This is a genomic window from Pseudomonadota bacterium, assembly GCA_011049115.1.
Lineage (GTDB): Bacteria > Desulfobacterota > Anaeroferrophillalia > Anaeroferrophillales > Tharpellaceae > DSCM01.
The window spans coordinates 1-57671 of the sequence record DSCM01000090.1 but is presented as its reverse complement, the minus strand read 5'-3'; the positions used below and the strand labels follow the sequence as shown (position 1 = coordinate 57671).

Annotated in this window: 52 protein-coding genes and 1 pseudogene (1 of these 53 running past the window's edge); 43 read left to right on the top strand and 10 right to left on the bottom strand. The window is 58.5% G+C overall.

The features are described from left to right. Positions 1 to 89, top strand: the 3' portion of a protein-coding gene (oah, locus tag ENN66_07845; protein HDS16502.1) for a 6-oxocyclohex-1-ene-1-carbonyl-CoA hydratase. The gene continues 1051 nt to the left of window position 1, outside the view; only the last 89 of its 1140 coding nucleotides appear in the window; its start codon lies off the left edge, out of view; it ends in the stop codon at positions 87 to 89. 224 nt (positions 90 to 313) lie between these two features. Here oah and ENN66_07840 read toward each other — a convergent pair whose 3' ends face one another. Beyond that, positions 314 to 514, bottom strand: a complete 201-nt coding sequence (locus ENN66_07840) for a hypothetical protein (protein HDS16501.1) — start codon at positions 512 to 514, stop codon at positions 314 to 316. Between ENN66_07840 and polA the strand changes: the two genes are divergently transcribed. The 19 genes from polA to ENN66_07745 all read left to right on the top strand — a co-directional run bounded on the left by polA (position 513) and on the right by ENN66_07745 (position 22141). Continuing rightward, on the top strand, positions 513 to 3173 hold the full coding sequence (polA, locus tag ENN66_07835) for a DNA polymerase I (protein ID HDS16500.1): 2661 nt from the start codon (positions 513 to 515) through the stop codon (positions 3171 to 3173). The genes ENN66_07840 and polA overlap by 2 nt on opposite strands. Before the next feature lie 57 nt (positions 3174 to 3230). Next, complete coding sequence (locus tag ENN66_07830) at positions 3231 to 4526, top strand: bifunctional folylpolyglutamate synthase/dihydrofolate synthase (protein ID HDS16499.1); 1296 nt, start codon at positions 3231 to 3233, stop codon at positions 4524 to 4526. Positions 4527 to 4557: 31 nt separating this feature from the next. Continuing rightward, entirely contained in the window at positions 4558 to 5151 is a 594-nt protein-coding gene (locus tag ENN66_07825; protein HDS16498.1) for a flavodoxin family protein, read from the top strand. Beyond that, positions 5148 to 7334 carry an LPS-assembly protein LptD gene (locus ENN66_07820; GenBank protein HDS16497.1) on the top strand — a complete coding sequence of 729 codons (2187 nt, stop codon included), beginning with the start codon at positions 5148 to 5150 and terminating at the stop codon, positions 7332 to 7334. Before ENN66_07825 ends, ENN66_07820 begins: the two co-directional genes overlap by 4 nt. A 131-nt stretch (positions 7335 to 7465) precedes the next feature. Further along, positions 7466 to 8773 (top strand): UDP-glucose/GDP-mannose dehydrogenase family protein, encoded by a 1308-nt coding sequence (locus ENN66_07815; protein ID HDS16496.1) that lies wholly within the window; start codon positions 7466 to 7468, stop codon positions 8771 to 8773. A 114-nt stretch (positions 8774 to 8887) separates the two neighbouring features. Then, positions 8888 to 10441 (top strand): methylmalonyl-CoA carboxyltransferase, encoded by a 1554-nt coding sequence (locus ENN66_07810; protein ID HDS16495.1) that lies wholly within the window; start codon positions 8888 to 8890, stop codon positions 10439 to 10441. A 320-nt stretch (positions 10442 to 10761) separates the two neighbouring features. Further along, a complete protein-coding gene (locus ENN66_07805) occupies positions 10762 to 12438 on the top strand; it encodes a methylmalonyl-CoA mutase (GenBank protein HDS16494.1) in 1677 nt (558 codons plus the stop codon). Positions 12439 to 12540: 102 nt separating this feature from the next. After that, on the top strand, positions 12541 to 12930 hold the full coding sequence (locus ENN66_07800; protein HDS16493.1) for a cobalamin B12-binding domain-containing protein: 390 nt from the start codon (positions 12541 to 12543) through the stop codon (positions 12928 to 12930). A 73-nt stretch (positions 12931 to 13003) separates the two neighbouring features. Next, a complete protein-coding gene (gene meaB, locus ENN66_07795) occupies positions 13004 to 13960 on the top strand; it encodes a methylmalonyl Co-A mutase-associated GTPase MeaB (protein HDS16492.1) in 957 nt (318 codons plus the stop codon). Then, on the top strand, positions 13944 to 14342 hold the full coding sequence (gene mce / locus ENN66_07790) for a methylmalonyl-CoA epimerase (GenBank protein ID HDS16491.1): 399 nt from the start codon (positions 13944 to 13946) through the stop codon (positions 14340 to 14342). Before meaB ends, mce begins: the two co-directional genes overlap by 17 nt. A 46-nt stretch (positions 14343 to 14388) precedes the next feature. Further along, positions 14389 to 14988: a recombination protein RecR gene (gene recR, locus ENN66_07785; protein ID HDS16490.1), complete on the top strand. Its 600-nt coding sequence runs from the start codon at positions 14389 to 14391 to the stop codon at positions 14986 to 14988. A 175-nt stretch (positions 14989 to 15163) separates the two neighbouring features. After that, positions 15164 to 15715 carry a pyruvate synthase gene (locus ENN66_07780; GenBank protein ID HDS16489.1) on the top strand — a complete coding sequence of 184 codons (552 nt, stop codon included), beginning with the start codon at positions 15164 to 15166 and terminating at the stop codon, positions 15713 to 15715. 184 nt (positions 15716 to 15899) lie between these two features. Next, positions 15900 to 16142, top strand: coding sequence for a pyruvate synthase subunit PorD (gene porD / locus ENN66_07775; protein ID HDS16488.1), 243 nt, complete (start codon positions 15900 to 15902; stop codon positions 16140 to 16142). Further along, positions 16142 to 17320, top strand: coding sequence for a pyruvate ferredoxin oxidoreductase (gene porA / locus ENN66_07770; GenBank protein HDS16487.1), 1179 nt, complete (start codon positions 16142 to 16144; stop codon positions 17318 to 17320). Before porD ends, porA begins: the two co-directional genes overlap by 1 nt. Next, positions 17320 to 18267 carry a pyruvate synthase subunit beta gene (locus tag ENN66_07765; protein ID HDS16486.1) on the top strand — a complete coding sequence of 316 codons (948 nt, stop codon included), beginning with the start codon at positions 17320 to 17322 and terminating at the stop codon, positions 18265 to 18267. Before porA ends, ENN66_07765 begins: the two co-directional genes overlap by 1 nt. Positions 18268 to 18279: 12 nt before the next feature. Beyond that, positions 18280 to 18741: an NAD(P)H-dependent oxidoreductase subunit E gene (locus ENN66_07760; protein HDS16485.1), complete on the top strand. Its 462-nt coding sequence runs from the start codon at positions 18280 to 18282 to the stop codon at positions 18739 to 18741. Between the two features lie 81 nt (positions 18742 to 18822). Further along, positions 18823 to 20520 (top strand): NADH-quinone oxidoreductase subunit F, encoded by a 1698-nt coding sequence (locus ENN66_07755; protein HDS16484.1) that lies wholly within the window; start codon positions 18823 to 18825, stop codon positions 20518 to 20520. 6 nt (positions 20521 to 20526) lie between these two features. Next, positions 20527 to 21255, top strand: a complete 729-nt coding sequence (locus ENN66_07750) for a 2Fe-2S iron-sulfur cluster binding domain-containing protein (protein ID HDS16483.1) — start codon at positions 20527 to 20529, stop codon at positions 21253 to 21255. Between the two features lie 310 nt (positions 21256 to 21565). Then, the gene (locus tag ENN66_07745) at positions 21566 to 22141 is read left to right on the top strand and encodes a DUF2284 domain-containing protein (protein ID HDS16482.1); all 576 of its coding nucleotides are present in this window, start codon (positions 21566 to 21568) and stop codon (positions 22139 to 22141) included. Here ENN66_07745 and ENN66_07740 read toward each other — a convergent pair. From ENN66_07740 to ENN66_07730, 3 genes are all read right to left on the bottom strand, one after another. Further along, positions 22138 to 22737, bottom strand: coding sequence for an aminodeoxychorismate/anthranilate synthase component II (locus ENN66_07740; protein ID HDS16481.1), 600 nt, complete (start codon positions 22735 to 22737; stop codon positions 22138 to 22140). The two genes, ENN66_07745 and ENN66_07740, sit on opposite strands and share 4 nt — an antisense overlap. Before the next feature lie 8 nt (positions 22738 to 22745). Further along, positions 22746 to 23507, bottom strand: coding sequence for an NYN domain-containing protein (locus ENN66_07735; protein ID HDS16480.1), 762 nt, complete (start codon positions 23505 to 23507; stop codon positions 22746 to 22748). 432 nt (positions 23508 to 23939) lie between these two features. Further along, positions 23940 to 25499, bottom strand: a complete 1560-nt coding sequence (locus ENN66_07730; protein ID HDS16479.1) for a long-chain fatty acid--CoA ligase — start codon at positions 25497 to 25499, stop codon at positions 23940 to 23942. A gap of 277 nt (positions 25500 to 25776) precedes the next feature. Between ENN66_07730 and ENN66_07725 the strand changes: the two genes are divergently transcribed. From ENN66_07725 to priA, 4 genes are all read left to right on the top strand, one after another. Then, positions 25777 to 26220 (top strand): GatB/YqeY domain-containing protein, encoded by a 444-nt coding sequence (locus ENN66_07725; GenBank protein ID HDS16478.1) that lies wholly within the window; start codon positions 25777 to 25779, stop codon positions 26218 to 26220. Further along, positions 26220 to 28727, top strand: coding sequence for a hypothetical protein (locus tag ENN66_07720; protein ID HDS16477.1), 2508 nt, complete (start codon positions 26220 to 26222; stop codon positions 28725 to 28727). The genes ENN66_07725 and ENN66_07720 overlap by 1 nt, the downstream gene beginning before the upstream one ends. Positions 28728 to 29152: 425 nt before the next feature. Next, positions 29153 to 30004, top strand: a complete 852-nt coding sequence (locus ENN66_07715; GenBank protein ID HDS16476.1) for an ATP-binding cassette domain-containing protein — start codon at positions 29153 to 29155, stop codon at positions 30002 to 30004. Between the two features lie 79 nt (positions 30005 to 30083). Continuing rightward, positions 30084 to 32597 (top strand): primosomal protein N', encoded by a 2514-nt coding sequence (gene priA / locus ENN66_07710; GenBank protein HDS16475.1) that lies wholly within the window; start codon positions 30084 to 30086, stop codon positions 32595 to 32597. An 11-nt stretch (positions 32598 to 32608) separates the two neighbouring features. Here priA and ENN66_07705 read toward each other — a convergent pair whose 3' ends face one another. The 5 genes from ENN66_07705 to ENN66_07685 all read right to left on the bottom strand — a co-directional run bounded on the left by ENN66_07705 (position 32609) and on the right by ENN66_07685 (position 36028). Beyond that, on the bottom strand, positions 32609 to 33082 hold the full coding sequence (locus tag ENN66_07705; GenBank protein HDS16474.1) for a GNAT family N-acetyltransferase: 474 nt from the start codon (positions 33080 to 33082) through the stop codon (positions 32609 to 32611). A 38-nt stretch (positions 33083 to 33120) separates the two neighbouring features. Beyond that, the gene (locus ENN66_07700) at positions 33121 to 33585 is read right to left on the bottom strand and encodes a PaaI family thioesterase (GenBank protein HDS16473.1); all 465 of its coding nucleotides are present in this window, start codon (positions 33583 to 33585) and stop codon (positions 33121 to 33123) included. Positions 33586 to 33594: 9 nt separating this feature from the next. Next, positions 33595 to 33972: a pyridoxamine 5'-phosphate oxidase family protein gene (locus ENN66_07695; protein ID HDS16472.1), complete on the bottom strand. Its 378-nt coding sequence runs from the start codon at positions 33970 to 33972 to the stop codon at positions 33595 to 33597. A 150-nt stretch (positions 33973 to 34122) separates the two neighbouring features. Then, positions 34123 to 34947: a sulfite exporter TauE/SafE family protein gene (locus ENN66_07690; GenBank protein HDS16471.1), complete on the bottom strand. Its 825-nt coding sequence runs from the start codon at positions 34945 to 34947 to the stop codon at positions 34123 to 34125. A gap of 106 nt (positions 34948 to 35053) precedes the next feature. Then, entirely contained in the window at positions 35054 to 36028 is a 975-nt protein-coding gene (locus tag ENN66_07685) for a peptidase S58 family protein (protein HDS16470.1), read from the bottom strand. A gap of 506 nt (positions 36029 to 36534) precedes the next feature. Between ENN66_07685 and ENN66_07680 the strand changes: the two genes are divergently transcribed. From ENN66_07680 to ENN66_07595, 18 genes and pseudogenes are all read left to right on the top strand, one after another. Next, positions 36535 to 37692, top strand: a complete 1158-nt coding sequence (locus tag ENN66_07680) for an efflux RND transporter periplasmic adaptor subunit (GenBank protein HDS16469.1) — start codon at positions 36535 to 36537, stop codon at positions 37690 to 37692. A gap of 2 nt (positions 37693 to 37694) precedes the next feature. After that, complete coding sequence (locus ENN66_07675; GenBank protein HDS16468.1) at positions 37695 to 40832, top strand: multidrug efflux RND transporter permease subunit; 3138 nt, start codon at positions 37695 to 37697, stop codon at positions 40830 to 40832. Continuing rightward, entirely contained in the window at positions 40819 to 42261 is a 1443-nt protein-coding gene (locus ENN66_07670) for an efflux transporter outer membrane subunit (protein ID HDS16467.1), read from the top strand. Before ENN66_07675 ends, ENN66_07670 begins: the two co-directional genes overlap by 14 nt. Before the next feature lie 175 nt (positions 42262 to 42436). Continuing rightward, positions 42437 to 42748, top strand: a pseudogene (locus tag ENN66_07665) (pyrimidine/purine nucleoside phosphorylase). Positions 42749 to 43237: 489 nt separating this feature from the next. Beyond that, positions 43238 to 43471, top strand: coding sequence for a hypothetical protein (locus tag ENN66_07660; GenBank protein ID HDS16466.1), 234 nt, complete (start codon positions 43238 to 43240; stop codon positions 43469 to 43471). 73 nt (positions 43472 to 43544) lie between these two features. Further along, positions 43545 to 43886: a mechanosensitive ion channel gene (locus tag ENN66_07655; protein ID HDS16465.1), complete on the top strand. Its 342-nt coding sequence runs from the start codon at positions 43545 to 43547 to the stop codon at positions 43884 to 43886. Further along, the gene (locus ENN66_07650; GenBank protein ID HDS16464.1) at positions 43877 to 44134 is read left to right on the top strand and encodes a mechanosensitive ion channel; all 258 of its coding nucleotides are present in this window, start codon (positions 43877 to 43879) and stop codon (positions 44132 to 44134) included. The genes ENN66_07655 and ENN66_07650 overlap by 10 nt, the downstream gene beginning before the upstream one ends. A 263-nt stretch (positions 44135 to 44397) precedes the next feature. Next, positions 44398 to 45210, top strand: coding sequence for a CbbQ/NirQ/NorQ/GpvN family protein (locus tag ENN66_07645; protein HDS16463.1), 813 nt, complete (start codon positions 44398 to 44400; stop codon positions 45208 to 45210). Positions 45211 to 45227: 17 nt separating this feature from the next. Beyond that, positions 45228 to 47909: a VWA domain-containing protein gene (locus ENN66_07640; GenBank protein HDS16462.1), complete on the top strand. Its 2682-nt coding sequence runs from the start codon at positions 45228 to 45230 to the stop codon at positions 47907 to 47909. Between the two features lie 74 nt (positions 47910 to 47983). Next, a complete protein-coding gene (locus tag ENN66_07635) occupies positions 47984 to 48181 on the top strand; it encodes a hypothetical protein (GenBank protein HDS16461.1) in 198 nt (65 codons plus the stop codon). A gap of 73 nt (positions 48182 to 48254) precedes the next feature. After that, on the top strand, positions 48255 to 49751 hold the full coding sequence (locus ENN66_07630) for a hypothetical protein (GenBank protein ID HDS16460.1): 1497 nt from the start codon (positions 48255 to 48257) through the stop codon (positions 49749 to 49751). Then, positions 49739 to 50965 (top strand): beta-ketoacyl-[acyl-carrier-protein] synthase family protein, encoded by a 1227-nt coding sequence (locus tag ENN66_07625; GenBank protein HDS16459.1) that lies wholly within the window; start codon positions 49739 to 49741, stop codon positions 50963 to 50965. Before ENN66_07630 ends, ENN66_07625 begins: the two co-directional genes overlap by 13 nt. Before the next feature lie 24 nt (positions 50966 to 50989). Next, positions 50990 to 51256, top strand: a complete 267-nt coding sequence (locus tag ENN66_07620; GenBank protein ID HDS16458.1) for an acyl carrier protein — start codon at positions 50990 to 50992, stop codon at positions 51254 to 51256. 71 nt (positions 51257 to 51327) lie between these two features. Further along, entirely contained in the window at positions 51328 to 52074 is a 747-nt protein-coding gene (locus ENN66_07615) for a 1-acyl-sn-glycerol-3-phosphate acyltransferase (GenBank protein ID HDS16457.1), read from the top strand. 123 nt (positions 52075 to 52197) lie between these two features. Beyond that, complete coding sequence (locus tag ENN66_07610; protein ID HDS16456.1) at positions 52198 to 53832, top strand: NAD(P)H-hydrate dehydratase; 1635 nt, start codon at positions 52198 to 52200, stop codon at positions 53830 to 53832. Next, positions 53829 to 54281, top strand: a complete 453-nt coding sequence (gene tsaE / locus ENN66_07605) for a tRNA (adenosine(37)-N6)-threonylcarbamoyltransferase complex ATPase subunit type 1 TsaE (GenBank protein HDS16455.1) — start codon at positions 53829 to 53831, stop codon at positions 54279 to 54281. Before ENN66_07610 ends, tsaE begins: the two co-directional genes overlap by 4 nt. After that, entirely contained in the window at positions 54278 to 54706 is a 429-nt protein-coding gene (locus tag ENN66_07600; protein ID HDS16454.1) for a hypothetical protein, read from the top strand. Before tsaE ends, ENN66_07600 begins: the two co-directional genes overlap by 4 nt. Positions 54707 to 54775: 69 nt before the next feature. Next, entirely contained in the window at positions 54776 to 55033 is a 258-nt protein-coding gene (locus ENN66_07595; GenBank protein HDS16453.1) for a hypothetical protein, read from the top strand. A gap of 97 nt (positions 55034 to 55130) precedes the next feature. Here the strand turns inward: ENN66_07595 and ENN66_07590 are convergent, their stop codons facing one another. Then, complete coding sequence (locus ENN66_07590; protein HDS16452.1) at positions 55131 to 55346, bottom strand: hypothetical protein; 216 nt, start codon at positions 55344 to 55346, stop codon at positions 55131 to 55133. Positions 55347 to 55942: 596 nt separating this feature from the next. Between ENN66_07590 and ENN66_07585 the strand changes: the two genes are divergently transcribed. After that, the gene (locus ENN66_07585) at positions 55943 to 57484 is read left to right on the top strand and encodes a hypothetical protein (protein HDS16451.1); all 1542 of its coding nucleotides are present in this window, start codon (positions 55943 to 55945) and stop codon (positions 57482 to 57484) included. Positions 57485 to 57671 lie beyond the last annotated feature (187 nt).

Below are 57671 nucleotides of genomic sequence, written 5' to 3'. Positions count from 1 at the left end.
TTATTAAATACCGGCAACTGGTGGGTGAGGGTGCGGAAATCGGCGCCGCTCTCTATGAACAGGTTTTCGGTCGGCCGCAAGAACGGTAAACTTGAGTTATCACTGCCGCGCTAAAAAACGGGATGCTTTTTGCATCCCGTTTTTTTATGTCGCAGCGCAAGCTTCGGCGCAGGTTATAGCGTCTCACAGTTTGTGTTGGTTTGAAGGAGCGATTTGGCCGAGGTTTAGTTTTGAGGGCGCTCAAGTGTTTTCCCGTAACCGCTCGCGGAAGTTCGTTTGTGAAAGTAACCAGCCTTTGAGCGGGCTTACGTGGTTATGAAAAAAAACGAGAAACTAAGCTGATGAGAATCCTTGCCTGCGGGCCGTAAGCGCCGCTTTCCGGTCGCTGGATCGCGTTTGCAGGAGTCTTTTTGTTTTGACATTGCTGAATGACTTGTGTACCTAGACGCAGGCTTTTCAGCGGCGCCGGTTTTTCGGCCGCGGAGTTTTTCCATAAATTGATCGGGAGGGTCATGACCAGTCTGCTTTGTCTGATTGATACCAGTGCGCTGGTTTTTCGCGCCTTTCACGCGATTCGACCGCTGACGACCTCGACCGGCTTGCCGACCAATGCCCTGTTCGGTTTCTGTCAGATGCTGCTCAAGGTGCTGGAGGACCTGCAGCCGAGCCATGTCGCGGCCGCTCTTGATCTGCCGGAAAAAACCTGGCGGCATCGATTGTACCCGGCCTACAAGGCCAACCGTCAGACCCCGCCGCCGGAACTTGAAGCCCAGTTTCCCTATGTGCCGAGACTGCTTGAGGCTTTTGGCCTGCCGGCGATCGGGGTGCGGGGTTTTGAGGCCGATGATATTATCGCCACCCTGACCCGCAAAAGCCGTGAGGCCGGGCTGGAGGTGCTCATTGTTTCCGGGGATAAGGATCTGATGAGTCTGGTCGGAGAGGGCGTGGTCATGTACGACAGCATGAAGGACAAGCGCTATGATCGGGCCGCGGTCAGCGAACGGCACGGAGTTTGTGGCGAGCGTCTTCTCGATTTGCTGGCTCTGGCCGGAGACAGCGCCGATAATATTCCGGGCGTGCCCGGCATCGGTCCGAAAAGCGCCCTGAGCCTGCTTAGCGAGTTTGGGAATTTGCAGAATCTGTTAAATAATGCGGCCGCGATTGAACGTCAGGGTTGGCGGGAAAAGCTGCTCGCGTATCAGGCTGAGGCCCGGCTTTCCCGGCGGCTGGTGACGCTTGTCGACGATGTCGAGCTGGCTTGCGAAATCGCCGATCTGGGTTGCCGGAAGCCGGACTATGATAAACTGCGCGCCCTGTTTGCCGAGCTTGAGTTTCATGCTTTAAGCCGGCGTCTGAGTCCGCAGCAGACCGTGAGCCGCGAGGGCTACCGGCTGATCGACAACCAGGAAAAATTAGCGGTCTTGCTGCGGGATCTGCAGGGGGTGCAAAAACTGGCGCTGGATACCGAGACCACCTCTATTGATGCGATGCGGGCTGAACTGGTGGGCATCTCGCTGGCCTGGAACAGTTATGACGCGGCCTATCTGCCGGTTGCTCATGCGGGGGATGTGGCTCAGCTTGGGCGCGAGCTGGTCCTGGACCAGCTTCGCCCCCTGCTCAGTGATCCCGGGATCAAAAAGATCGGCCAGAATTTCAAATATGATGCGATTGTTCTGCAACGAGCCGGAATCGAGGTGGCGGGCCTGGATTTTGATGCGATGGTGGCCTCCTATCTGATCAATCCGACCCGGCATCGCCATGGGCTTGATACCCTGGCGCATGAATATCTGGCCCACAGCCCGATAACCTACAAAGACGTGGTGGGCTCGGGACGCAGTCAGGTGACGATCGATCGGATTGCCCCGGACAAGGTTTCCGACTACGCCTGTGAGGATGCCCAGCTGGCTTTTATCTTGAGTAAGCGGTTGCGGCCCAAATTGCAGGAAGATGACCTGGAAGGGCTTTTTGTTCAGATTGAGCGTCCTCTGATCGGAGTCTTGCAGCGGATGGAGATGACCGGGGTCAATATCGATGCGGAACTGCTGACCAGAACCGCAGTTGAGTATAATCAGCGCCTGGAAATAATGGGTCGGGAAATTCATGCTCTGGCTGGGCGTGAGTTCAATATCAACTCACCCAAACAGTTGGCGGAAATTCTTTTTCAGGAACTCGGCCTGCGGGTGCTCAAAAAGACCAAAAGTGGGCCGTCGACGGCTCTGGAGGTGCTGGAGCGTCTGGCCGACGAACATCCCCTGCCGGCCAGAATTCTGGAATACCGGTCTCTGGCCAAACTGGTTTCAACCTATCTCGAAGCCTTGCCTCGTCTGGTTCATCCCGCGACCGGTCGGGTGCATACCTCATATAATCAGGCCGTAACCGCAACCGGCCGACTTTCCTCCTCCGATCCCAATCTGCAGAATATTCCGATTCGCGGGACGGATGGCGCGGTGATTCGCCAGGCCTTTGTCGGAGCAGGGGAAAATCTTATTCTGGCGGCGGATTACTCGCAGATAGAATTACGTATCCTGGCCCATTTTTCCGGGGATCCAGCCTTGGTTGAGGCTTTTCGCAGTGGGGCTGATATTCACGCCCGCACCGCCGCGGAGATCTTTCAGGTCTTGCCGATGATGGTGACTCCGGAAATGCGGCGTCAGGCCAAGACCATCAATTTTGGTCTGATCTACGGGATGGGGTCGCAAAAGCTGGCCCGGGAGCTTAATATTGACAGAAAAACGGCAAAAGCCTATATAGAAAGTTATTTTGCCGCCTATGCCGGGGTCAAGGATTATTTCGCCGGGGTGGTGGCCACGGCCGAGCGCCGTGAATATGTCACGACCCTGTTTAAGCGGCGGCGCTATCTGCCCGAGATTAACAGCCGGAACAAGAATCTTCAGGAAATGGCCCGGCGCACCGCCATCAATACCCCGATTCAGGGGACGGCGGCCGATCTGATTAAACTGGCGATGGTGGTGCTGGATCGCCGGCTGCGAAAGGAAGGCTGGCGCAGTAAAATGATCATGCAGGTTCACGATGAACTGGTCTTTGAAGTGGCGCCTGACGAGGTTGATGAACTTACCCTGATGGTGCGGAAAGAAATGGCCGAGGTCCGGCCGCTCAAGGTGCCGCTGGTGGTTGATGTCGGGGTGGGGAAAAATTGGTTCGAAGCCCATTGAATCAATGGCGCGGCGGGCTTGTTTTCGATTAAGGTTGTGGAGGCTGGCTGAAAGAGCATGGATTCATTTCAGGAAACGCTCGATTATCTCTACGGGCTCGAGCATTTCGGGATCAGCCTGGGGCTGGAAAATATCGTCGAGCTTTGTGCCGCCGTCGCCAATCCTCAGGACTCTTTGCGGATTGTTCATGTCGCCGGCAGTAACGGCAAGGGGTCAAGCATTGCCTTTTTGCGTGAGTTGCTGCGCCGGCACGGACTTTCCGTCGGGGTCTACAGCTCGCCGCACCTGCGCCATTTTTCCGAACGGATAACCATCGATGATACACCGATCAGCGAGGCGGAGATTGTGGCTCTGACCCGGGAACTGCGGCCTGTGGTGGAAAGGATTCCTCGGATCGTCACCTTTTTTGACTTTACCACCTGCATGGCCCTGCTTTATTTCGCCCGGCAGCGTCCGGATATTGTCCTGCTGGAGACCGGTCTTGGGGGGCGTCTCGATGCGACCAACGTCGTGCCTAAGCCGCTGTTGACGATGATTACCAATGTCGCGATTGAACACGAAGAGTTCCTGGGCTCGACCCTGCTCGCCGTGGCGGCGGAAAAAGCGGGCATTCTCAAACCCGGAGTGCCCCTGGTTTCCGGGGTCAGGAATGAAAAGATTCGGAATCTCCTGGCCGGGCGTCAACGTGAGCTGGGAGCCTCCGCCAGTTTTCTGGGGCGGGATTTCCGCGTGCGTCGGCAGGGTGACGGTTCATTTTCTTATTATGGTTCCGAACACAGCTTTACCGGGCTGGAAACGGCCATGCGCGGCCGACATCAACATGACAATGCCGCCTTGGCCTTGCGGGCTTTTGAGATTCTGGCCCATGAGGGGCTGTTTGAGCTTGACCCGCGCAAGGTCGCCGCGGCCTTGCGAGAGGTTTCCTGGCCCGGACGGCTGCAGCAGGTTGCGAGTCGCCCGGATATCTATCTTGACGGGGCCCATAATCCGCATGGTGTCCGGGCGCTGGTTCCGGAATTGCGCCGTTTGAAGGGTGAGCGTCGGCTGATTCTTTTGCTGGGGGCCATGAAGGATAAACGGATTCGGGAAATGGCGGTTCAGCTGGGTCCTCTGGCGGACGAGGTGATTGTCACCCGGGCGCAGCTGGATCGCTCCTGTAATCCCCGGAGCCTGGCGCTGGAGATACAAAACTATTGTTCCCAGGTCATGATAACCGAGTCCGTGAGCGAAGCCTTCGCTCTGGCGCGCCACCGGGCCCAGGCCGCGGATCTGATTTTTCTGACCGGTTCGCTGTATTGTGTCGGCGAGGCTTTTGAGGTGCTGGATCTGCCGGTTAATCGACCGGCGGCCTAGGCGGATTTCCTTTTGGGGAAGAGGTGAATGCATGCGGATCGTCGCGCTTTACGGCAGCCCCCGGCGTTGGGGCAATACCGCGAAACTGCTGGCCGAGGCCGTGGCCGGCGCACGCGGAGCCGGGGCCGAGGTTGTCGAGATCGTTTTGCGTGATCTTAAAATTACGCCCTGCCTGGAAATCTACGCCTGCAAGGAACATGGCCGCTGTGCCCTCAAGGATGATTTTCAGGCCTTAGCGGAAAGTCTGCTGCAGGCTCAGGCGGTCATGTTGGCCTCGCCGATCTTTTTTTATGCGGTCAGCGCGCATGTCAAAGCCGTGATGGATCGTTGTCAATCTCTGTGGGTGAAGAAATACTGGCTTGATCATAAACCGCTGGGGCGGCTGGATAATCCTCGGCCCGGGCTTTTTCTGGCAGCCGGAGCCACTCGGGGAAAGAATCTTTTTACCGGCGCAGAACTCAGCGTTAAATATTTCTTTGATACTTTTGGTACCTCGTTATGGCGAAGCCTGGGTTATCGTGGCCTGGATGAAGCCGACGAGATTTTACAATATCCTGAATATCTGGCTGAAGCCCGGCAAGCCGGGATTGATCTGGTGGTCGAAGTTCGGAAAAACCAAAAATGACATCATCCATCTTGAGACTGATCGGAAAAAACAAGGCTTTACAGTTTTTCTTTTTGTTTCTGATCCTGTTGCTGGTCCCCTCTGGTCCGCTCGGGGCCGCGGTGCCGGAACTGCCCGGCGCGGCGGCCGTGGTCGCCGACAAAACGGTTGAGATTGAGGCCCGGTATCTTTACTATGACAAGCAGGCCGGTCTGTATCATGCTCAGGGCGAGGTCGTGATTCGTCAGAAAGGTATGGAACTCAAGGCCGACAAGGCGATTCTCAATCAGGCGAAAACCGAATTTGAGGCCTGGGGAGAGGTGCTGTTGCGCGATCGCAGCGATTATCTCGCCTGTCGTTATCTTAAATTTAATTATCGTGATCAGATCGGCTCGATTCGGGAGGGCCGGATTTTCATTAAAGAGAAAAATTACTATATTACCGGAGAACAGATCGAAAAGACCGGGCCCCAGGCCTACGATGTCAGAAACGCGACCCTGACTACCTGTGATGCCGAGCGCGCCGCCTGGCTGATCCGCTGTCGCCGGGTCGAAATCAGGGAGAATGGTTACGGCATCGTCGACAACGCCGTCTTCGCGATTAAAAATGTGCCGGTCCTCTATCTGCCAAAAGGGGTTTTTCCGGTTAATACCAAGCGCCAGACCGGTTTTCTTCTGCCCGGGATCGGCTATTCCGACAAGGATGGGGTGGTGGTCAAAAATGCCTTTTTTTGGGCGATCGACCGTTCTCAGGATCTGACCCTTTATCCCGAAATCTATAGTCAAAGAGGGGTCAGGTTTGGGGCTGAATATCGCTACGTTATCGATGAGCGGGCCAAGGGGGATCTCAGCGCATCCTTTATCAGTGACCGGCTGGTCAAGGATAGCCCAAAGGATTATCCTGATGCCGACCAGGAACGCTGGGCCCTGGGAGCGCATCATCTTCAGACCCTGAAGCATGGTACGATTTTAAAGGCCGCGGTCAACCTGGTCAGCGACAACGAGTATCTGGAGGATTTTCCCGATACCTTTAGCGGGGCTTTTATCGATGAGTTGGATAATCTTGACAGCAAAACCGATACCTATCTGCGTTCCCTCGTCAGTGCCGGTCACAACGGGGAGGCCTACGGTGGGGCCGCCGAAGCGCGTTACTATCAGTCATTACTGCGCGCCAATGATGATCAGACCCTGCAGCTGTTACCTGAGATCACCTTTTTTGCCCGTAATCGCGCGCTTGCCGATCAGGACTGGATTTTCTGGCGAGCGGGGATGAGTTATAGCCATTTCTGGCGCCGGGAAGGTGAACGTGGCCATCGTATCGATGTTCACCCTCAACTGACCCTGCCGTTTAAACTGGGTGCTTTTGAGCTCAGCCCTTTTCTCGAACTGCGGGAAACCTGGTATCAACTCAGTGAACGGGACGCCGGTAAAAAGAGCCGCGAGTCGCGGGAAACCCTGGCCGCCGGGGCTGAACTGAGAACCGTTGCGGAAAAGGTTTATGATTTTGACTGGTGGGGCATGGATCGGCTGTTGCATACCCTGGAGCCGACCGTCGCTTATCGCTACGTTCCGGATGTCGACCAGAAGGAACTGCCGGTTTTTGATGATCTGGATTTTCTGGCGGAGGAGAGTAATGTTTCCTGGTCGCTGGTCAGTCGCCTGGTCGGCCGCTATCCTCAGCCCGAAGCTGCGGATCGTTTCGAGTATCATGAATGGCTCAAGTTTCAGCTAGGTCAGGCCTACAGTTTTATAGACGTTGCCGACGGTCGTCGGTTTTTCAGCGACGATCAGCATGCTTCCGCTTTTTTTAGCCGTCTGGAGCTTAAAAGTCGAGGCGGCGGACTTTATCTGAAGGTCGAGAATCGTTTTGATCCCTATGAAAATGCTTGTCAGCTGATGACCGCGTTGCTGTCGACCCGAGATCGGCGAGGGGATTTTCTGGCGCTGGAATACCGTTACGAGCAGGACCAGCTTGAGATTCTTACGACTTCCGCGCACCTGCCGCTGTGGCGCTGGCTTGATGTTTACGGCGCGGTCCGTTATTCGATCGCCGACAGTCATCTCTGGGAGACCATTTATGGTTTCAACTACCATCCACAATGCTGGGCCCTGGATTTTTCCATCAATGAGGAGCGGGATCCTTACGATCTTTCCTTTCGCCTGCTGGTGAGTTTTAATGGGCTGGGCGGTCTGGGGAGTAAATAAAACGGTAACTTTCGGCGCAGATGATTTGGACTTGGGCTGTAATGTGAAAATCAGGTCATGCCCCCTGCTTTCCCGGGTTGGCTGCATTTACTAAATGGTTTGACGAAGATTCAGGGAAGGGAGAAAATACGATGCATATAACCGTGATCGGCAGCGGCTATGTCGGCCTGGTAACCGGCGCCTGTCTGGCTGAATTCGGCATGAACGTGACCTGCGTCGACCTTGACGAGGCCAAGATCGCGTCCCTCAATCGCGGGGTGATGCCGATTTATGAGCCCGGGCTGGAAGATCTGGTGGAGCGCAATGTCAAACAGCGGCGTCTTTCCTTCAGCACCGATCTGCGACAGGGAATTGGCGTCTCCCTGGTTATTTTTATCGCGGTCGGCACCCCGCCGGCGGCGGATGGTTCGGCCGATCTTAGTCAGATTCGAGCGGTGGCCGCCGATATCGGTCGTTATATGAACGGCTACAAGGTGGTGGTCGATAAAAGTACGGTGCCGGTCGGCACCGGTCAGATGGTCAAAGAGGTGATCCGCGAACATCAGCCGGCCAGAATTAATTTCGATGTGGTATCCAACCCGGAATTTTTACGGGAAGGGTCGGCGATTGCCGATTTCATGCGTCCCGATCGCGTGGTGATCGGCACGGAAAGCGAGCAGGCGGCGGCCATTATGAAGGATATCTACAATGTCCTGTATCTCAATGAAACCCCCTTTGTTCTGACCAATATTGAAACCGCCGAACTTACCAAATATGCGGCCAACGCCTTTCTTGCGACCAAGATCAGCTTTATTAACGAAATCGCCAATCTTTGTGAGAAGGTCGGAGCCAATGTGCAGCAGGTGGCTCGCGGCATCGGGCTGGACGGTCGCATCGGCAAGAAATTTCTTCATGCCGGCCCCGGTTACGGGGGCTCCTGTTTTCCCAAGGACACCCTGGCCCTGGTTGCCACCGCCCGCCAGTACGACGAGCCCCTGGCCATTGTCGAGGCCGTGGTTGCCGTCAATCAGCGCCAGCGCCTGAGAATGGTCGAAAAGGTGAGCGCCCTGCTGGGCGGCGAGGTTGCCGGAAAAACCATCGCTTTGCTGGGGCTTTCCTTTAAGCCGGAAACCGATGATGCCCGCGATGCTCCGGCGCTGGCTTTTGTCGAGGCGATGCTGGCGGCCGGCGCCAGGATTCGTGCTTATGATCCGGAAGCGATCAAGTCCTTTCAGGAATTTTACGGCAAAGAGCGGATTTTCTATGCCGCCGATGCCTATGACGCGGCGGCCGGCGCCGATGTCCTGGTTCTGATGACTGAGTGGAACCAATTTCGCTATCTGGATCTTGAGCGTTTACGCGAGCTGCTGGCCGCGCCCCGTTTTGCCGATTTGCGCAATGTTTACGATGGGGCCAAACTGAAGGCTCTCGGTTTTACTTATGTCGGGGTTGGCCGCTAAGGCGGAAAATAATTCTTGACAGTCAAGCGGTTACTATAATAGTGAAGTCGTCTGTCGTTATGGTATGCAGTATACAATGAGAAGGTCTTTAATTTTTAGTAAGGGAGTAACCTGATGTCTTTGAGAGAAGCCCAGTTGGAACGTTTGGAGCAAATGAACCAGGCCGCCGAGCTCAGTGGCGGTGCCGATCGTATCGCCAAACAGCATGAGGCCGGTAAGCTGACCGCCCGGGAGCGCATGCTTTACTTTTTTGACGAGGGGACCTTCGAGGAGATCGACAAGTTCGTTACCCATCGCTGTACGGACTTCGGGATGGAGAAAAACAAGATTGTCGGTGATGGAGTGGTCAGCGGTTACGGTCGGGTAAACGGTCGCCTGACCTATGCCTGTGCTCAGGATTTTACTGCGATCGGCGGCACACTGAGCGAGACCAACGCTCAGAAGATGTGTAAGCTTCTCGACATGGCGGCTAAAAACGGAGCACCTTTTATTGCTCTTAACGATTCCGGCGGCGCCCGCATCCATGAGGGGGTTTCCAGCCTCGGCGGTTACGCCGAACTCTTTTATCGTAATACCATCTATTCCGGGGTGATTCCCCAGATTGCGGCGATCCTCGGACCCTGCGCCGGGGGGGCGGTGTATTCACCGGCGATCATGGATTTTATCGTCATGACGAAAAATACCAGTTACATGTTCATTACCGGTCCTAATGTCATCAAGACCGTGACCAATGAAGATGTCACTCAGGAAAAGCTTGGCGGCGCCAATACGCATATGAAGACCAGCGGGGTGGCTCATATGGCGGGTGAAAATGATCGGGACACGATTGATCAGATCAAACGCCTGCTTTCCTTTCTGCCTCAGAGCAATCGGGAAAAAGCGCCGCTGCTTGATTTTGACGGCGAGGTCGAGAAACTGATTCCGGAACTCAATGAGGTGGTTCCGGCTGATTCCCGGCGGCCCTATGATATCAAGAAGATTATCAAGCTGGTGGCCGACCGTGGCGACTTTATGGAGATTCAGCCTCAGTACGCGGCTAATTTAGTCATTGGTTTTGCGCGTTTTAATGGAGAATCCGTCGGTATTATTGCCAATCAGCCGAATTTTATGGCCGGTTGTCTGGATATCAACGCTTCCGATAAATGCGCCCGTTTTATACGTTTCTGTGATTGTTTCAATATCCCGCTGCTGACCTTCGTCGATGTGCCCGGTTATCTGCCCGGAACCGGACAGGAATTTGGCGGTATCATTCGCCACGGGGCCAAGATCATCTTCGCCTATGCCGAAGCTACGGTGCCGAAAATTACGATTACCACCCGCAAATCCTTTGGTGGTGCTTACTGCGCCATGTCTTCGCGCCAGCTCGGGGCCGACATTCATTATGCTTATCCGACCGCTGAATATTCGGTGATGGGTCCGGATGGCGCGGTCAATATCGTTTTCAACAAGGAGCTCAAGGGCGCGGCTGATCCGGTGGCCAAACGTCAGGAGCTGGTTGATGAATACAAGGCCAATTTTGCCAACCCCTATCGCGCCGCGGCGTATGGTTTTGTCGATGAAGTGATCAAACCTGAGATGACCCGGATCAAGATCATTCGGGCCCTGGAGATGCTTCAGGACAAGGAAGAACAGCTGCCCTATCGCAAACATGGAAATATTCCGCTGTAGTACCTAACCGTTGATTTTCGGTTTGAAAACACCAGAAAATGAATGGATGAAAGTGCTTGTTAGCGGGCCGTGGAGGGCGTTGGGGTTGCCCCGCATTAGTGCCGCACGGTCGAAATGTGGTCGCAAAAACCAGAACATTTGAGGTCGGCCCGTTTCGGTGCGGGGACGGTTTTGAGCGCCGGCGGCAATGCCCTGGTTAAGCCGGGGGACGCAAAGTAACAAAACTTAACTCCGGCAGTTGCTGATTGGCCAATCTGCCGGGGCGTTTATTCTTGGGTTGCGGGTTCAAGGCCCGCATTATAGTAGAGTGAGGTGTTATGATGAGCTGTTGTACTCACGCCGACGACAAGGCGCGGCGGGTCGAACGTCAAGCCCAGTGGCAGGATATGGTTGATAAGGCCTTAAGTCGTTTTCCCGAACGCAAACCGGTTTTTACCACAACCTCAGGTATTGAGGTGAAGCGGCTGTTTACCCCGCTTGATGTTGAAGGGGTTGACTATACCGAGGATGTCGGTTTTCCCGGGGAGTATCCTTTTACCCGCGGGGTGCAGCCGACCATGTATCGAGCTCGTTTCTGGACCATGCGCCAGTACGCCGGTTTTGGTTCAGCCCGGCAGACCAACGAACGTTATCGTTATCTGTTGGCTCAGGGCCAGACCGGTTTGAGCGTGGCTTTTGACCTGCCGACTCAGATTGGTTATGATTCCGACCATGAGCTTGCCGACGGCGAGGTCGGCAAGGTTGGGGTGGCGATTGACTCGTTGGCGGACATGGAAATTCTCTTTGACCAGATCGCCTTGGACAAGGTCAGTACCTCGATGACCATCAACGCGCCAGCTGCGGCTTTGTTGGCGATGTATATCGCGGTGGCGGAAAAGCAGGGGGTCGGCTCGGAACAGCTGCGGGGCACGATTCAGAATGATGTCCTGAAGGAGTATTTCGCCCGGGGCACCTATATCTTTCCCCCCCAGCCGTCGATGAAGATCATCACCGATATCTTTTCTTACTGTAAGGATTATCTGCCCAACTGGAATACCATCAGTATCAGTGGGTATCATATCCGCGAAGCCGGCTCTTCTGCGGTGCAGGAGGTGGCCTTTACCCTAGCCGATGGACTGGCTTACGTCGATGCGGCCGTGAAAACCGGTCTTGACGTCGATGCCTTCGCGCAGCGCCTCTCCTTCTTTTTTAATGTGCATAACAATTTTCTCGAAGAAGTGGCTAAGTTCAGGGCCGCGCGCCGTCTCTGGGCCCGTCTGATGAAAGAGCGTTTTGGGGCTCGGAAAGCCTCCTCGCTGATGATGCGTTTTCATACGCAGACAGCCGGTTGCAGCCTGACGGCGCAGCAGCCGGACAACAATGTTGTTCGGGTGACCATGCAGGCTTTGGCGGCGGTGTTAGGCGGCACCAATTCGCTGCATACCAATTCACGCGACGAGGCCCTTTGTCTGCCGACCGAGGATTCGGTGCGCATCGCCCTGCGCACTCAGCAGATTATCGCGCATGAGAGCGGGGTTGCCGATACTATTGATCCGCTGGCCGGTTCCTATATGGTGGAGTCGTTGACCGCGCAGATTGAAGAAAAGGCGTTGGCTTATATCAAGAAAATTGATGACCTCGGGGGGGTGGTCAAAGCGATTGAAGCAGGTTATATTCAGCAGGAAATCGGCGACAGCGCTTATGCTTACCAGAAGTCAGTGGAAACCGGGGATCAGGTGATTGTCGGGGTTAACCGCTTTGTGATCGAAGAGGCGCCGCCCACCAGCCTTCTGCGGATCAAGCCGGAGATGGAAATTGAGCAGCGTGAAAGCCTGGCCGCGATGAAGGCCCGCCGCGATGCCGCCGCGGTTGAAAATTCTTTGCAGGTGCTTCGCCGGACGGCGGAATCAGGGGTCAACCTGTTGCCGGCGATTATCGCCGCAGTCAAAACCTATGCGACCCTGGGGGAAGTCTGTGGGGTGTTGCGTGAGGTTTTTGGAGAATATATTGAGGGCTAGCGAAGCCGGGAACAGAGGTTTTTGGGTTCCGGGCCGCCGTCTGAGTCTTCGAAGTCTGAAAATGTTTTATTTCCGGCGTTTGCCGGGCCAGGGGAGTTGGAAATGGATAAAAAGATAAAGGTTTTGATCGCCAAGCCTGGTCTTGACGGCCACGATCGTGGCGCCAAAGTGGTTTCACGGGCTTTGCGGGATGCCGGCATGGAGGTTATCTACACCGGGATTCGCCAGACCCCGGAACAGATCGTCGCCACCGCGATTCAGGAAGATGTCGACAGCATCGGTCTGAGCTGCCTTTCCGGGGCCCATAACAAGCTTTTTCCCAAGGTGGTCAATCTGCTCCGGGAAAAGGGCGCGGGTGAAATTCTGGTTTTCGGCGGCGGGATCATTCCGGCGGAAGACATTCCGGCTTTAAAGGCCGCCGGCATCGCTGAAATTTTCCTGCCCGGCGCCACGACCGAGGAGACCATTGCTTTTATAAAGAATAATGTTTGACGGCGGTTCTGGTTTAATCTGTGCCCGCGCTGGTTGCGGAGCTGAGCCTATCGTGATTGAAAGGGTTTAAGTTTTGAACGATTTAGTCGCCGGTCTGCTGGCCGGCAAAGTGCGTTCCCTGGCCAAGGCGATTACCATCGTCGAAAATGACCGACCGGGGAAAAGGGAAATTTTAAAAGAGATTTATCCTAAAACCGGCAAGGCTTTTCTGCTGGGAATTACCGGCCCTCCCGGGGCCGGGAAAAGTACCCTGACGGATAAGGTTATTGCTGGTTTGCGCAAACAGGGGAAAACCGTTGGGGTTATCGCGGTTGATCCTTCGAGTCCGTTTTCCGGCGGAGCGATTCTTGGTGACCGCATTCGAATGCAGCAGCACGCCCTTGATGAAGGGGTGTTCATTCGCAGTATGGCAACCCGCAGTCATCTCGGGGGCCTGGCCAAAAATACGGTTGACGTTATTCATCTGCTGGATGCTTCCGGCAAGGATGTGGTTATTATTGAAACCGTCGGCGTCGGTCAGGATGAGGTTGATATTGTCAGAATCGCGCAGACCACGGTCGTGGTCATGGTTCCGGGTCTGGGTGACTCGGTTCAGGTTGCCAAGGCCGGGGTGATGGAAATTGCCGATGTTTTTGCTGTCAATAAAGCCGATCGTGAAGGCGCGGATAAACTGTTTACCGAACTGCGGGCCATGCTGGATATGGTTAAGGGGGATTTTAAACCGGAGATTTATCGCACCGTGGCGGTCAATGATATCGGAATTGAAGAGCTGGTCGCCGGCATTTTCGCTCATGGTGAGCGCGTCGCCCGAAGCGGCTTGTTTGCTGAAAAAAAGGCCCAGAAGGCGGAAAATGAATTACGGGCTTATCTCTTTGATGGGATCATGCAGCGTTCGACCGCTTTGCCAGTCTATGCAGATGTGGTCAACCGGGTCGCGGCCAAGGAGTTGACCCCTATGGATGGGGTTGAGGAACTTTTTGCCGGACTGGGAATGACCGGAGGAGAAAATAAAGATGTTGCAGAAAATTGATCATATCGGTATTGCCGTCAAAGACCTTGAGGAAACCGCCAAGTTTTACCGGGATATGCTGGGTCTGGAGTTTCATGGTATCGAAGAGGTGCCGGAACAAAAGGTCAGGGTGGCCTTTTTTGCCATTGGCGAAACCCATATTGAACTGGTTTGTCCGACCAGTGCGGATTCGGCGGTGGCCAAGCATCTGGAAAAGAAGGGCGAAGGTATTCATCATATCTGTTACGCGACCGATGATATCGTCGCCGAGCTCAAGGGTTTGAAGGAGAAGGGCGCCAAGCTGGTGGATGAAGAACCTCGTTGTGGGGCGCACGGTGCTAAAATCGCGTTTGTTCATCCTAAAACCTCGAACGGGGTTCTGACCGAACTTTCCCAGAAATAGTTGTAACCGACGGCGGCCGAGGCCGGAAGGTTTCGGCCCAAAAACTATGCCTAGTTATCCTGAAGCCCTGTTGGGCCTGGTTGAAGAACTGAAAAAATTGCCCGGAGTTGGGCGCAAGACAGCGGCCCGCCTGGCGTTTCACATGGTTCGCCTGCCCCTTGGCGAAGCTGAAAGGCTGGCCGCGGCGATTATCGATGTCAAAAATCGTCTGCTGCTTTGCTCCTTCTGCCAGAACCTGACGGAGCAGGATCCCTGCCCCCTATGTCGGGATTACGCCCGCGACCGGAATAAGCTCTGCGTGGTGGAGTATCCGGCAGATCTTATCTCAATCGAAAACAGTGGGGCTTTTAAAGGCCGATATTTTGTTCTGCACGGCACCCTGGCGCCGATACAGGGGATCGGCCCAGAGGAGTTGCGCCTCGAAAAACTTTACCATAATATTGTCGCCGAAAAGATCAGTGAAGTGGTGCTGGCCACCAATCCCACGGTGGAGGGAAATGCCACGGCTCTTTACCTCAGCCGCTTTCTGCGTCCCTTGGGAATCCTTCTGAGCCGACCGGCCTGCGGCCTGCCGGTCGGCGCCGACCTTGAATATATGGATCCGGTGACCATTCAGAAATCTCTGGATGGGCGGAATCCCTTTTAATAATTTTGAGAAAAGATATTCGCCAGGGTTAATTTTACCTAATTTTACCCTGTTGCAGCAATAAGCGCTTCACTTTTGATTTTTTGTATTGTATACAGTACACCGTTTAACCTTATCGTATACATGGGTTGCAGGGTTACCGCAGGTTATCAATTAGCAAAGAGGAGATCTTCATATGATCGAAGTCAGAGTGCACGGTCGAGGTGGCCAGGGTGGAGTCACTTCCGCCGAAATGCTAGCCATCGCCGCGATCAACGAAGGCAAGTTCGCCCAGGCTTTTCCCAGTTTCGGGCCTGAGCGCCGTGGGGCTCCGGTAATCGCTTTCGCCCGGGTCAGTGATGAGAAAATCCGCAACCGGACCAAGGTCTATAGTCCGGATGTCGTGCTGGTCCTGGATCCTTCGGTGTTGTCGATCGTCAATGTTGAAGAGGGGCTGAAGCCCGAGGGCATGCTGGTTATCAACAGTGGCAAATCCTTGTCCGAATTGCGGCGTGTCTATGGTTTTAAAAGCGCCCTGGCCCGTGTCGACGCAACCCATATCGCGATCGAGGAGCTGGGGTTGCCGATTACCAATACAACCATGTTGGGGGCTGCGGTCAAAGCTTGTCGCATCGTGCCGATTGAGGCCCTAGTCAGTCCTTTGGAAGCGCGTTTCGGTCGCATCGCAGCTCGTAATATCAAAGCCATGCGCCGGGCTTATGAAGAGACCGAGGTCGAGTCTCGATAGCGACCTGAAGTGGAAAAGGCGGCGGTTGTCCTGGTGTGGTCTGCAGAAGGGGCGGCTTGGGTCGCGCAGGTGTTCCACGATGTAAAAAGCCTATGATCTTTGTTCTTAAGCAGAAAAATTAAGGAGAACAGCGGTGACGAAAAAATTCAATGAAAAAGCCTGGCATGAATATGATCTGGGTTTCATGGTGACTCAGCCCGGTTGCGCGGCTGAGTACCGGACCGGTGACTGGCGTTCGCAGCGGCCGCAAACCGACAAGAGCAAATGTATCAAATGCGGGGTCTGCTATCTGGTTTGCCCGGAAGGTTCGATCGTGCTGGCGGCGGATGGCAGCTATGATTTTGATCTGGAGCATTGCAAGGGTTGCGGTATCTGCGCGACCGAGTGCTGGACCGGCTGTATCAGCATGGTTGAGGAGGGCGAGTGATGGGAAAAAGAGTAGGGATTGAGGTTTCACTGGCGATCAGTGAGGCGGTTAAACAGGCTAATGTTGATGCCATAGCTGCCTATCCGATTACGCCGCAGACTCATATCGTTGAGCACCTTTCGGAGCTGGTGGCCGAAGGCACACTTGATGCCGCCTTTATTCCGGTGGAATCGGAGCATTCGGCCATGAGCGTCTGCGCCGGAACCGCCGCCGCCGGCGCCAGAACCTATACCGCGACCAGCTCGCAGGGGCTGGCCCTGATGAACGAGATTCTGTTTATTATTCCGGCCCTGCGTCTGCCGGTGGTGATGACGATCGCCAATCGTTCCTTGTCCGGACCGATCAGTATCTGGAACGATCACAGCGACATCATGAGCGTACGTGATACCGGCTGGATTGCGATTTTTGCCGAAAACGGTCAGGAGGCCTACGACCTGACCCTGCAGTCTTTCAAAATCGCCGAAGATCATCGGGTGTTGCTGCCGATCAGCGTCAATATCGACGGCTTTACCTTAAGTCATGTGATCGAACCCCATGAATTTCTTGATCAGGATGAGGTCGATCAATTTCTGCCTGCATACCAACCGGCGGTCCAGCTTAATCCGGATGCTCCGGTCAGCATGGGCATGGTCGGGATTCCGGAGATCTACACCGAAGCCAAGAAATGTCAGGACGAGGTTCTGAAGGCTTCGATGGCGGTGATCAAAGAGGTTTTCGCCGATTTTGGCAAGCGATTCGGGCGCCGTTATCAGGTTGTCGAAAGTTATCGTGCCGAAGGGGCCGAAACCTTGCTCCTGACCATGGGCAGTGTCAGTGAAACCGCTATGGAAACGATCGATCGGCTGCGAGATCAGGAACAGCGTCCGGTCGGCCTGTTGCGGCTGCGTCTCTGGCGGCCGTTTCCCGTGGAGGATCTGATCGCGGCCATGCCGGGGGTGAAGACTCTGGCGGTAGTTGACCGGGCCGTTTCCTCCGGCGGCACCGGCGGACCCGTGGCCGGGGAAATCCGTTCCGCTCTGTACTCGGTTCAGGACGCGCCCTATGTCGCCAGCTTTATCGCCGGTCTCGGAGGGCGTGATATCACGATCGACGACTTTGCCGTGATGATCACTCAGGCTGAAGCTATGGCGAAAGTCAAGGAAATCCACCAATACAAGATGATAGGAGTGCGGGAATAATGGAGAATTTTAACGTTTACGCCGCCAAACTGGCGCCGCAGCAGGAATCTCTGGCTTCCGGTCATCGTGCCTGTCAGGGCTGCACCGAGCTGCTCGCGGCCCGCCTGGTGGCCAAGACCCTGGGAAAAGATTATATCATCGCCAATGCCACCGGCTGTCTGGAGATCGTAACTTCGTCATATCCTCATTCCGCCTGGCAGGTGCCCTGGATTCATGTCGCCTTTGAAAATGCCGCCGCCGTGGCTTCCGGGGTCGAGGCCGGCATCAAGGTTCTGAAAAGAAAAGGCAGATATCCGGTGGATCGCAAAATCACCATCGTCGCTCAGGCCGGAGACGGGGGCACTGTTGACATCGGTCTGCAGGCTCTTTCCGGAGCGCTGGAGCGCGGTCATGACATGATCTATATCTGTTATGATAACGAGGCCTATATGAACACGGGGATTCAGCGTTCGAGCTCAACGCCCTATGGGGCCACGACCACGACCTCGCCTGCTGGTGAAGTCGAGCCCCTGGGTCAGCATACGATGAAAAAGAATGTCGCCGAGATTGCCGCGGCCCATAATATACCCTATGTCGCCACCGCCTCGCCGAGTTATCCCTTTGACCTGATGGCCAAGGTTAAAAAGGCGGCGGCGATGCCGGGGCCGGCTTATATTCACTGTTTCGTGCCCTGTCCGACGGGGTGGCGCATGGCGCCCAATCTCGCGGTCAGTATTGGTCGGATCGCGGTCGAAAGCAAGGTTTTTCCGCTGTACGAAATTGAAAACGGCGAGTACCGTATGACCGTGACCCACAAGCATCATCGGCCGGTGATCGATTATCTGAAACCGCAGGGGCGTTTTCGGCACTTGAGTGCCGCCAATATCGCCGAGATACAGGCGCAGGTTGATAAATCCTATGACCGCCTGCAGAAAAAAATCCAAATGAGCCGGTCGGAGCTCAACTAAAAGGGGGTCATTATGAGTGCAGAAACGGTAAGCTTGGAGGTTGCAGCCCTCTACGACAATAATCCCGCCAATCTGATCGCCATGTTGCAGGAGATTCAGATACGCAATAAGAATCGTTTCCTGGCCCGCGAAGCCCTCGAGTCCCTGGCCGCTCATCTGGTGCTGCCGGTGGCCAAGGTGTATCGCATCGCCACCTTTTTCAAAGCCTTCAATCTTGAGCCCAAGGGTGAACATATGGTCAGTCTCTGTGTCGGGACGGCCTGCCATGTCCGCGGTGCGGCGCGAGTGCTGGCGGCTTTTGAAGGTGAACTCGGTATTGTCGATGGCGGAACCACCGGCGATTTCAAGTTCTCGATTGAAACGGTTAACTGCGTCGGCGCCTGCGCCCTGGGCCCGGTAGCCGTCATTGATGAAGATTACTATGGTGAATTGGACGCCGACAAGGTTCCTGAGCTGCTCAGTCGTTTTCGTTGAAAACGCGGGTTCGCCGTCCTGCGTTCTGCGGCGGAGCGTTCCCAAGCAGGCAAACTCTTACATGACGAGGATTTTAAGGATATGAAGAAGATAGAGAGTGCATCCGGGCTGGATGCCTATCGCGATCAGTGTCGGGCCGAGCGGGATCCCGACCGGCCCATGGTCACCGTTTGTACCGGTACCGGTTGCCAGGCGCATGGTTGTGACAAGGTGGTCGAACTCTTGCGGGCGGAGCTGGAGAAAGCCGGCTTGGGGAAAAAGGTCGAGGTTAAAACCACCGGCTGCCATGGTTATTGTGAAAAAGGGCCTCTGGCCGTAATCCGGCCGGAAGGAATCCTGTATCAGCGGGTCAAGGAAAAACAAGTCGCCGAAATTGTCAGTCAGACGATCGCCAAAGGTGAAGTGCTGGACAAGTTGCTTTTTTTCGATTCTAAGACCAAACAGCGGATTAAACTTGAGGCGGATGTGCCTTTTTACAGATTGCAGGAACGTTTGGTTTTCGGAGACAACGGCTATATTGATCCGACCAGTATCGAGGATTATCTGGCGATCGGCGGTTACCAGGCCCTGCAGAAGGTCCTGGCCACGATGAGCGCCGATCAGGTGCTGGCCGAGGTCAAGGAGGCCGGTCTGCGCGGGCGGGGGGGCGGTGGCTTTCCTACCGGTCGCAAATGGGAATCGGCGAAAAAAGCCGTCGGCGCGGTCAAGTACGTGATCTGTAATGCCGACGAAGGCGATCCCGGAGCCTACATGGACCGTAGCCTGCTCGAAGGTAATCCTCACGCCATTGTCGAAGGGATGATGATCGGCGCTTTTGCCATCGGGGGCACGGCCGGCTATGTTTACGTGCGGAACGAATACCCGCAGGCGGTCAGGAATCTGCAGTGTGCCATTGACCGGGCCCGGGCCCTCGGATTGCTGGGCGAAAACATTTTGGGCAGTGACTTCAGTTTCGACATTCATATCAGCAAGGGCGGCGGCGCCTTTGTCTGTGGTGAATCCAGTGCTCTGATCGCCTCGATCGAAGGAGAGGTCGGCGAACCCCGGGCCAAACATATTCATATGGCCGAGAGCGGTCTCTGGGGCAAACCTACAGTTCTCAACAATGTGGAAACCTGGGCGAATGTGCCGCTGATTATCAACCGTGGTGCCGCCTGGTATAAAAGCATCGGCACGGCCGGCAGTGCCGGGACCAAGATTTTCAGCCTCGTCGGCAAGGTCAAGAATACCGGCTTGGTCGAGGTGCCGATGGGGACCAGCCTGCGTAAGATTATCTTTGAAATCGGAGGGGGAATTCCCAAAAACCGCTCTTTCAAAGCGGTGCAGACCGGCGGGCCTTCGGGCGGCTGCATTCCCGAGGCCCATCTCGACATGCCGGTTGATTTTGACGAGTTGACCAAAATCGGTTCAATGATGGGCTCGGGCGGCATGATCGTCATGGATGACCAGACCTGCATGGTGGATGTCGCCAAATATTTTGTTGGCTTCCTCAAGGAAGAATCCTGCGGCAAGTGTACGACCTGCCGCGAGGGACTGCAGCGCATGTATGAAATTCTGGAAAAAATCACGTTCGGTAAAGGAACCCTGTCCGATCTTGAACTGTTGGAGGAAATGGCGCCGGTGATTCAGCAGGCTTCGATGTGTGGGCTCGGTAAAACCGCGCCCAATCCGGTTTTGAGTACCCTACGTTATTTTCGGGATGAGTATCTGGCTCACATTAATGACAAGCAGTGCCCGGCCGGAGTTTGCAAGGCTTTGACCGCTGATGTTCAGGCTTAGGGAGGAATGATCATGATTGCTGTCACGATTAACGGGAAAAAAAGTGAAGTCGAGCGCGGAACGACGATTCTCAAAGCGGCCGCTGCGCTCAATATTAAGATTCCGACCCTCTGTAACCATGAATTGCTTGAGCCCTACGGAGCCTGCCGGCTCTGTCTGGTTGAGATCGTCGAGGGAGACCGGTCGACGGTGACCACCTCCTGTAACTATCCGATCACCAAGCCCCTGGTGGTTGAAACCGAGAGTAAAACGGCGGTCAAAGCCCGGCGGATGGTGCTGGAGATGCTGCTGGCCCGCTGCAACACCTCGCCCGAGCTCGATCGTCTGGCGGCGAAACATGGTTTGAGCGGCTCGCGTTTTGAGTTGCGTTACGATGATTGTATTTTGTGCGGTCTCTGCGAGCGGGTCTGCCGCGAAGTGGTGGGCGCCAATGCCATCACCTTTGCCCAGCGCGGGGCTGAGCGGGTGGTGGTGCCGCCTTTTGGTGGGGAGGCGGAACAGTGTATCGGTTGCGGAGCCTGTGTTTACGTTTGCCCGACCGGCGCGATTCAGATTCAGGAGGATGGTGACCAGAAGATCATCGACCGCTGGTCCCGGGTTCTGGAACTGAAATACTGCAAAGCCTGCGGGGTTGAAGTCGCTCCGGCTTTTCAGTGCGATTATTTTCAGAAAAAAGCCGATCTGCCTGAGGATTTTTTCGATTTGTGCCGGGATTGTCGGGTCGCCTCCCGCTAGAATGAGCACGATTTAAAAAAAAATGCGTTTCACAGATAGAAAAGCCGGTCCGGGGAACTGCCCCGACCGGCTTTTCTGGGTCTGAAGTCGAGAACCTCTTGGCCCGCGGTCCCTGGGGCGATAATCTTTGTTTTTCTGACTGAAAGTGACGGTATAGTGATGGAAAATGTTTGAAATCGGGTGATCAGTCTGGTAGTATCAGCTGCGGGTTTTTGCCCTGTAATTTAAGCGTTGCTTGCTTGCGGGCGAAAAAATGCGGAATCTGACTGCGGCATTAAAGGTTGGTGACCTTTAACATGGGCGACATGTAATGGATAATCGGGAAACTTTATTGGATCTGGCCCGGCATCTGGGTGCGGTTGACGCGGTTTTAATTGATGCGGCCGAGATTGTGGTCCGGGATGAGCTGGCGGGAATGTGTTTCGAGCCGTGCTGCGATGGTTATGGTCGTTCGCTGAGTTGCCCGCCGCATGTCGGCGGGCCTGAGTCGCTGCGTAAGCTGTTGCCTGATTATCGACAGGCCCTGGTTTTCAAGGTCGAGGTGCCCAAGGAGGTGGCTTTTTCCTTTGAACGCAATGAGGTTCTGGCGCTGATTCATGAAATTGGGGCCGGGGTGGAAAAGGTGGCTCGTAAAAATGGAGCTCCCCAAGCCCGGGCCTTCGCCGGGGGCTCCTGCAAAGAGCTTTTCTGTGCCGATTATCCCGAATGCCGAGTGCTGCATGAAGGCAAGACCTGCCGTCATCCTCAGCTGGCGCGACCGTCAATGTCTGGATACGGCATCGATGTTGCCCGGTTGTTGGAGAGCGCCGGCTGGCCGCAGAACTCAGGGGTCGCCAAAAAAGAAGTGGCGATGGCCATTTTTGCGGGTCTGGTGCTGCTGGATTAAGCGTTCGTTTGCTTTTTGCCTGCAGCTTCAGACAAGGCCAGAAAATTTTTCAGAATATCCATGCCGACCTGGGTGAGGATCGATTCCGGATGAAACTGAATGCCCCAGATCGGTAACTGCCGGTGGCGCACCGCCATGATTTCCTGGTCATCCAGGGCTCTGGCGGTAACTTCAAGGCAGGTCGGCAGGGTCTCTGGGGCGATTACCAGAGAATGGTAGCGGGTTGCCGTAAAGGGATTGGCGATGTCCTGGAAAATTCCCCGGCCGTCGTGTTCGACCTGTGAAGTCTTGCCATGCATGATCCGCCCGGCCCGGACGATCTTGCCGCCGAAAGCCGCCCCGATGCTCTGGTGCCCGAGACAGACCCCGAGAATCGGGATTCTGCCGGCAAACTCTTTGATCGCGGCAACCGAAATACCGGCTTCGGTCGGGGTGCAGGGTCCCGGAGAGATCACCAGCTGCCGGGGCCCGAGGGCCGCGATTCCTTCCAGGTTGATCTCGTCATTGCGCCGGACTTCGACCCGTTGCCCCAGCATGCCGAAATATTGAACGATATTGTAGGTGAAAGAATCATAGTTGTCTATCATCAGCAGCATGGTCGCGCCTATTTCCCGAAACCGTCAACAATCAAGGTTCCGCTTTTGCTGTCCTTGCTGACCTGAAGATAATTACGTTTAGCGCAGTCGAGCAGCATCTCGCTGAAAGAACGGTAACCCAGGGTTGACTCGTTAAAGGATGGTCGTTTACGCTGCATGGTCTGCTTGATCATTGAGGACCAGAGAATTTCCTTGTTTTCCCTCATCAGGGCGGTGATCGATTCAAAAAGAAGCTCAAAGGCGTCGCGTTTTTCCTCCGGAATGTCACCGGCGATTCGGGGCGGGGTCATCTGCGAGGCCTGTTCCAGGTCTTCATAAAAGATAAATTCGTCACAGTTGTCGCTTAACAGGCTGGAGGTGCTTTCGCGCATGCCGATGCCGATGACCTGCTTGCCGTTTTCTTTGAGCTTGGCAACCAGTGGGGAAAAATCGCTGTCGCCGGAGACGATGACAAAGGTATCGATGTGATCTTTGGAATAGGACATGTCCATGGCATCGACACAAAGACGGATGTCGGCTGAGTTCTTGCCGGTCATGCGTCTTCTGGGGATTTCAACCAATTCAATGGCGGCGCTGTGAAGCTCTTCCTTGTATTTCGCGTAGCTGGACCAGTCGGCATAGGCTTTTTTGGCGATGACCTTGCCCTTTTCCACTAGCCTGGCAAGAATGGTAGAGATTTCAAACTTCTCGTTTTTTTTGCGGTTTTTAAAACCCAGGGCCAGATTTTCAAAGTCTATGAAAACCGCCAGCGTATGTTCCTGATCCGACATTCTTTCTCCATGGTACCGAGGCTAAAGGAAATGGTTGGTCGCGTGCAGCCGAAAACCTACTAATGCGGGAATAACCCCGCAACCCAAATGATTTTTCACGGCCCGTACCTAAAGGTATTTCCTTTGGTCACAAATAAGTACTCTTATCAGGCCCAGCAGATCTGGATAAGTTTCTTCATCGGGACATCCCCCTCGGGGATAATCCGTGAAGCACTTAACATTTTCTTGTTTTTGCGGTTGAAAAAAAAGGTTTAAAAAAACGAGAAAATTGCCTGTAAGGTACTAAATGCGGCCAGCCTAGTCAAGCCCAATGTTGTTGGTCGGGCGATCAAGGGGCCTCCATTCAGGTCGGGCGGCGTAATCGCGGACCGTCTGAATGAAGGCCGGGTACCGGCGCGGTGTTTCCCGGCCCTCAGGCTCGGGAGGCTTGCTTCAGGCTTCGGCTTTCAGTTCTTTTTTCAGAATCTTGCCGGTGGCCGTCATCGGCAGGCTGTCGCGAATCTCGACCAGGCGCGGATATTTATAGGAGGCCATCTGTTCTTTTGACCACGAAATAATTTCCTCGGCGGTTGCCGTATGACCTTCTTTCAGGATGACCAGGGCCTTGATTTCTTCGCCATAATGGTCGTCGGGGATGCCGATGACGGCGACCATGGAGATGGCCGGATGGCTGAGGAGAACCTCCTCGATTTCCCGGGGATAGATATTGAAGCCGCCGCGAATGATCATGTCCTTGACCCGGTCGACAACATAGAAAAAACCGTCCTCATCCATGCGCCCGAGATCGCCGCTGTGAAACCACGAGGTGCCTTTGAAGGCGGCCGCGGTAGCTTCCGGTTTGTTGTAGTAGCCTTTCATGATGTTATGGCCGCGAATCGCGATCTCGCCGATTTCTCCGATCGGAACTTCCCGGCTCTGCTGATCGACGATCTTGACTTCGATGCCCCAGATCGGAAAACCGATCGATCCCGGTTTGCAGGGTTTGTGCATCTGGTTGAAGGTCGCCACCGGGCAGGTTTCGGAAAGGCCGTAGCCTTCGAGGATGGGAATGTTATATTTTTCCTGCATGCCCTTGATGGTTTCCAGGGGCAGGGAGGCGCCGCCGGAAGCTCCGACTCTTAAGGTGCGGCTGATTCTTTCGAAATCAAAGCGCCGCTCCTTGTCTTGATAATGCAGCAGGGCCCAGTACATGGTCGGCACTCCGGCAAAAACCGAGGCGCCCTCGTTTTGAATCGCGTTAAAAACCGCTTCTGGAGCAAAGCGGGCAATCAGGATAATGGTGTTGCCTTTCATGAAACCGGCGTTCATTTGCACGGTCTGGCCAAAGGAGTGAAACAGGGGCAGGGTGATGACGTGAATATCGTCATATAACAGACCCAGCAGGTCGCGGCTGCAGGTCGCGTTCATGATCATGTTGGAATGGGAGAGCTCGGCGCCTTTCGGGAAACCGGTGGTTCCCGAGGTGTAAAGAATGACGGCCGTGTCATCGGCCCGGGTCTGCACGGTTTCAAAAGCGGCCGCCTGCGGACCCATCATCATGCCCAGGGTTTCGGCCCCTGGAATCGGCGAGGGGGCTGCCGGATCGGCCGTCATAATCCAAAAATACTTGCAGCTGTCGGTAAGTTGAAAAGCCTTGAAACCCTCTTCCGCCATCGGCAGCTCCGGCGAGCCCTGAAAACAGAAAAAGGCCTTGGCCTCGCTGTCGGCGAGATGGTAGGCGATTTCCCGGCTTTTGAGCAGGACGTTCAGGGGCACGACGGTGGCGCCGCTTTTGAGAATGGCGAAATAGGCCATCGGAAAATAGGGCAGGTTGGGGCAACTCAGGGCGACTTTGTCGCCGGGACGGATGCCGGCTTTGACCAGGCCGTTGGCGATTTTGTTACAGAAAGTATTGAGTTGGGCGTAGGAGATTTTCTGGGCGCCGAAAATAATCGCGTTTTTCTGCGGATATTCCTTGGCGCTGTAATCGAGAACGGTGGCCAGGTTGAGCATGGTTTCCTCCTTGGATTTCAGCCTCTTGATAATCATCAGCCGGCAGGGTTGTTTAAACAACGTTTTAACTGGTCTTGTAAAGCGCCGGCAAAAAATTGTCAAGTTCGGGGTTGCTTTTCGAAGGAAAATTTTCGTGCGCTTGGGTCCAAAACCCCAAGCCAGGGTTTGACAGAGACGAGCGCTTTTCAGTATAAGGGCTGAAAGTCGGCGTGGCCCTGGCTTGGCTGTGGGGTATAAGCGCCCGGTTTGGGTAATTTTTATCAGGGGATCATAAACTATGAGTTTATTGGAACGGATTGCGGCCGACGTCAAGGAGGCTATGAAAAAGCAGGAGAAAATTCGTCTTGGGGCGTTGCGGATGTTGCTGGCGGAGGCAAAGAACCGGCGCATTGAATGTCTGCGTGAACTGGAGGATCAGGATGTGCTGCAGGTGCTCACGCGGATGGTCAAACAGCGTCAGGACTCGGCTGAGCAGTTTGCCCGGGGCGGCCGGGAGGATCTGGCGGCCAAGGAGCGCAGCGAGATCGAATATCTACAGGTTTATCTGCCTCAGGCTCTGAGTCCGGACGAATTGGAGATGATGGTCAAGGAGGCCATTGCCGAGGCCGGTGCCGAAAGCAAGAAGGAGATGGGCCAGGTCATGAAACTGTTGATGCCGAAAATTGCGGGCCGGGCGGACGGCAAGGCGGTCAATCAGCTGGTTGGGCGCTTCCTGGTTTGATGTCGCGGGCTGGTTCATGGTCGGCCCTGGAAAATTCGGCCGCACGGATTCTTGAACTCGATAAGGTTCTGGCCCTGGTGGCCGAGCACGCCCTGACCCTTCCCGGGCGCCAAGCCTTGCTGGCTCTGCATCCGGCTTCACCGGAGGCGTTGGCCGGGTTGCGCGTAAGCCTCAAGGAAACCGCCGCCTGCATGGTTCTGGTGCGCGAATGCGGACCGGCGCCACTGAGCGGGATAGCTGATCTTTATCCTTTTTTAGAGAAAATTCGTTTTCCCGAGAGCTGGTTGTCGCCCCGCGAACTGCTGGTGGTGGCGGCCACCTTCGCCGGTTTGGAAAGGGTGGGCGCGTATCGGCAGCAGGTCAGTGAGCGCGTTGCCGGGCTCTTTCAACCACTAGCCGAGGCCTTCGACGGAATTGAATCTTTTGCTCCGTTATCGCGTCTGCTTGAGAGTTGCATCGGGGGGGACGAGGAGATTCTCGACGGCGCCAGTCTGGAACTGGAGGAAATTCGCCGGCGCATCGCCTCCACGCGGCAACAGATCGATTCCCGCTTGCATGCGGTTCTCGGCGATCCGGAGCTGCAGTCTTATATTCAGGATCACCTGGTAACGATCCGCAATCAGCGTTATGTCCTGCCCTTGCGGACTAATTTTCGCGGCGCCATTCCCGGCATCATTCACGATCATTCCCGCTCGCGGCAGACCTTTTTTGTCGAACCTCTAGAAAGTGTTTCCCTGAACAACCACCTGGCCTTGCTGTTGCAGGATGAAAAACAGGAGGAGCTTAACATTCTGCGCCGAATCGCCGATCGCCTGCGTCAGGCGGCGCCGGCCGTTCGGCTTACCCTGGAAAAGATTTTCGCGCTGGATCAACTGCAGGCCAAGGCCCTTTTCGGAGCCCGAATCAGGGCGGAGGCGCCGGAGCTGACGGCCACGCGTGGTGCCGGTTTTTCCCTGCGCCAGGCCCGTCATCCCTTGCTCGCGGCCACCTTGCCGGCCGCGAGGGTGGTGCCGGTCGACATCGATTTCCCGGCGACCCGCTACGGACTGGTTATTTCCGGGGCCAATACCGGCGGCAAGACCGTAACCCTGAAAACCGCCGGTCTGATCATTCTGATGGCGCGCTGTGGTTTGCTGCTGCCGGTGGCGGCAGATAGCCGCGTGCCGCTGTTTTCCCAGGTGCTGGCCGCCATCGGCGATGGCCAGGATCTGTCGGCTTCGCTCAGCACCTTTTCCGGTCATTTGCTCGCGGTCAAGGCTATTCTCGAAAAGGCCGATGCCGATTCCCTGGTGCTGCTGGATGAGCTTGGGGTCGGCACCGATCCCAAGGAGGGAGCGGCTCTGGCCCAGGCGATTTTACATGAACTTAAAAGCCGGCGCACGACCTTTATGGTGACGACTCATTACAATGATGTCAAATCATATGCCTATGAGGAAGAAGGGGTAAGCAGCGTGGCCGTGGCTTTTGATCCGGCGACCATGAAGCCTCTCTATCATCTTCAGTACGGGGTGCCGGGTTTAAGTAATGCTTTGCTGATCGCTCGCAATCTCGGTTTTTCGCCAGGGTTGATTGAACGGGCCCGGGAGCTGGTCGGCGAAAGTGAAAGCCGGACCGCGACGCTGGCCGCGCGTCTGGAGAAACGTCTCGCCCACAGCGAACGCCATGAGAAGGAACTGCTGGCGCTTAAACAACAGGCCCGGATTGCCGGTCAGCGCCAGGCCCGTCTGGCGGCGGAGCTTGAAGCGGAAAAGGAAAAAATCGCAAACCAGGCCCGCGAGCAGGTCGCGGCCCTGGTCAGGGAAGCGCGGCAGAAATTCAAGGTTCGCCTGGCCGAACTTGAGGCCGCCAAAATTGATTATGAAACGGCCCGGCAAAAGCTCTCGAGCGCAGCCGTCGTCGCCCCGCCGCCGGAAATCAGTCTCGGCCGCTGGCGCGGCGCTTTTAATCAGACGCGCGCTGAGGTGGAACAACTGCTGCCTGCAGTCGAGCGCGAGCGGGCAGAAATTGACTGGTCAAAGCTTGGTGTTGGTGCTCGGGTGATGGTCGCCGGCCAGGTCAAGCCGGCGCAGGTGCTGGCGCTGGAAAAGTCCGGGCAACGAATTACCGTTCTGCTGGAAGGCAATCTGCGCGTAACCTTGAGTCCGGAGCGGATTCTGCGTCATCTACCCGGACCGGCTCCCGTGACTGCAGTCAAAATCAGTCGGGCCGCCGGGGACTTGGCGGAGGATCAGCCCGGAAAAGCTCGTCTGGGCGCGGCCGGGGTCGGCCGGGTTTTAAATCTGGTCGGCAAGCGGGTCGAGGAGGCGGCCGAGTTGCTGCCCTCTTTCATTGATCAGGCGGTACTTGCCGGAGAAACGCAGGTTGAGATCATTCACGGGCATGGCACCGGTCGTTTACGACAGGGGGTGTGGGAAATTCTGCTCGGTTTGCCCTGGGTCGGAAAATGCTTTCATCCTGAGGCCGCCGCCGGTGGGGCCGCGATCACCGTGGTTGAACTCAAAGGCTGAAACCTTAGGCAGCAGAACTTCGGGAACCGCGGGCCAAAGCCGGCGGCATGAAACCTCTGATGCTTTTGTGAAGTAACCCGAGCGGTCACTTCCCGGTAAACTAAACCTGATGCGGGAATAATCCCGCAACCCCAAATGGGGGCCTTCACGGCCCGCAAATAAGTACTCTTATCAGAACATTTTCTTGTTTTTATGGTTGAAAAAATTGTTGAAAAAAACAAGAAAATAACCTGTAAGGTACTAATGCGGGAATAATCCCGCAACCCAAATGGCCTTCACGGCCCGTACCTGAAGGTATTTCAGTTGGTCACCAATAAGTGCTCTGATCAGAACATTTTCTGGTTTTTGTTGTCGTTAAAAATGTTGAAAAAAACCAGAAAATAATCTGTAAGGTACGGAACTCAACCTTTTAAATTTGTGCGCAGATGGCGGACGTAGTTATCAGAATCGTGGATCTGGTCAAGAACTTTGGCCGCCTCCAGGCCGTGGCCGGAGTTTCCCTGGAGGTGTTGCGCGGGGAGATCTTTGCTTATCTGGGTCCCAACGGTTCCGGCAAGACCACGACGATTCGGATTCTCGCCGGTCTCAGCCGGGCGAGTGGCGGCGAGGCCTGGCTCAATGGTTTTTCCGTTGTCCATGAGAGCCTGGCCGCCAGGCAGCAGGTCGGCATCGTACCTCAGAGCAGCAATCTCGACCAGGAACTGACGGTTTTTGAAAACCTGGAAATTCACCGGCGCATGTTCGGTCTGGGCCGGGAAAAACGGCGGCGCATCGACGAGCTGCTAGATTATTTCGCTTTGTCCGAGCGGCGTGATACCCTGGTGCGGGAGCTTTCCGGGGGGCTGAAACGGCGTCTGATGATGGCCCGGGCCCTGCTCCATGAACCCGCGATTCTTTTTCTTGACGAACCCACGGTCGGTCTGGATCCGGGTATTCGGCGCCAGCTCTGGGCCCTGATCAAAAGGGTGCGGCAAGATGGGGTCACCGTTTTTCTGACCACGCATTATATCGAAGAAGCGGAGTTTTTAGCCGATCGGGTTGCTTTTCTGGAACGGGGGCGTCTGGTCGCTCTGGATCGGCCGCAGTGGCTGGTGGACCGGGTTGGGGCATGGTCTCTTGATCGGGTTGGAGAAGGCCGTCTGGAGAGTTTTTATTTTCCCAGCCGGGAAGCGGCGACCGCTGCGGCCGCCGCCCTGACCACGCCCTGTAATCTTCGCCGGGTCAATCTGGAGGATGCCTTTCTGCAAATGACCGGCAAGAAAATAAATGCCGAGTGATGGTTTCTCGTGCTTTACAGGTTGTTTCCCGGCTACACAAGCCAGGAAACTTTCCCGCTGATCTTCATCAGGATTTAATTTGAACCAGGTCTCATCTTTCAGCGCGACGGTTTCCGCTCTGCCCCTGTATGCCCAGGTGGTTTTCAATCTGCCCCTGAGCGTGGAGTTTACCTATCTGGTTGCCGATCCGTTTCTGGTCGCCCGCCTGGAGGTTGGTAAACGAGTGCTGGCGTCTTTTCGCAAACGGCTGACCAGTGGTTATCTTCTGGGCTGGAGTTCGGTTTGTCCGCCCCTGCGGGAGGAGGTCACGCTGTTGCCTCTGGAGGCCGTCATTGATGAAAAGCCTCTTTTTGGGCGCTTTCACCTCGATTTTTATCGGCGGGCGGCCGAGTATTATCAGACCCCTCTGGGGGAGGCGCTGTTTGCTCTGTTGCCCGGGGGGCTGCAGTATCGTTCCCGGCGGGTGGTCGGTTTGGGGGACAAAGGTCTGAGTGCTGTTCTTCCCCGTTCCCCGGTGCTGGCCGCGATGATCATGGTGTTGCGTGAACACGGCCCGTTGCCGGTCGAGGAACTGGCCGACAGGTTGGCCTTGCCGCCGGACCGTTTCATGGCTCGACTTTCAGCCTGGAGTCGTCAGGGCTGGCTTTGCTGCCGGCAGGAGTTGCTTCCACCCCGGGTTCGGGAGCAGTTTGAATTGATTTATGAGATTGTCGATCGGTCGGCCCTGTTAAACGCGCTGGCCGTCTCCCGCATGGCTTCGGAAAAAACCCGGCAGCTTCAGGCCTTTATCGAGGCCGGGGGCTATTTCAGTCGTCGCCGTTTTCTGGCCGCCTTTGCCGGCAGCGCGGCCCTGCTGCGGCGCTGGCAGGAGCAGGGCTGGCTGCAGGCGACGCCGGTGCCCAGGCTCCGTTCCCTGGCTATCAACGACAGCGCGCCCCCGCGATCCCCGCCGGGCCAGGTGGTCCTGACCCCGGCCCAGGCGGCGATTCTGGAAGCCATTCGCCGGGAAAGGGAGCACAATGTTTTCGCCCCCTTTCTCCTGCACGGGGTAACCGGCAGCGGCAAGACCGAAATCTATATCAAGTTGATCGCCGAGGTTCTGAGTCGGGGGCAGGATGCGCTTTATCTGGTGCCGGAAATCGCTTTGACGATTGAACTGGTGGACCGTCTCGTACATGAATTTGGCCCCCTGGTGGCGATTCTGCACAGCGGGCTGACAGAGGGCGAGCGCTATGATCAGTGGCGGCAGATCATGGCCGGAAGAGCCCGAATCGTGGTTGGGGCCCGCTCGGCGGTCTTTGCCCCGCTGGCCCGTCTGGGTTTGATTGTTGTCGACGAAGAACACGAACCTTCCTATAAACAGGAGTCCGGTTTCGCCTATAATGGTCGGGATCTGGCCCTGCTTCGGGGCCAGATGGCGGGTTGCTGTGTGGTGCTGGGCTCAGCCACTCCGGCCCTAGGTACCTATTACAACGCGCGCGCCGGTCGTTATCGTCTCCTGAGTCTGCCGCAGCGCCTTGATGACAAGCCACTGCCGGCGGTGGAAATCGTCGATCTCAACCAGGAGCGTGCCGCGCTGTTTACCTGGGATGGTTTCAGTCCCAGGCTTTTGGAGCGCATGGCGGCGGTTTTTGCCCGGGGTCGCCAGGTGATGCTCTTTCTCAATAAACGTGGTTTTTCGCGCACCCTCTACTGTCTGGGCTGCGGCTACATGCCCGAGTGCCGTCTTTGTTCGGTGCATCAAACCTTTCATAAAAGCCTGAATCTGCTGGTCTGTCACTACTGCGGCGGCCAGCAGCCGCCGCCCGAGGTCTGTCCGCGCTGCGGAGGGAATCGTTTTTTTCCTCTGGGCCTTGGCATTCAGAAACTTGAAGAAAGTCTGCGGCGCTATTTCCCAAAACAGCGGGTGCTGCGCCTGGATCGGGATGCGACCCGGCGCAAGGGTGAGCTGGGTCGGATTCTCGAAGAATTCCGGCAGGGGCAGGCCGCGGTTCTGCTGGGAACCCAGATGCTGGCCAAGGGACATAATTTCCCGCTGGTTGATCTGGTCGGAGTGATTTTTGCCGATCTCTCGCTGGAATTGCCTGAATATACGGCCCCGGAGAGAACCTTTCAGCTTCTGGCCCAGGTTTCCGGCCGGGCCGGCCGCGGGCGGGATGAATCCAGTGGCGAGGTGATCATCCAGACCCTGCAGCCGGAACATTACAGCGTGGTCGCCGCCGCCGCGCATGACTATTCGGCGTTCTATGAACGGGAGCTCAGGGATCGCCGGGAACTAGCCTTCCCCCCCTTTTCCAGTCTGGCCAATCTGAAAGCCTCCGGCCCCGAACAGGACCGGGTGCGCGCATTTCTGCAGGAGGCCAAGAGTATGGGACAGGAGATGCTGAGCGCGGCCGGAGAGAGAGGCATCTTTTTAATGGGACCGGTGCCTTCGGCGATCGTCAAGATTCAGAATCGCTATCGCTGGAACCTGCTCGTTAAGGGGCAGAAACGTCCGCAGCTGCATCACTTTCTGCGTCATTGGCGATCACGGCTGAGTTCCGCGCCGACCCTGACCTGGCGACTGGATATTGATCCGTTGTCGTTTTTCTGAAACACCGCCGGTTACGGTATTTCAGGCCCGCTGCGGTCTCCGGATTGCTGCCGGCTCAGCACAAAGCCCGCTTTTTCATAAAGATGCCGGGCCGGGTCAAGACCGGCAAAGGTCCAGAGATAGATTTTTCGATAATTTCGTTCCCGGCAGAAACCTATCGCCTGGTTAAGCAGTTTTTGGCCCAGCCCCCGGCCCCGCAAGCTGGCCTCGACGATAAACCAGCGCAAATGCGCGCCGTCCCGGGTGTCGGCCCCGAGCGCGTCAATCGCCAGCGACCCTTTGATGCGATGGTTTTCGCGAACCAGCCAGAGGCCGTCCCGGTCCTCTTGGTAGCGCCGCAAGAACCTGCCGAGCCCGGTGGCTACTTGGGCTTCAAAATACAAGCCGAATTGCCAGGGGGCATGGTAATATTCGGCATGCAGGGCCGCGATTTGGCCGATGGCGCCGGTTCGGTAGCCTTGTTCGAGCGTGATTTTGTCGAACATCTCATCGGGGCGCGACATGGTTTTCAGTGCTTTCAGGTTTAGCTTGCGACGAATTTCGGATTTTTTGTCCGCAGGCCTTTGCCGGGCATAACCTTTAAGGTCGAGGTGCCGTGAGTGATCAGTTCCTGCTGCTCGTTGAAAACCCGGGCCTCGGCGTAGCTGATTGATTTCCCCGACCGGAGAGCATAACCTTCGGCGCGCAGCCGCCCGTTTTTAACCGCCTGCAGATAATTGAGCTTGAGATCGATATTGACCAGACCGTCGGCCGCTGGAATCCGCGGAAAGACGGCCCAGAAGGTGGCCGTGTCAATCAGGGTTGAGAGTACGCCGCCGTGGGCAATGCCGTAGGGTTGCAGATGACAGTGGTCCAGGTCGAGCTCGACGGTCACCCGGTCCGTTTCCAGCCGGATCAGGCGCATGCCCAGGTGGCGGGGAAACGGACTGCGGTTGACGATCTCGATGATCTCGTCGGCGTAGTCGGGATTGAAGCTCGAAGCGGGCATTGCCATTTCTCAAAAGACCTTTTCCGCTCCGCAATAGATCTCTTCCACCTTCAAAGCGGCGGCGGCATGGCCGGGATGTTTAGTCGGATTCCAGGTTTTCATGTCATCGAAGATCTCGCCCTCGCGCAGATACTGAATCGACCCCTTGGCCTGATAGGCTTTGCCTTCCTTGGTGATAAACAGCACCGAGCCCCGGCTGCCGGCCAGGATATTCTTCTTGGTCTTGTCAAAATAATTGTCGGCAATCACAATCAGGTCTTCACCATATCTGGCCGAGCAGGTGATATAGACGGCATTGGGCTGGCCCTGCTTGTCGACGGTTGTGAATATGATGCGCTCTTCACGATTTTTCCAGGCTTCATTGACGATTTCTGGTAACTTGGCCATGGTGAAACTCCTTGGTTATCGTGGCCCGTCGCTTCTTTTTGATGCTTTCGCGAAGCGTTCCGGACTGGTGGTTTACGGGTTCGATAAAGCCCGATACTATCAGGTTAATGAATAATTTCAAAGATAAAAAAGCAGGGAAATGACTTTGTTTCACGAAGACCAGGCCAGCATCAGAATGCGAAGTCCGACAAAGGCCAGCGCGGTCGCCAGGCCGCGAATGATCCAGCTGCCCCGCATGCGATCGGAAAGCCGGGCGCCGAGTTGTGCGCCCCCCATAACCCCCAGCCCGAGAAAAATCGTCAGCTGTACTCCGCTTTCTGAAAATGAACCGGTAAGCATATGGACGATGGTGCCGGCCAGGGCCATGATCGCCAGAATGAAATGCGAGGTTGCCGTCGCCAGATGGACGGGAAAGTTCAGCAGGCGCACCAGGATCGGAACATGGACAATCCCGCCGCCGATGCCGAGCAGGCTTGAAAGGTAGCCGACGAACAGGCTCAGCCACAGTCCGAGATTCAGATTATAAGAAAAAACATGGATCTTGCCGTTACTTTCAACCACCTTTCTGGACGTGAGCTGTTTGCCGCCAGTCCGGGCGGGGGCGGGCTCGGTTTCACGGAAAAAAGCAAGGTAGAGCGCCGCCGCGATCATTATAATGCCAAAAACGACGTTGAACAGCCGGCGGGGGAAGAAATCGGTGGTCAGGGCCCCGATAACGGCGCCGGGGATCGTCGCGGCAGCAAACAGCAGTCCGGATCTGTAATCGATGCGTCTTTTCCAGGCGTAGGCCAGGGAGCCGGACAGGGCGTTGCAGAAAACCACGGCCAGCGAGATGCTGGTTATGGTTTGCGGGCTTTCCTGAGGGTAGAGGAGCAGCAGCACGGGGACCAGCACAAAGCCGCCGCCGGCGCCGATCAGGGTGCCGATCGCGCCCAGGGCCAGGCTCAGGACACTGAGCCAGAGATAACTCACCATGATTGATATCCGTTTTTTAGGGGTTGACTTGCCTTGTGGCCGCTGTCCGCGGTCGGGGTTTCGTTTTGGAGTCGTTACCCGACCGGGCACCGCCGGGCCACAGACCCTAAAGCTGGGTTCCGTCCAGGTCGGCCGCGCATTTGAAACCAAAAAGGGGGCGAGCTTGTCGCACGGCGGCCAGCACGGCCTGTTCCATGATTCTGGCCGCGAGCAGGCCGAGAACGCTTAAATCCGCCTCGACCCGGCCTCCGGCCAGGGTGAAGATGGTGTCGCCGTCGAACATGGTATGGGCCGGGCGCATGGTGCGCGCGTAACCATTCTGAGCCATGGTGGCCAGCTTACCGGCCTGGGCCTTGGTCAACTTGGCGTTGGTGGCGATGACGCCGATGGTGGTGTTGCCGGCAAAGAGATTTTTACATTGGCCGTAAGCTTCGATCATGACGGCTTCGGTGTCGGCTGTTTGGGTGCGATCCTCATGTAACAGGCCGGCCAGCCGTCTGCCGGTGTCGGGGTCGATCACGTCACCCAGACAATTGACCGCGACCAGGGCGCCGATTTGCAGCTCTCCCAGTTGTACGGCATGGCAGCCGAGACCGCCTTTCATGGCCCGTTCCGGACCCAGAATCTTACCGACCGTGGCCCCGGTGCCGGCGCCGACGTTGCCTTCCGGGCAGGTTCCGCGGGCGGCGTTACAGCAGGCTTGATAACCCATCGCCTTGTCCGGGCGGATACGGTGATCGCCGACCGTCAGATCGAAGAGCACCGCCCCGCAGACGATCGGCACCCGGGTCACCTGAACATCAAAGCCGATGGCCCTTTCTTCGAGATACTGCATCACCCCGGCGGCGGCGTCAAGCCCGAAGGCGCTGCCGCCGGCGAGCAGCACCGCGTGAATCTTTTCGACCAGGTTGACGGGATCGAGGAGGTCGCTTTCCCGGGTTCCCGGAGCTCCGCCCCGAATGTCGATGCCGGCGGTGGCCCCCTTTTCACAGAGGATTACGGTGCAGCCCGTACCGGCGCTAAGATCTTCGGCATGCCCGACTCTGATGTCGTCAATTTCGGAAAAAGCGATGGTGCGCATCATGCTGGAACTCCTTTGAAATCCGTGCTTATGAAGGGTTTGGGGTAAGCTTGCGGTAGCCCCTCAGCCCAAAGGTTTGAAAGCATTGCGGGACTCGGCTTTCGGGGTCCTGACCTGATTTCCGGAGGGAATCGGAATCGTGTCCCCGGCTGAACCGCGGCAACTTTTTTAATCAGGTTTTCAGAAGGCTTGGGGTCCGGTGCTTTTGGGCGCTCGTCACCGTCTTGCTAATATTTATGGGCGGGCTTGTCAATCAAATAGCTCAGTTCAAACCGAAGGCGGCAGGACGGTGCCGACCGCGCCTGGTTTCTCCGCGGCCGCGCGGTGGCCCCAAAAGCCCCGGCCGTAAATTTAGGTTGATTTTTCATGCTGTAGTTGTGTAGGAGAAGGATTTTGTTGCTGCGCGTGGATTCAGGTGGCTTGCGGTTTCCCGGTTTCCAGAAGTTTTGTGCTGGCGGGAAAAGGCTTTTTCATGTGGGGAAAATATCTAGTCGGAGTTGTTGCTTATGAAGTTTTATGTTTTCGTCGCTCGCTGCTTGCGGGAGGTTTTTCCGGTTTTTGCCGCGCTGCTGTTTTTTGCTTTCTCACCGGCAGCGGTGCTGGCGGATGTGGCCGAGAAGAAGATGCCCCCGCCCCCGAGGGTGTTGGTCAGCCGCATCGTGGAGCAGGATATCTCTCCGGTTACTGAATATGTCGGTCATATCGAGGCCATTCAGGCGGTTGACCTGCGGGCTCGGGTCGAGGGTTTTCTCGAAAAGGTGGCTTTTGCCGAAGGGGATATGGTCAGTCAGGGGCAGCTGCTTTATGTGATCGAACAGGCGCCCTATCAGGCCCGTCTGGCCGCGGCCCGGGCCCGGGTAGCGGAAGCCCGGGCCGAGGAGGCGCGGACCGGACAGCATCTGGAGCGTCTGCGCAAGGCGAAACCGGAAAGTATCCCCGCCACAGATCTGGATAATGCCGAAGCCGCCGTACTGATGGCCGCGGCCAAACGCGCCGAAGCCGAGGCCCAGCTTGCTATTGCCGAGCTTGATTACAGTTATACCACCGTCAAAGCTCCGATCGCCGGGCGTATCGGACGCACCGCCTATACCCGGGGAAATCTGGTCGGCCCCGCCTCGGGAGCCTTGGCCCGGATTGTTCAGGTTGATCCTATTCGCGTGGTTTACGCCGTCAGCGAGAACGACCTCAATGCGATCATGACGGCGCTCGGCGATGTCGACGGGGGGCGGGGTAATCGTTTGCTGGCTCCGGAACTGCGTCTGGCCGACGGCGTCCTGGTTAGTGCCGGTCGGGTCGCTTTCGTCGATAATCAGATTGATGCGGCGACCGGTACCATTGCCGTGCGCGCGGCTTTTGCCAACGGCGCCGGTCGTTTGATTCCGGGCCAGTATGTGACCGCCGTGATTCGCGCCAGTCAGCCCAGACTGCAGCCGCTGGTGCCCCAGGAAGCGGTCATGATCGATAAATCGGGGGCCAAGGTCCTGGTGGTCGACCAGGCCAATGTGGTCCAATCCCGGCCGCTGCGCGTTGGTCCGGCCCACGGTTTTTTCTGGGTGGTCGAGTCGGGGCTGGCGGCCGGTGAGCTGGTTGTGGTTCAGGGTCTCCAGAAGGTTCGGCCCGGCCAGACGGTGCTGCCGGAAATCCGGGAAGGCCAGGTGCGCTAGCCATGTTTTCTCGCATCTTTATCGCCAGACCACGCCTGGCGGCGGTGGTTTCCATTCTCATGACGATCGCCGGGCTGATCTCCCTTTTTAATATCCCTGTAGCCCCTTATCCCCAGATCATGCCGCCGGAGATTCGCGTTTCGGCCTTTTATCCCGGAGCCAGCGCCCAGGTGCTGTCCGAAACCGTGGCCGCCCCGATTGAAAAAGAGGTCAACGGGGTCGATAACATGCTGTATATGAGCTCCAGCTGCTCCGACTCGGGTTCCTATTCCCTGAGTGTGACCTTCGCGGTGGGCACCGACCCCGATATCGACCAGGTCAATCTTCAGAACCGGGTGCAGCTGGCAATGCCCAAGCTGCCTGCCGAGGTGGTCGACCAGGGGATCGACGTGCGTAAGCGCTCCTCCGACATGATGGCCGCCGTCAGTTTTTTTTCTCCCGGCAAGAGTCGGGACATGCTGTATCTCAGCAACTATGTCGACCGCAATGTTCGTGACTCCCTGGTTCGCATCAGCGGGGTCAGCGATGCTTTCATTTTCGGGGAGAAGGAATACAGTATTCGCATCTGGATGGACCCCAAGCGCCTGATCGCGATGGGACTGGCTCCCGAGGATATCATTGCCGCCATTCGCCGGCAGAACATTCAGGCGGCGGTGGGCAGTATCGGCCGGGAACCGGTGGCCGCCGGTCAGCAGGTGCAGTATACCCTGCAGGCCAAGGGACGTCTGACCGAGGTTGATGAATTCCGTGAGATCGTTATTCGTTCCAGTCCCGCAGGCGGTCTGGTGCGGCTGCGGGATGTCGCCGAGATCGAACTGGCGGCCAAGGATTATGGTCATCAGTCCAATCTCAACGGGACTCCGGCGGCGACCATCGCGATCTATCGGTCTTCGGGCGCCAACGCCCTGAATACGATGCAGGAGGTCAAGGCGGAGCTTCGGCGCATCGCCGAACGGATGCCCGAGGATGTTGAATATCAGATCATTCTCGATACCACCGAATATGTCGAGGCGGCGGTTGAGGAAATCGTCCTGACCCTGTTACTGACCGCCTTCCTCGTTATCCTGGTGGTTTATATCTTCTTGCAGGATCTGCGTGCCACCCTGATTCCGGCGGTGGCCATTCCCGTTTCCCTGATCGGCACCGTCGCCGTGCTGTTGGCGCTGGGTTATAACGCCAACACGATTTCCCTGTTCGCCTTGATTCTGGCGATTGGTCTGGTCGTCGATGACGCCATCATCGTCGTAGAAAACGTTTACCGGGTGATGGAGGACGAGCAGCTCGGCGCCCGGGAGGCGGCGCTGCGGGCCATGTCCCAGGTTACCGGGCCCATCGTCGCCACGACTTTGGTCCTGTTCGCGATTTTCGTGCCGGTGGCCTTCATGCCGGGGATTACCGGGGAGCTCTACAAACAGTTTGCGGTAACCATTTGTACCTCGGTGCTGATCTCGGCGATTTGCGCCCTGACCTTGAGCCCGGCCATGTGCGCGACCTTTCTGCGGCCGCCGAAAACCGTGCGCCGCGGCCCCTTGGCCTGGTTTAACCGCCTGCTCGAAGGCTCGCGTAAAGGTTATGTCGCCGGTTCGAACTGGCTGCTGCGGCATCTGCCGGTGGTCGGGTTGATTTTTGTCCTGATTATCGGTGGCACCTGGTACCTTTTCAAGGTGCAGCCGACGAGTTTTCTGCCCCCCGAGGATCTGGGTTACTATTTTATCAATGTCCAGCTGCCCGAGGCCGCCTCGCTGGAACGGACCGAGGCGATCGTTCAGGATGTCGCGCTTCAGGTCAAGGCCATTGACGGCGTGCGTGATTTCATAGGGGTCAGCGGTTTCAGCCTGCTCAGCGGTGACGGCAACAATGTCGGGCTCGGCGTGGTGATTCTGAAGCCGTGGCGGGAGCGCAAGCGTTCTGAGCAGAAGATTGAAGCGATCATCGGTCGGACTCAGGGGCTTCTGGCGGCAATTCCCGGAGCCAATGGTTTTGCCTTCGCGCCGCCGCCGATTAGTGGCCTGGGCACCAGCGGCGGCTTTGATTTCCGTCTGCAGGCTCTGGAGGGGCAAAGTCCTCAGGAACTCTACGGCGCGACGATGGCGATGGTGCTAGCCGCGAACCGGGATCCGGCTTTGCTGCGGGTCTTTTCCACGTATACCGCCGGCACGCCCCAGGTGTTTATCAATGTCGACCGGACCCGGGCCGAATATCTGCGCGTGCCGGTCAGCCGCATCTTCTCCACCCTGCAGAGTCATCTGGGGTCGAGTTATGTCAATGATTTTACGCTCAAAGGGCAGGTTTACCAGGTCAAGATTCAGGCCCGGGCCGAATATCGTGATGAATTGGCCGACATTAACCGCCTTTATGTGCGCAGCGACACTGGCCACATGGTGCCGATGCCGAGTCTGGTGACGATTTCCAGTGTGCTGGGGCCGCAGAATGTGGAGCGTTATAATCAGTTTTACAGCACTCAGCTCAATGGCGGTGCGGCACCGGGTTTTTCCTCCGGGCAGGCCATGGCGGCGATGGCCCGTATCGCCGCGGAAACTTTGCCCCAGGGCTATGCTTACGAGTGGTCCGGAATGTCCCTGCAGGAACAGAAGGCCGGCGGTCAGGTGGTCGGTCTTTTTGCTCTGGCCCTGCTGTTTGCCTATCTTTTTCTGGTGGCTCAGTATGAAAGCTGGAATCTGCCGTTGTCGATTATTGTCTCGATTCCGGTGGCGATTTTCGGGGCCCTGGGCGGTCTGTGGCTGTTTGGCTTTCCCCTGAGCATCTACGCTCAGGTGGGCCTGGTGATGCTGGTGGGGCTGGCGGCCAAGAACGCCATCCTGATTGTCGAATTCGCCCAGGAACGCCGGGAAAACGGTCTCGGCGTACTCGAGGCGGCGGTGGACGGTGCCAAGATTCGTTATCGGCCGGTACTGATGACCGCATTCACCTTTATTCTGGGTGTCGTCCCGCTGGTTATCGCCACCGGCGCCGGCTCCGGCAGTCGGAGGGCCATCGGGACGACCGTGTTTTTCGGAATGTTGATTTCGACCTTGTTCGGCATCTTTCTGATTCCGGCGCTCTACTACGTTTTCCAGTCGGCCCGTGAAAAAGGCAATCTCTGGCGGCAGCAAAGGAGCGCCCGGCATGAGCGGTCTTAAGATGAAAATGAGAAAGTGCTGTTGGCTGAATTTGTTGGGGCTGTTTTTCCTGCTGTCCGGCTGTGTCGCGGTGGGCCCCGATTATGTTCCGGTAAGCCCGCCGGCGCCGGCGCAGTGGCTGGGAGGCGGTGAAGACGGTTTACGGGCGCAGGCAAGCGATGAATCGGCGTTGGCCTCCTGGTGGGCCGTGCTTGAAGATCCCCTGCTGAGCGAACTTGAAACCCGCATGCTGCGGGGTAATCTGAGTTTGAAAGAGGCCGTGCAGCGTGTGCGGGAAGGCCGGGCGCGGCGCGGGGTTGCGGAAGCAAAACTGTGGCCTGAGCTGGAGGTCGCGGGCTCGGTGATGACCCGGCGCGACAGCGAGCGCTCCGGTTCCGGCCTGGAGCATGAACTGTATGCGGCCGGTTTTGACTCCAGCTGGGAGCTTGATGTTTTTGGCGGCCGGCGTCGCGGAATTGAGGCCGCCAAGGCCGAGCTGGCTGCCGACGAAGAGGGCTTGCGCGATGTTCTGGTCAGCCTGACGGCCGAGGTCGCGTTTAATTACATAGCCGTGCGCACCTACCAGGCTCGAATTCTGGTGGCGGAAGCCAACCTGGTTGATCAGCAGCATACCTATGAGCTTAACCGGTCGCGTTATGAGGCTGGTTTGCTTGATGAACTGGCGGTGCAGCAGGCGCGCTACAACCTTGAACATACCCGTTCCCGCATTCCGGCTTTGCGCGCCGATCTGACCGCGGCGGAAAATCGCCTGGCGGTCCTGTTGGGGGAAAGCCCAGGCTCGCTGGCCGCGCAATTGCGCGAACCCAGACCGGTGCCGGTGCCGCCGCCCTCGGTCGCGGTCGGGGTTCCGGCTGAAACCCTGCGCCGGCGGCCCGATGTTCGTCGGGCCGAGTGTGAACTGGCGGCTCAGACCGCCCGCATCGGCGTGGCCACCGCCGAGCGTTACCCGAAATTTCATCTGCTGGGCAGTATCGGTCTGGAGTCCTTGCAGCTGGGTGATTTGCCGGAATGGGCCAGTCGGGCCTGGCTTCTGGGGCCTTCGATTTCATGGCGGATCTTCGATGCCGGCGCGATTCGTCGAGACATCGAGGTGCAGACCGCCCGTCAGGAACAGGCTTTGCTGCGTTATGAAGCGGCGGTGCTCGGGGCTTTGGAAGAGGTGGAAAACGCTCTGACGGCCTACACCCGTGAACAGTTGCGACGCGATGCCCTGAATCTGGCGACCACGGCTGCCGGTCAGGCCGTGTTGCTGGCCCGGGATCGCTATCAAAGCGGCCTCGAGGATTTCAGCAACGTTCTCGACGCACAGCGCTCCCTGCTTTCTTTTCAGGATGAACTGGCCGTCAGCGAAGGCGCGGTAGCCGTTAACCTGGTCAGAATCTACAAGGCCCTGGGCGGCGGCTGGCTGCCGCCGGAGGAAGGCCAATAGCATCCATCGCCTTGTTTTCAGGCGTGATAAATGCAGTGCTAAGGAAGCGCGGGCCCTGCGGAACCCCAAGGCGGTCGTCTTGCGGTTCGTCCAAGGACTCAGCTTGGGTTGTGGTCTGGTTAAAAGCGGAAAATAACCCAAGGTGGCCAACCATCAGCGAGAGAGGGAAGACAGGATGTCGTAATTTAACGATGTTTCGGTAGTCAGGGAAGCCAATGTCTATTTTGACGGCCGGGTGACCAGTCGCACGGTGCTCTTTGCCGATGGCTCGAGGAAGACCCTGGGCATCATGCCGCCCGGAGAGTACGATTTCGCTACCGAGGCCGCCGGGCTGATGGAGATGCTCTCCGGAGAACTTGAGGTGTTGCTTCCCGGCCAGGACTGGCGGGCGCTGCGGTCCGGCGAGAGTTTCTCGGTTTTGGCGCGATCCAGATTCGGCTTGAAAATCAGGCGCATCACCGACTATTGCTGCAGTTTCCTGGGTTGAAAATCGAAAGGCCGTGGTTATGCGCCGGTGTTGTCCGGCCGCCGGGTGGGGAGCGGCGTTCGCCCTGCCGGTGAGGTCAGGGTGACGGTTTCATCCGGTTCTCGAACAGGTAGTAACCTTTAGGGAGCATGATTTTGACTTGACAGTCATCGCTTCCATCTTCAGTTTCAGGTGTAAATTGTGGCTTGGGGCGCAAGTCTTTCCCCCGGCTTGCCTGATCGGTAGTCTTCTGAACTCAGCCCAACCCCAGCAGACCTCTGCAAAAGACAAAACCGTAGCCCGGATGACAACCTCCGGCGCGGGCACCGCGGCCGTGGTTTCCGGCGAAAACCGGGCGGTCTCCCCGGCCCCGGCCGCGAAGCCGTTAACGTTCGTGTTCTGTAAAAACAGAGTAAATCATTTTATCAGGCCTATCTCGCCTTCGCATGGGACAGCGGCGCCTTCAAATATCTTTCGATCGACGGTCTGCGCTATTCGCGCGGCATTATCATGAACCATGTCAACAGCGCGAACCCCGACCCGATTTTTTTCCTGAAAAAGAGCGGGGAATCGGGGGTCGAACTGAACGAGCACTTTGGCCTGGAGATAGCCTTTTATCCTCCCTCCGAAGACAATCTTGGGGAATTCAAACCCTTTAAAGTGGTTGTGGTCAACCGCGATAACAAGATTGTCGATTCCGGGGAGGTTGTCAGTCGCATGAAAAGGTTCAGGTTGAACCGTTAATCGTCTTATCCGCTCAGGCAGGAGCTTGACTTCGCGGAGGGCGGGAGACCGGCTTCGCCATTCAGGGGGTTTTATGAAAAAAGGTTTTCTCCTGCTGGTCTCGGCGGTCTCGGTCGGCATCGGTTTCGGTTTGCAGAAGATCTTTTCCAATCTGATTTCGGGCCTCATTCTGCTTTTCGACAAGTCGATCAAGCTGGGTGACACCCTGCAGATCGGCGAGATTTACGGCACGGTTACCTCGATGAACGCCAGGTTTGTTTCGGTGATGAGCCGGGACGGTCGGGAACATCTGATTCCGAACGAGAAACTGATTGTCGATGAAGTCACCAACCTGACCTACAGCGCCCGTCATTTCCGGCTCGCAATCCCGGCGGAATCGCCTATCAAAGTGATCTGCCCAAGGCTATGCGGCTGATGGAAGAAGTGGCTCTCGGGGTCCCTCGCGTGCAGGCCCGCCCGGCCCCGGAAACCTGCCTGAAGGGTTTCGGCTCAAACAGCGTCGACCTCGGGCTCAGAGCCTGGATCATCGATCCGGAACAGGGCCTGGTCAATGTCAAGAGCGCCATTCTGGTCACTATCTGGGAAGCCTTTCACGAACATGGCATTGAAATTCTTTTCTCCCAGCATGATCTCCATATCAAGGAGTTCCCCCTGAAAGCCTGAAATCTTAGCTTGAAAAGCGTCGCGAGGGAAATATCTGAGCCGCAAACAGCAGGTGTTTTCGGTGTCTGTGGCAGGAAAAGCGCCGGCGAGACGGGCCTGAGCCCTTGATCTTCAGCTCGGGGTATGCTAACTTCGCCGCGCTAAAGGACCGCGGGGGGCCGAAAGAGTCTTCTCATGGGGCCGCGGTTAATTAATTGGTTCCGGCGCAAAGTGGCCCGGGTTTGTCGGGTGCTGTACGTCGTGCGGTGAAGGCGGGTGCTGTCATGCAGGGAATAAAACCGTTAAGCGATTATCTGATCGGGGAAGAACCTTACTATTTGCCGGTGGCCGATGAAATCGGGCTTTTCGAGGCGGCGGTGCGGGAGCGACTGCCGGTGATGCTCAAAGGTCCGACCGGTTGCGGCAAGACCCGTTTTGTCGAGTACATGGCCTGGCGTTTGCGGCGGCCACTGGTGACGATTTCCTGTCACGAGGACCTTTTCGCCGCCGATCTGGTCGGTCGCTACTTGTTGACCGGGGACGAGACCGTCTGGATGGACGGCCCCCTGACCCAGGCGGTGCGCGGCGGAGCGATTTGCTATCTCGACGAGGTGGTTGAGGCCCGTAAGGATACCACCGTGGTCATTCATCCCCTGGCCGACGATCGACGCCTGCTGCCGATCGACAAACGTGGCGAGCTGGTCAAGGCGCACCCCGATTTTCAGCTGGTGATTTCTTATAACCCCGGCTACCAGTCGGTACTGAAGGATCTCAAGCAGAGTACCCGCCAGCGTTTTGTCGCCGTTGCCTTTGACTATCCCGCGCCAGCGGCCGAGAGCGCGATTGTCGCCCAGGAAAGCCGGATTGCTTTGGAACTGGCGGCCCGTCTGGTTCATTTAGCCGGGAAGATCCGCCAGATTCGGGAACAGGGCCTGGCCGAAGGGGCGAGTACCCGGCTGTTGATTTATGCCGGGCAGCTGATGCGTCGCGGCATCGATCCGGCCCTGTCCTGCCGCAGCGCGATGGCTCAGCCCCTGACCGACGATCCCGGTCTTCTGGCGACCCTGGATGAACTTATTTCCGATATCTTTCTCTAGGTCGGCAGCGCCCTTCAATGGACCTGGAAAATCAAGCCCCCTTGTTCGTCGCGCTGGATCCGCTGTATCACGGTCTTCCTGAAGGCGCAGAAAAACTGCGTCTGCGGCTGGCCGGGCTGGAGACGCCGCTTTTGCCGGCACTGGTCAACCGGCTGGCCCGGGCGGTCGCCGCTTTTCATGCCGTGCGGGCCGAGCTGGGACCGGTCCTGGTAGAGGGGGTCTGCCGTTTATTGTCTGAGGCGCCGGCGGCCAGGCGGGAACGCTGCCTGGAAGACTATCTCGAGGCCGTGACCGAGGCCGGGCGTATCACGTTGCTCCTGGCCCAGGCGGTGGCGGAAAAGATGGTTCCGGTCTGCGCCGCCGAAAAGCCCGCGCTGTATCACCGGACCATGGCTTTGTTTCGTGATCTCGGTCCCTGGGGGCCTTATCCCTGGGGGCAGGTGGCCAACGGTCTGCTGAGCGTGCTCGAGGTCGGCGGCGCGGAAACCGCCGGGCTTTATGTGGATATGATTGCTGCCGCGTTGTCACAGGGGATTGCTGAAAAAAAACTGATTCGTCTGGTGGAACAGCTGGTTGCGGGCATCAAGGGCATGGCCGCGGGCAAGCGTTTTTCGCAGACAAAGGTGCTGAAGCGCGTCGTGGAGCTTGATTACGAGCTGGGGCGCTCTTATCTGCTCGGGCTGGAACGCGGGCTGCGCTTGTTGCAAAAGGCCGATCTTGAGAGTTTTGTCGAGACCGCCTTGGCCGGGGTGAATCAGGGCGAGCGCCGCCGTCGTTTTCTCGCTCTGGAGGCGAGCGCGGCTCGGGAGCTGCATCGCCGTCAGCAGACAATGGCGACGCTGACGGCCCAGATTCCGGAACTGCAGCGCTATCTGCGGGCCCGTGGGGGCCGCGCCCTGGCGGTGCGATCGCTGAGTGAAATCCCGCCCAGCCCGGTCGACCGCCCGGCGGCGGTCTGCACGGATGGGGTTACCATTTATCTGCCGGCGGAAATGGAAGCCGGCCGCGACCTGGCCGCCAATCAGAATCTCTATCGCCTGCTCGCCGGTCTCGAACTGGCCTGGCTTGAAGCCGGCAGTTTTGCTTTTGATTGTGGGCGTTGGCAGCGGCTCCACGGCCCGCGCCCGACCCAACATGAAATTCCGCCGGCCTTCGCCTGTTCCGACTACTACGCCTTTTTTGCCCTGTTTCCGGTTCCCGCACTCGCGGAAAAGCTTTTCAACCTGGCTGAATTTGTCCGGGTGCGGGCTTTTCTGCGGCGTCTTTATCCGGGCTTTGCCCGGCGGGCCGCCGCCCTGCTGACGCCGGTGGCGGAGGAAACCGCCGCCCTGACGCAGGCGGCCGCGCTGAGTGCGGAGCTGGAGCGGCAGGCGGACGCTCTGCATCAGCCGGAAGCCCTGGTCGAGGCCTCCGCCGATTGGGTGGCGGCGGTCTATGACCAGGTCGCGGCCCGGCCGGAAGGCGTGGCGGAGCTTCTCGCCTTCAGTTTTCCCTGGCAGCGCGGACTGCGTTTTGATCTGGTCTACCTGGCTCGGGCCGCGACCGAGAAAAAGGCTGCGGCCTGGTGTCGCCGGCTGGCGGAACAGGGGGTCGGCGTCGACAAGACGACTATCCGGGAAATCCTGGCCGACGAAAAACAGATTCTGACGCCGGAGCTCTTGCGTCGCCGGCTGGAACAAAGCGGGGCTTTGTATGATCACGGGGGAGGCCGGTTGCTTAAGTTGCCGCCCGGGGTCAGGCTGAACGAGCTGCTGCCCCCAAACCCCGCGGCGACGCTCGCCGGCGGACGCGATGAACCGCTGCCGACCTTCTGGTATGATGAGTGGGACTATCGTCTGAACGATTACCTGCGTCATCGGGTCAAGCTGCTTGAACATCGCCGGGTCGGCGGCGACGAGTTTTTTTACGCGGCGACGATCGCTGACTCCGGCGGTCTGATTCGGCGCATTCGGCGCAATTTCGAACTTTTGCGGCCGGAAACCATGCAGATTCTGCGGCGCTGGCCGGAAGGCGAGGCTTTTGATTACGACGCTCTGCTCGAATATGCTCTCGATCGCCGCCGGCGCCTGACCCCGTCCGAGCGGCTCTACCGTAAACGCCTGAAGGTCGAGCGCGATGTCGCGGTCTTTGTCCTGGTTGATCTGTCCAGCTCAACCCGCAAGGCCGTGCTGGACGGCGGCGGCAAGACGGTGCTGGCGGTGGAGAAGGAAGCCCTGGTGCTGTTTTGCGAAGCTCTGGAAAAGGTCGGCGACCGTTATGCCCTGGCCGGTTTTTCCGGCTCCGGTCGGCTGGCGGCGGAATTTTTTTATCTCAAGGATTTTACTGAAACCCTCGGCCCTGAGGTCAAGGGCCGCATCGGTGGCGTGCGCCCGGAAAAAAACACGCGCATGGGGCCCGCCATCCGGCATGCCGCTCAGGCTCTCAAGAGCTGTCCCGCCCGGGTCAAACTGATGATTATTCTGAGTGACGGCCTGCCCAATGATCAGGATTACAGCCATGAGTACGCGATTGCCGACAGCCGCAGCGCCATTCGCGAGAGCCGTGCCGCCTTTATTCACGTCCACGCGATTACGGTCAACGCCGTTAATTCTCCCCATCTCGACAACCTGTACGGTGATGTGCATCATACCGTGATCGCCGATGTCAGGCAGCTGCCCGATAAACTGCCCCGGATTTACCGGGCCCTGACCCGGCCTTGAACGCGCTTTCTTATGCGGGCTCCAACCCTTCGGCCCCAAGGCGTGCGGCCGGGGCTTTGGGGCGGCGGCCTGGCGTGAAGGTTTGCGCCGTCTGGCGGCGGCCGCACCTGGGTTCGGTTTACGGGCGCGGCGGTTTGGCCGGACTCGATCTGGAAGCTTGCTTGCGCGGGCGGCTGGACTGGGAACAGATAAAAGAACTTGAGAAACCGGCGCCGCTCACCTATAAGCTGAATTCGGGCCGGCAAAGGCCGCCCGGAGATTTTTTAAGTTGACGAACCCGTCGCTTTGTCTTAGTTTGCCGGTGGTGGACCGGCAAGGTGGCCCCCGCTCGGCGGGGCGGCGGCCCTGGTGCTTGAGGATCTGGCGCTGGCCGAGGGCCGGGGGGCGCTCATTCTGGGAGAAGTTGCGGGCTATGGTTTTTCCTCGGATGGGGCCCATCTTTCCGTGCCGGACGGCCACGGTCTGGCCCGGGCCATGCGCCGGGCCCTGGCGGAGGCCGGAATCAAGGCGGAAGAGGTTGATCTGCTGCTGGCGCACGCCACCTCAACCCCGGCCGGCGACGCCGCCGAGGCCGAGAATATCAGACAGGTTTTTGCCGGCACCCGACCTTGGGTCGGTGCGCTGAAGGCGATGACCGGGCACGAACTCTGGATGGCCGGCGCGGCGACCGCGGTTTACGCGGTGCTGATGGCGCGGGGCGCTTTCATGGCGCCGACCATTAACTTTGCCCGCACCCGATGCGCGTCGCCGTCCCCGCCGCCGGTGCCGGCGGCCTTCGCCGGCAGTCTGGGGCAGGTTCTGGATGAACTGCGCATCAACGGTCGCCTGCGGTCCCTGCTGGAGGTGCATTGCCTGCTGCACGGGGCCCTGCCGGGTGAAATTCCCTTTGCCCTGCATGCCGGCGTGGTGGGTGGTTATTACGGGGCGGCGCATAGTTTTAAAGGCGGGGGGCGGCGGTTGGCGCAAGCTTTTGTCGCCGCCCTGCGAGGCTGCGGGGTCGAGCTGTTCTGCCGTCATCAGGTCAGCGCCATCAAATTGAGCCCGGCCGGAGCCTTGACCGGGGTGCGTTGCGCTAACGGGGTCGAGCTGGATGCCGCCGGAGTGATCGCCACCCTGCATCCGCGCGCCTTGTTGCCCTTGCTGCCAGCCGCGGCCTGGCGTCCGGCCTATCGCAAACGGCTTTTGCAGCTGCGGGAATCGGTCGGGGCCGAGATTGTTTTTCTGCATCCGTCTCCGGCAAAAGCCACGGCGCGGGCCGAAAAAAACCTTTCCGGCGCCACCGTTTCCGGGTTCCGAAGCGGTTTGCCGGGACGGAATTACTTTTTTTTGCCGGAGTCCGGCGGTAAGCTGTTCGATTTTACCCTGCCGCCCGGTCGGCGCCTGCTGTATCTCAATCTGATGGCCTCCGAGATTGCGGGGACGGGCTTGCGGGGCGGCATCACGGCGGTGTTGCCGACTCTTCCCGGGTCGGCCGGGTCTGAGGCAGAAAGTCAGACCGCCTACGCCGCCCGCAAGGAGCGGCTGGGAGAGGCGGTGCGGGAACGTCTGCTGCAACTTTTGCCGGAGCTGGGCTCCGGGTTGAGGGTTGCCTGTGTGGCCACCAATCGCACCCTGCGGCGGATCAACGCTTCCGCCACCGGGTCGCTGTACGGCGTCAGACATCAGGTTGGGCAATATAACCCGGCCGCCCGGACCAGGCTTGCCGGGCTCCTGCTGGCCGGTCAGGCGACCGCCGCGCCGGGTTTACTCGGGGCCCTGATTTCCGCTTTTCCGGCGGTGGGCGAGGTTGTCGGCCAGGCGCGGCTGCGGGAGTGGCGTGAGAGGATGGTATGCGACGGGTAGCGATTACCGGAATGGGGGCGGTTTCCCCGTTTGGCCGCGGTGTGCCGCGCTTGCTTCAGGCCCTGGCCGCGGGCGAGAGCGCGGTGACCTCGGTTCCCGGACTGGCGGCTTACGGCGGCCTGCGGACGCAGTTGGCGGCGCTGGTGCCCGACGTTAACGGTCGGGAAATCGCTCGCGCCCAACGGCGCTCCATGTCACGGCAGTCGCTGTTCGCGGTGCTGGCCGCGCGGGAAGCCCTGGACCAGGCGCGGCTGCCGGAAAGTCTTTATGCCGACGGCGAGTGCGGGGTCGCGATCGGGAGTACGATCAGCAGTCTGGAAACCAGTGAAAGCTTTTTTGCCGACTATCTGGTCGATAAAAGTTTCGCGCGCATGAAAACCTCGCTCTTTTTTAAAACCATGAACCATTCGGCGGCTGCCAACGTGGCCCAATATTTCGGTCTGACCGGGCGTCTGCTGGCTCCGGCGGCGGCCTGCGCCACCGGTTGTCAGTCCCTGGGCTACGCATACGAGATGATCGCCGGCGGCCTGCAGCAGGTCATGGTCTGTGGCGGAGCCGAGGAGTTTCACTCGCTGGCGGCGGCCACTTTTGATTTGATGAATGCCGCTTCCGTTGGTTATAATGACAATCCCGCCGCCGCCTCCCGGCCTTTTGACCGCTGCCGCGACGGCGTGGTCTGCGGTGAAGGCGCCGGGATTCTGGTTCTGGAAGACTGGGAGGCGGCTCAGGCGCGCGGGGCGGAAATTCTGGCCGAATTGCGGGGTTTCGCCACGCTGACCGAAACCGGCAGCATTGCCGAGCCCAGTGCGGCGGCCATGCAGAAATGTATTCGCGCGGTGCTGGCCAATGCCGGAGTGCCGGCGTTGGCGATTGGCTATGTCAACGCGCACGCGACCGCCACTGAAAAAGGCGATCTCGCCGAGGCCGCGGCGCTGGCTGAAATTTTCGGGTCGCGAGTGCCGATCAGCAGTCTGAAAGGCCATCTCGGCCATACCCTGGCGGCCAGCGGCGCACTGGAAACCATCGCCACGGTGGCGATGCTGAATCGGGGTGAATTCTGGCCGACGCGTAATCTGGAGGAGATCGATGCCCGTTTTGCCGGGCTTCATCTGCTGCAGAGGGTGGAAAAACATGATGCGGTTCTGGCTTTGAAAGATAATTTTGCTTTGGGCGGAGTCAACTGCTCGTTGGTGCTGGGCGGCGGCCGGCATTGATATCAATGGATTTTTGGGGATAACATGACGGATACGGAAATCATCTCTCTGGTCAATCAAACCCTGGCCGAGGAGTTTGAACTGGAGGAAGCGGCGCTGCGGCCCACAGCCGAGATCTTCGCTGATCTTGGGCTCGACAGCCTTGATATTGTCGATATGGTCGTGGTTCTGGAAGGCGCTTTCGGCATCAAGATTCGGGATGCAGAGGGCCTGCGCGAGATTCGGACCCTGGGTGATATTCATCGTTTCGTGCTCGCGCGCAAGCGGAAAAGTGAAACCTTGGTTCCTTGAGTCGCGTCGGTATTTTCGAGCCGGCGGTCGGGGAGAAAACCGCGCCCGCCTCCTGCCTGAGGGTTGTTTTAATGAACCTCTGGGTCTACCCGCTGTTGGCGCTCTGGACCTTGTGCGGTCTGTTGTTGGTCGCGCCCTTGTTGCTGCTGCTCTGGAAGGCGGTCACGGGCTGGTCACGGGCGCGCATCGTGCGCCATTCTATCTGGTTTTACGGTCGCGGCTGGATGCTGCTGGTCGCGCCCTTCGTGCGTTTTGAGGTCGATGGTTTCTCAGCGCCCGAGGCCGGGCCGGTGCTGTACGTGGTCAATCATCTTTCCTTTTTTGACACCTACTGCATGGCGGCGCAGCCGCACAGCAATATTGCTTTCGCGGTGCGCGGCTGGCCCTTTCGCCGGCTTTTCTGGTATACGGCTTGCGTGCGCCTGGCTCGTCGCTATCTGGAGGTGGAAGGCGCGCCGTTCGACGACCTCCTGGTCCAGGCGCGGGAAATTGTTGCCGCCGGCGGCTCGCTGTTGTTTTTTCCGGAGGGGCATCGCAGCCGGGACGGTGAACTGCAGCGTTTTTATTCCGGGGCTTTTTTACTGGCCTTGAAACTCGGGCTGCCGGTGATTCCCCTCTGTCTTGTGGGTACGGATTGTTTGCTGCCGCCGGGCCGCTGGTTGCTGCGACCGGCCACCATTTGCCTGCGGGCTCTGCCGGCCGTTGATCCGGCCGATTTTACCGGGCCCGAGGGGCATCGCCGCCTGCGGCGGCAGGTAAAGGAAACCATGGCCCGTGAGTTGGCTCGCCTGCGACAACCCTCAGGCCCGTCGCAGTGAGGGGGCGCTGGGATCAGGCTTGCGCCCCATTTTTCAGCGCGGTCGCGGGGCGAAAAGAGAGGCCTTTTCCCCTCTGAACCGCAAGCCTGGGCGAGAAGCCTTTGCCGTAACAACGGAGAAACAATGATGGACGGATCGATCAAGCTTCTGCCGGCCGCCCGCATGCGCGCCCTGGATGAACGGGCGATTCATGAAATCGGCATTCCCGGAGTGGTCCTGATGGAGCAGGCCGGTCGGGGCGCCGCGCGGCTGATTGAGGCGGCGGGCTGGTTGCAAAGTTTCGACGATCAGGTGTTGCTGCTGGCCGGCAAGGGCAATAACGGCGGCGACGCCCTGGTGGTTGCTCGGGTGCTGCTGCTGGCCGGTTATCGCCGGCTGCGGGTGTTGCTGCTGGCTGCCGCCGCCGCCGTCGGCGGCGATGCGAAAATTAATCTGGAGGCCTTTCGGCGGCTGGGCGGCCGGGTCGACGAGATTACCGACACCCAGGCCTGGCGGGCGCGGTCGGGTCTGTTCGAAAACAGCCGGTTGTTGGTCGACGGCCTGCTCGGAACCGGTCTCAACAGTGAAGTCGGCGGGCTTTACGCCGAGGCTATCGCGGCCGGCAATGCCTTTTCCGGTCCGGTTCTGGCGCTCGACATGCCTTCCGGTCTGCATGCCGACAGCGGCCGTCCTTTGGGCCGGGCCCTGCGGGCCACGGTCACGGCGACCTTTGGTTTCGGCAAACCCGGGTTGTTCATCTATCCCGGCCGTGAATACGCGGGCCGGGTGGAGATTGTCGATATCGGCATTCCGCGCATCTGGGCCGCGGCCGAACCGGAGGCGGTGACGTTGCTGACCGCCGCTTATGTCGGCAAGCTACTGCCGGAGCCGGAGGAGAACGGGCATAAAGGCCGGCGCGGTCATCTTCTGACCCTGGCCGGGGGGCCGGGAAAATCCGGGGCCGGACTGCTGGCCGCCGGGGCCGGACTGCATTGTGGCTGCGGTCTCAGCACCCTGGCCTTGCCGGCGACGGTCGCGGCTCGGCTGGAAGGCCTAAATCCGGCCCTGATGCTGGAGGCCCTGCCGGAAGACGCCGCCGGTTTCCCGACCCCGCTGCCGCCGGCGCGACTGGAACGGCTGGTGCGCGGGAAGAGCGCGTTGGCGATGGGTCCGGGTCTGGGACTCGGGGATGAGGCGGCGGTTCTGCTCGCCGGGCTGCTGCGGCAAAGCCCGCTGCCGGCGGTACTGGACGCCGATGCCTTGACCCTGCTCGCCCGGTCGCCGGAAATCCTGCCGCCGGCCCGGCCGCGGACGATTCTGACGCCGCATCCCGGCGAGGCGGCCCGCCTTCTGGGCAGCTCGGCCAGTGCTGTTCAGAATAACCGTCTCGCCGCCGTGCGGGAACTGGCGGCGAAATTCGGGCTGGTGGTCGTGCTTAAGGGCGCGGGCACCCTGATCGCCGAGGCCGGCGGCGGTCTGGCCGTCAACCGCAGCGGCAACCATCTGCTGGCGACCGCGGGCGCGGGCGATCTGTTGACCGGTATGATCGGCGCTTTTCTGGCCCAGGGGCTGTCGGCGCGGGCGGCGGCCGAGGCCGGGGTTTTCCTGCACGGGAAGATTGCCGACGAGCTGCTGGCGGCCGGTCGGCACGGCGGCGTTACCGCCTGCGAACTGGCCCGGGCCCTGCCCGTGACCCTGTCCGGCTTCCTGCGGGAGCGGGCGAAAGAGGCGAAAAAGTCCGTCCCCGAGGGGTTTTCAGCGCCGGGGTCGTCATCATGAAGCGATTGCCGGCTTCATCCTTTTTGAGTTCTTCGCCGGCCGAGACCCTGGACTTTGCCGAAGCCCTGGCGCGTGGCTTCGTGGCGTTAAAGCTTTACATCGTCACCCTGCGGGGCGATCTCGGAGCCGGAAAAACCTGGTTCACCAAGGGCCTGGCCCGGGGCTTGGAGGTCGCCGACTGGTATTATCTCAACAGCCCGACCTTTACTCTGATCAACGAGTACCAGGGGCGTCTGCCCTTGTATCATTTTGATCTTTACCGGCTGAGCTCTGCCGAGGAGCTTTTTGAGCTGGGTTTCAATGATTATCTCGCCGCTCCCGGAGTGCTGGTGATCGAATGGCCGGAAAAGGTCCTGGATTTGCTGCCGACGACGAATCTGATCGGCATTGAAATTGAAATTCTGGAAGCAGAAAAACGCCTTTTCCAGGTGCGGCGGGGCGTTTTGTGATGCGGCCCGCCGGGATGCGGTTGCCTTGTCCGGCGGAGGAACTGATTCCCCATCGCCGGACCATGCTGCTGGTCGATAGCCTGCTGGCCTGTGATCCCGAGAGCGGTCGGGGCCGGGTCGCGGCCGGTGCCCGGGTCGCTCCGGTCTTTGTCGCCGAAGCGGAGCGGTTGGCTGAGGTCGTCCTGCTGGAAATGATGGCCCAGGCCTATGCCTGTCTGCAAGGCTACCGGGATCGTCTGGCGGGCCGGGCCCCGGGGCTGGGCTTTCTGGTCGGAGTGCGCCGTTTTTCCTGTATGCGGAAGGCGTTTGGGGGCGAGGCGCTGGAGGTCGAGTCGAGGTCGAGACCCAGGCCCGGGTGGATGATTTTTTCGTGGTCGCGGCCCGGGTCACGGCGGGGGAGGAAACCTTGGCCACAGCCGAATTGAAGCTCTGGACGCCGCCGGGGTCGAGTCTGCCTTGAAGGAGTTTGCCGTGGCCGGTAATCTGAGCCGGTTTTGGGGGCCTTTGTTTTTGTTTTTGAGCCTGGCCTGCCTGGGCGCTTCGGCGGCTTTCGCACAACCGGGCGCGTCGGAGCGGCTGACGCTGGAAGGTTTTCAGCGGCGTCTCGAAGCGGCGGCGGCCGGGTTCTCTCCCTGCGGCTGACCTTCGCCGCCGACTGTCGCCATGTCACCCGCCTGTTGATCAATGAAGCCGGCGGCGACTATACGGTCATTAATTTTCAAGCCGTCGAGATCAACCGCCCCGAACCCTGAGCGACCGCGCCTTTTTTCGCTCCCTTGCCTTTTTAAGAAACGCCTGTTCATGCGAAACGATGGCGAAAATTTTTTTTACGCGTCGGCTGGAGCGGCTTTATGCCGGGGTGGCGGCGCGGCGGCGGCTGTATGCCGGGCTGGGGTTGCTGTTGCTGGCCGTCGGCTGGTTGTTTTTCTGGCGTCTGCCTCTGAGCACCGACGCCGCCGCCCTGTTGCCGGATCGGGGCGGCCGGGCGGCGCTTGATTTCAAGCTGCTGTCCCAGGCTCCCCTGGCGCGGCGCATCGTGCTGCGTTTGCGCAGCCGCACTGCCATCGAGCCCGCAGAGCTCTTGCAGGCCGCCGACGCCTTGGCCGCCCGCCTGCGCCCGCCGTTGTTCACCCGTGTGCTGGGCGGCCCCGGAGAGGGGCGCGAGTCAGCCTTGCTGGCGTTTGCCGGCAGTCAGTGGGCCAATCTTTTTAACGCCGCGGATTATGCTGAAATCGAGGCTCGTCTGAGTGGCCCGGCCCTAAGTGAAGCCTTGGGCCGGGCCCGGTGGGAGCTGCTGCAGCCGACCGGCTTTCTGCAGAAAGAGATGATCCTAAGCGATCCCTTGGCTTTGCGCGAGCTGTTGTTTAGGCGTTTGTCGGGACTTAATCCGGTTGCCCGGGGGCGGCTGCTGCAGGGACGTTTTCTCAGCGCCGACGGCCGTGAGACCCTACTTTTTCTGGAAACGCCGGTGCCCTTGACCGATTACGCCGGCTCCCTGCGGCTGTATCGGGAACTGGAACGGCAAAGCGCCGCGCTGCCGGAGGGGCTGACGGCGACAGCCGGCATTGGCCATCGTTACACGATCGCCAATGCCGGCGCCATTCAGCGGGATATGGTGGTGGTGCTCGGGGCTTCGCTGGCGGCTTTAAGCCTGATTTTTCTTGTCTTTCTGCGTTCCTGCCGGGCCCTGCTCGTTTTTTTTGCTGCCGCTTGCGGTCATGGGTCCGGCCCTGGCTCTGACCGGCTGGGTCGGCGGGTCGCTTTCCGCGATCACCGTGGGTTTCGGCGCGGTGCTGCTTGGGGTCGGCGTGGATTACGGCCTGCATCTTTATTTTGCCCTGCGGGCGGCGGACCAGTCCGCCGCAAAAACCGTGGCCCGGCTGGCCGGTCCCTTGCTCGGAGCCGGGTTGACCACGGTCGGCGCTTTCGCGGTCCAGCTTTTTTCCAGCCTGCCGGGGCAGCGGCAGCTGGCGCTGTTCGCCGGAGTCGGAGTATTGCTGGCCCTGTTGCTGGCCTTGTTGGTGCTGCCGCATTTTCTGGGGTCCGGGTCGCCAATGCCGGCGCCGCCGGTCGCGGCCCCGGTCGCGTCGGGGCGGGTCCGCGACCGGCGGCTGCTTTTTGCCTGGGTTCTCGGCCTGGGTTTGCTGGCCGGACCGGCGGGCCGGATTGACTGTGTCGGGGATCTGCGCGAGGTCAATCTGGTGCCGGCGGATTTGCGGCGGGCGGAGGCCGAGCTGCGGGAAGTCTGGGGGGATCTGCGCGGTCGGGCCCTGGCTTTCGCTCGGGGGCTCGATCTTGAAGCGGCTCTGACGGCCAATGAGCGGCTGTACGAACGGTTGCGCCGGGAATTTTCGGCGGCGGAAATCGTCAGTCTGGCGCCGGTGCTGCCCGGACTTGAGGCGCAGCGGGAAAACCGACGGCGCTGGCGGACGTTTTGGTCGCCTGAGCGCTTGGCCGGGCTGCACCGGGAGCTGGCGCGGTTGGGCGCGGAATTCGGTTTCGCCGCCGACGCTTTTCAGCCTTTTTTCACCGCCCTGACGCAAGCGCCGCCGCCCCTGACTCGGGAGTTCTGGGCGCGGGCGGGATTTTCGGATCTGCTGGAGGTCTTGCTGGCTGAAGGCCCGGATCAGGTGACGCTGTTGAGCCTGGTTCCCGATCGTCCCGGCCTGCCGGCCCTGATTCCCGAAGCGGGGCCGGCCTCGGCGCTTTACCTGGTTTCGCCGCAGGCTTTCAGCGCCGAGGTCAGCGCGGTGATCGCCGCCGATCTCAAACGCTTTATCGGGTTGGCGCTGCTGAGCGTCGGCCTGATCCTGCTGCTGTTGCTGCGTCATTTGGGCCAGGCGCTGCTTGCCCTGCTGCCGGTGTTGGCCGGTCTGCTGACGATGTTCGGCGGCATGGGGGCCCTGGGACTTTCCTTTAATCTGTTCAACCTGGTCGCCGTGATTCTGCTGATCGGTCTTGGGGTCGATTACGGCATTTTCATGGTTTACCGGCTTTATCACGGCCGCCGGGCCAGCACCGAACGGGCGGTGCTGGTTTCCGGCCTGACCACGCTGGCCGGTTTCGGCGTGCTGGTTCTGGCCCGTCATCCGGCGCTGCATTCAATCGGCCTGACCGTGCTGCTCGGGGTCGGCGGCGCCCTGCCGACCGTTCTCTGGGTGCTGCCGGCTCTGCAAAGAAGGCTGGCGGCCGCGCGTTCCTAGTCGCAGCCGCGCCCGACGCGGTAGGGCAGGGTGACCTCGCTCCAGCCTGAGGCGTTTTTCAGAACCGTCTAGTTATGACAACCGAAATTTGACCAGTTGTGATTATCGAAAATTGATCACCCTGATTGCAAGATAAAGTTAAGCACTGATGTTCATGGTTAAATTTTAAGTTTGCTTATTGGTAATG

Excerpts from the sequence above, each read along its gene's own strand:
- ENN66_07745 (HDS16482.1), top strand. The coding sequence starts at position 21,566 with ATGGATAATCGGGAAACTTTATTGGATCTGGCCCGGCATCTGGGTGCG.
- ENN66_07820 (HDS16497.1), top strand. The coding sequence starts at position 5,148 with ATGACATCATCCATCTTGAGACTGATCGGAAAAAACAAGGCTTTACAG.
- ENN66_07800 (HDS16493.1), top strand. The coding sequence starts at position 12,541 with ATGGATAAAAAGATAAAGGTTTTGATCGCCAAGCCTGGTCTTGACGGC.
- ENN66_07620 (HDS16458.1), top strand. The coding sequence starts at position 50,990 with ATGACGGATACGGAAATCATCTCTCTGGTCAATCAAACCCTGGCCGAG.
- ENN66_07625 (HDS16459.1), top strand. The coding sequence starts at position 49,739 with ATGCGACGGGTAGCGATTACCGGAATGGGGGCGGTTTCCCCGTTTGGC.
- polA (HDS16500.1), top strand. The coding sequence starts at position 513 with ATGACCAGTCTGCTTTGTCTGATTGATACCAGTGCGCTGGTTTTTCGC.
- ENN66_07610 (HDS16456.1), top strand. The coding sequence starts at position 52,198 with ATGATGGACGGATCGATCAAGCTTCTGCCGGCCGCCCGCATGCGCGCC.
- ENN66_07740 (HDS16481.1), bottom strand. The coding sequence starts at position 22,737 with ATGCTGCTGATGATAGACAACTATGATTCTTTCACCTACAATATCGTT.
- ENN66_07725 (HDS16478.1), top strand. The coding sequence starts at position 25,777 with ATGAGTTTATTGGAACGGATTGCGGCCGACGTCAAGGAGGCTATGAAA.
- porA (HDS16487.1), top strand. The coding sequence starts at position 16,142 with ATGGGAAAAAGAGTAGGGATTGAGGTTTCACTGGCGATCAGTGAGGCG.
- ENN66_07660 (HDS16466.1), top strand. The coding sequence starts at position 43,238 with ATGAACCATGTCAACAGCGCGAACCCCGACCCGATTTTTTTCCTGAAA.
- ENN66_07640 (HDS16462.1), top strand. The coding sequence starts at position 45,228 with ATGGACCTGGAAAATCAAGCCCCCTTGTTCGTCGCGCTGGATCCGCTG.
- ENN66_07815 (HDS16496.1), top strand. The coding sequence starts at position 7,466 with ATGCATATAACCGTGATCGGCAGCGGCTATGTCGGCCTGGTAACCGGC.
- ENN66_07690 (HDS16471.1), bottom strand. The coding sequence starts at position 34,947 with ATGGTGAGTTATCTCTGGCTCAGTGTCCTGAGCCTGGCCCTGGGCGCG.
- ENN66_07755 (HDS16484.1), top strand. The coding sequence starts at position 18,823 with ATGAAGAAGATAGAGAGTGCATCCGGGCTGGATGCCTATCGCGATCAG.
- mce (HDS16491.1), top strand. The coding sequence starts at position 13,944 with ATGTTGCAGAAAATTGATCATATCGGTATTGCCGTCAAAGACCTTGAG.
- ENN66_07730 (HDS16479.1), bottom strand. The coding sequence starts at position 25,499 with ATGCTCAACCTGGCCACCGTTCTCGATTACAGCGCCAAGGAATATCCG.
- ENN66_07680 (HDS16469.1), top strand. The coding sequence starts at position 36,535 with ATGAAGTTTTATGTTTTCGTCGCTCGCTGCTTGCGGGAGGTTTTTCCG.
- ENN66_07735 (HDS16480.1), bottom strand. The coding sequence starts at position 23,507 with ATGTCGGATCAGGAACATACGCTGGCGGTTTTCATAGACTTTGAAAAT.
- ENN66_07675 (HDS16468.1), top strand. The coding sequence starts at position 37,695 with ATGTTTTCTCGCATCTTTATCGCCAGACCACGCCTGGCGGCGGTGGTT.
- ENN66_07590 (HDS16452.1), bottom strand. The coding sequence starts at position 55,346 with ATGGCAGTGCGGCTGCGCAAACGCAGCACGATGCGCCGCGCCAGGGGA.
- ENN66_07670 (HDS16467.1), top strand. The coding sequence starts at position 40,819 with ATGAGCGGTCTTAAGATGAAAATGAGAAAGTGCTGTTGGCTGAATTTG.
- ENN66_07720 (HDS16477.1), top strand. The coding sequence starts at position 26,220 with ATGTCGCGGGCTGGTTCATGGTCGGCCCTGGAAAATTCGGCCGCACGG.
- ENN66_07840 (HDS16501.1), bottom strand. The coding sequence starts at position 514 with ATGACCCTCCCGATCAATTTATGGAAAAACTCCGCGGCCGAAAAACCG.
- ENN66_07810 (HDS16495.1), top strand. The coding sequence starts at position 8,888 with ATGTCTTTGAGAGAAGCCCAGTTGGAACGTTTGGAGCAAATGAACCAG.
- ENN66_07780 (HDS16489.1), top strand. The coding sequence starts at position 15,164 with ATGATCGAAGTCAGAGTGCACGGTCGAGGTGGCCAGGGTGGAGTCACT.
- ENN66_07715 (HDS16476.1), top strand. The coding sequence starts at position 29,153 with ATGGCGGACGTAGTTATCAGAATCGTGGATCTGGTCAAGAACTTTGGC.
- porD (HDS16488.1), top strand. The coding sequence starts at position 15,900 with ATGGTGACTCAGCCCGGTTGCGCGGCTGAGTACCGGACCGGTGACTGG.
- ENN66_07615 (HDS16457.1), top strand. The coding sequence starts at position 51,328 with ATGAACCTCTGGGTCTACCCGCTGTTGGCGCTCTGGACCTTGTGCGGT.
- ENN66_07765 (HDS16486.1), top strand. The coding sequence starts at position 17,320 with ATGGAGAATTTTAACGTTTACGCCGCCAAACTGGCGCCGCAGCAGGAA.
- ENN66_07645 (HDS16463.1), top strand. The coding sequence starts at position 44,398 with ATGCAGGGAATAAAACCGTTAAGCGATTATCTGATCGGGGAAGAACCT.
- ENN66_07685 (HDS16470.1), bottom strand. The coding sequence starts at position 36,028 with ATGCGCACCATCGCTTTTTCCGAAATTGACGACATCAGAGTCGGGCAT.
- ENN66_07695 (HDS16472.1), bottom strand. The coding sequence starts at position 33,972 with ATGGCCAAGTTACCAGAAATCGTCAATGAAGCCTGGAAAAATCGTGAA.
- ENN66_07825 (HDS16498.1), top strand. The coding sequence starts at position 4,558 with ATGCGGATCGTCGCGCTTTACGGCAGCCCCCGGCGTTGGGGCAATACC.
- recR (HDS16490.1), top strand. The coding sequence starts at position 14,389 with ATGCCTAGTTATCCTGAAGCCCTGTTGGGCCTGGTTGAAGAACTGAAA.
- ENN66_07705 (HDS16474.1), bottom strand. The coding sequence starts at position 33,082 with ATGTTCGACAAAATCACGCTCGAACAAGGCTACCGAACCGGCGCCATC.
- ENN66_07700 (HDS16473.1), bottom strand. The coding sequence starts at position 33,585 with ATGCCCGCTTCGAGCTTCAATCCCGACTACGCCGACGAGATCATCGAG.
- ENN66_07655 (HDS16465.1), top strand. The coding sequence starts at position 43,545 with ATGAAAAAAGGTTTTCTCCTGCTGGTCTCGGCGGTCTCGGTCGGCATC.
- ENN66_07830 (HDS16499.1), top strand. The coding sequence starts at position 3,231 with ATGGATTCATTTCAGGAAACGCTCGATTATCTCTACGGGCTCGAGCAT.
- ENN66_07805 (HDS16494.1), top strand. The coding sequence starts at position 10,762 with ATGAGCTGTTGTACTCACGCCGACGACAAGGCGCGGCGGGTCGAACGT.
- tsaE (HDS16455.1), top strand. The coding sequence starts at position 53,829 with ATGAAGCGATTGCCGGCTTCATCCTTTTTGAGTTCTTCGCCGGCCGAG.
- ENN66_07650 (HDS16464.1), top strand. The coding sequence starts at position 43,877 with ATGCGGCTGATGGAAGAAGTGGCTCTCGGGGTCCCTCGCGTGCAGGCC.
- ENN66_07760 (HDS16485.1), top strand. The coding sequence starts at position 18,280 with ATGAGTGCAGAAACGGTAAGCTTGGAGGTTGCAGCCCTCTACGACAAT.
- ENN66_07750 (HDS16483.1), top strand. The coding sequence starts at position 20,527 with ATGATCATGATTGCTGTCACGATTAACGGGAAAAAAAGTGAAGTCGAG.